This is a genomic window from Pseudophaeobacter sp. EL27 (assembly GCF_900313025.1).
In the GTDB taxonomy this organism is placed as follows: Bacteria; Pseudomonadota; Alphaproteobacteria; order Rhodobacterales; family Rhodobacteraceae; genus Pseudophaeobacter.
Map to the genome: position 1 here is coordinate 574078 of NZ_OMPQ01000009.1, position 56877 is coordinate 630954.

General features: G+C 54.2%; 56 protein-coding genes, 1 other RNA gene and 2 pseudogenes (2 of these 59 cut by a window edge). 30 read left to right on the forward strand and 29 right to left on the reverse strand.

The features are described from left to right. From ED661_RS10425 to ED661_RS10435, 3 genes are all read right to left on the reverse strand, one after another. On the reverse strand, positions 1–461 hold the 5' portion of the coding sequence (locus ED661_RS10425) for an acyl-CoA thioesterase II (protein WP_122073827.1). 340 nt of this gene lie to the left of the window's left edge; 461 of the gene's 801 nt are visible here — the first part of the coding sequence; the start codon lies at positions 459–461; its stop codon lies beyond the left edge, outside the window. A 92-nt stretch (positions 462–553) separates the two neighbouring features. Next, on the reverse strand, positions 554–1111 hold the full coding sequence (locus ED661_RS10430) for an ankyrin repeat domain-containing protein (RefSeq protein WP_162930101.1): 558 nt from the start codon (positions 1109–1111) through the stop codon (positions 554–556). A gap of 141 nt (positions 1112–1252) precedes the next feature. After that, the gene (locus tag ED661_RS10435) at positions 1253–2200 is read right to left on the reverse strand and encodes a DUF808 domain-containing protein (protein WP_122073829.1); all 948 of its coding nucleotides are present in this window, start codon (positions 2198–2200) and stop codon (positions 1253–1255) included. A gap of 241 nt (positions 2201–2441) precedes the next feature. On the opposite strand from ED661_RS10435, the gene gap reads away from it, so the two are divergent. Together gap and ED661_RS10445 are read left to right on the forward strand one after the other, a co-directional pair. Then, on the forward strand, positions 2442–3443 hold the full coding sequence (gene gap, locus ED661_RS10440; protein WP_122073830.1) for a type I glyceraldehyde-3-phosphate dehydrogenase: 1002 nt from the start codon (positions 2442–2444) through the stop codon (positions 3441–3443). A gap of 117 nt (positions 3444–3560) precedes the next feature. Continuing rightward, positions 3561–3704, forward strand: a complete 144-nt coding sequence (locus tag ED661_RS10445; protein ID WP_122073831.1) for a glyceraldehyde-3-phosphate dehydrogenase — start codon at positions 3561–3563, stop codon at positions 3702–3704. A gap of 107 nt (positions 3705–3811) precedes the next feature. Here ED661_RS10445 and coaD read toward each other — a convergent pair whose 3' ends face one another. The 3 genes from coaD to ED661_RS10460 all read right to left on the reverse strand — a co-directional run bounded on the left by coaD (position 3812) and on the right by ED661_RS10460 (position 5925). Next, entirely contained in the window at positions 3812–4312 is a 501-nt protein-coding gene (gene coaD / locus ED661_RS10450) for a pantetheine-phosphate adenylyltransferase (protein ID WP_122073832.1), read from the reverse strand. Positions 4313–4538: 226 nt separating this feature from the next. Further along, complete coding sequence (locus ED661_RS10455) at positions 4539–4973, reverse strand: CBS domain-containing protein (protein WP_122073833.1); 435 nt, start codon at positions 4971–4973, stop codon at positions 4539–4541. Between the two features lie 55 nt (positions 4974–5028). Further along, a complete protein-coding gene (locus ED661_RS10460; RefSeq protein WP_054462003.1) occupies positions 5029–5925 on the reverse strand; it encodes a LysR family transcriptional regulator in 897 nt (298 codons plus the stop codon). Positions 5926–6072: 147 nt separating this feature from the next. Between ED661_RS10460 and ED661_RS10465 the strand changes: the two genes are divergently transcribed. Beyond that, positions 6073–7572 carry a CoA-acylating methylmalonate-semialdehyde dehydrogenase gene (locus ED661_RS10465; protein WP_122073834.1) on the forward strand — a complete coding sequence of 500 codons (1500 nt, stop codon included), beginning with the start codon at positions 6073–6075 and terminating at the stop codon, positions 7570–7572. Between the two features lie 190 nt (positions 7573–7762). Beyond that, on the forward strand, positions 7763–8362 hold the full coding sequence (locus tag ED661_RS10470; protein ID WP_122074106.1) for a L,D-transpeptidase: 600 nt from the start codon (positions 7763–7765) through the stop codon (positions 8360–8362). Positions 8363–8460: 98 nt separating this feature from the next. On the opposite strand, the gene ED661_RS10475 is transcribed toward ED661_RS10470, so the two are convergent. From ED661_RS10475 to ED661_RS10490, 3 genes are all read right to left on the reverse strand, one after another. Then, the gene (locus ED661_RS10475; protein WP_122073835.1) at positions 8461–10302 is read right to left on the reverse strand and encodes a UDP-N-acetylglucosamine-peptide N-acetylglucosaminyltransferase; all 1842 of its coding nucleotides are present in this window, start codon (positions 10300–10302) and stop codon (positions 8461–8463) included. Positions 10303–11740: 1438 nt separating this feature from the next. Further along, on the reverse strand, positions 11741–12502 hold the full coding sequence (locus tag ED661_RS10485; RefSeq protein ID WP_122073837.1) for a VOC family protein: 762 nt from the start codon (positions 12500–12502) through the stop codon (positions 11741–11743). 571 nt (positions 12503–13073) lie between these two features. After that, positions 13074–13817 (reverse strand): creatininase family protein, encoded by a 744-nt coding sequence (locus ED661_RS10490; RefSeq protein ID WP_122074107.1) that lies wholly within the window; start codon positions 13815–13817, stop codon positions 13074–13076. Between the two features lie 77 nt (positions 13818–13894). Here ED661_RS10490 and ED661_RS10495 point away from each other — a divergent pair, with 77 nt between their 5' ends. Further along, positions 13895–14497 (forward strand): XRE family transcriptional regulator, encoded by a 603-nt coding sequence (locus tag ED661_RS10495; protein ID WP_122073838.1) that lies wholly within the window; start codon positions 13895–13897, stop codon positions 14495–14497. A 36-nt stretch (positions 14498–14533) separates the two neighbouring features. Here ED661_RS10495 and ED661_RS10500 read toward each other — a convergent pair whose 3' ends face one another. Continuing rightward, positions 14534–15304 carry a transporter substrate-binding domain-containing protein gene (locus ED661_RS10500; RefSeq protein ID WP_122073839.1) on the reverse strand — a complete coding sequence of 257 codons (771 nt, stop codon included), beginning with the start codon at positions 15302–15304 and terminating at the stop codon, positions 14534–14536. A gap of 139 nt (positions 15305–15443) precedes the next feature. Between ED661_RS10500 and ED661_RS10505 the strand changes: the two genes are divergently transcribed. Genes ED661_RS10505 through ED661_RS10520 form a run of 4 tightly spaced genes read left to right on the forward strand, consistent with a single transcriptional unit; the run spans position 15444 to position 18366 of the window. Then, positions 15444–16184, forward strand: a complete 741-nt coding sequence (locus ED661_RS10505; RefSeq protein ID WP_122073840.1) for an amino acid ABC transporter ATP-binding protein — start codon at positions 15444–15446, stop codon at positions 16182–16184. Between the two features lie 14 nt (positions 16185–16198). Continuing rightward, complete coding sequence (locus tag ED661_RS10510) at positions 16199–16960, forward strand: amino acid ABC transporter permease (protein ID WP_122073841.1); 762 nt, start codon at positions 16199–16201, stop codon at positions 16958–16960. Positions 16961–16971: 11 nt separating this feature from the next. After that, positions 16972–17307, forward strand: coding sequence for a carboxymuconolactone decarboxylase family protein (locus ED661_RS10515; protein ID WP_122073842.1), 336 nt, complete (start codon positions 16972–16974; stop codon positions 17305–17307). 9 nt (positions 17308–17316) lie between these two features. After that, the gene (locus tag ED661_RS10520) at positions 17317–18366 is read left to right on the forward strand and encodes an aromatic ring-hydroxylating dioxygenase subunit alpha (RefSeq protein ID WP_122073843.1); all 1050 of its coding nucleotides are present in this window, start codon (positions 17317–17319) and stop codon (positions 18364–18366) included. A gap of 37 nt (positions 18367–18403) precedes the next feature. On the opposite strand, the gene ED661_RS10525 is transcribed toward ED661_RS10520, so the two are convergent. Then, positions 18404–19513 (reverse strand): hypothetical protein, encoded by a 1110-nt coding sequence (locus ED661_RS10525; RefSeq protein ID WP_162930102.1) that lies wholly within the window; start codon positions 19511–19513, stop codon positions 18404–18406. A 148-nt stretch (positions 19514–19661) separates the two neighbouring features. Here ED661_RS10525 and ED661_RS10530 point away from each other — a divergent pair, with 148 nt between their 5' ends. Beyond that, positions 19662–20255, forward strand: coding sequence for a carboxymuconolactone decarboxylase family protein (locus tag ED661_RS10530; protein WP_122073845.1), 594 nt, complete (start codon positions 19662–19664; stop codon positions 20253–20255). A gap of 147 nt (positions 20256–20402) precedes the next feature. Here the strand turns inward: ED661_RS10530 and ED661_RS10535 are convergent, their stop codons facing one another. From ED661_RS10535 to ED661_RS10550, 4 genes are all read right to left on the reverse strand, one after another. Then, on the reverse strand, positions 20403–20846 hold the full coding sequence (locus ED661_RS10535; RefSeq protein ID WP_122073846.1) for a fatty acid desaturase: 444 nt from the start codon (positions 20844–20846) through the stop codon (positions 20403–20405). Positions 20847–20995: 149 nt separating this feature from the next. Next, positions 20996–22612, reverse strand: coding sequence for a N,N-dimethylformamidase beta subunit family domain-containing protein (locus tag ED661_RS10540; RefSeq protein WP_371412429.1), 1617 nt, complete (start codon positions 22610–22612; stop codon positions 20996–20998). Continuing rightward, entirely contained in the window at positions 22612–23547 is a 936-nt protein-coding gene (locus ED661_RS10545) for an aminotransferase class IV (protein ID WP_162930103.1), read from the reverse strand. Before ED661_RS10545 ends, ED661_RS10540 begins: the two co-directional genes overlap by 1 nt. A 269-nt stretch (positions 23548–23816) precedes the next feature. Next, a complete protein-coding gene (locus ED661_RS10550; protein ID WP_122074108.1) occupies positions 23817–24788 on the reverse strand; it encodes a GlxA family transcriptional regulator in 972 nt (323 codons plus the stop codon). A 100-nt stretch (positions 24789–24888) separates the two neighbouring features. Here ED661_RS10550 and ED661_RS10555 point away from each other — a divergent pair, with 100 nt between their 5' ends. Both ED661_RS10555 and ED661_RS10560 read left to right on the forward strand, forming a co-directional pair. Then, positions 24889–26064 carry a TauD/TfdA family dioxygenase gene (locus tag ED661_RS10555; protein ID WP_162930104.1) on the forward strand — a complete coding sequence of 392 codons (1176 nt, stop codon included), beginning with the start codon at positions 24889–24891 and terminating at the stop codon, positions 26062–26064. A 14-nt stretch (positions 26065–26078) separates the two neighbouring features. After that, entirely contained in the window at positions 26079–26843 is a 765-nt protein-coding gene (locus ED661_RS10560) for a class II aldolase/adducin family protein (protein WP_122073850.1), read from the forward strand. A 213-nt stretch (positions 26844–27056) separates the two neighbouring features. Here the strand turns inward: ED661_RS10560 and leuB are convergent, their stop codons facing one another. Further along, the gene (gene leuB / locus ED661_RS10565) at positions 27057–28172 is read right to left on the reverse strand and encodes a 3-isopropylmalate dehydrogenase (RefSeq protein ID WP_122073851.1); all 1116 of its coding nucleotides are present in this window, start codon (positions 28170–28172) and stop codon (positions 27057–27059) included. Beyond that, positions 28169–29362: a TauD/TfdA family dioxygenase gene (locus tag ED661_RS10570; protein ID WP_122073852.1), complete on the reverse strand. Its 1194-nt coding sequence runs from the start codon at positions 29360–29362 to the stop codon at positions 28169–28171. The genes leuB and ED661_RS10570 overlap by 4 nt, the downstream gene beginning before the upstream one ends. Before the next feature lie 109 nt (positions 29363–29471). Here ED661_RS10570 and ED661_RS10575 point away from each other — a divergent pair, with 109 nt between their 5' ends. Beyond that, positions 29472–30371 (forward strand): LysR family transcriptional regulator, encoded by a 900-nt coding sequence (locus tag ED661_RS10575; RefSeq protein ID WP_122073853.1) that lies wholly within the window; start codon positions 29472–29474, stop codon positions 30369–30371. A gap of 386 nt (positions 30372–30757) precedes the next feature. On the opposite strand, the gene ED661_RS10580 is transcribed toward ED661_RS10575, so the two are convergent. Genes ED661_RS10580 through ED661_RS10595 form a run of 4 tightly spaced genes read right to left on the reverse strand, consistent with a single transcriptional unit; the run spans position 30758 to position 34117 of the window. Then, complete coding sequence (locus ED661_RS10580) at positions 30758–31942, reverse strand: aromatic amino acid transaminase (RefSeq protein WP_122073854.1); 1185 nt, start codon at positions 31940–31942, stop codon at positions 30758–30760. 9 nt (positions 31943–31951) lie between these two features. Then, positions 31952–32278, reverse strand: coding sequence for a hypothetical protein (locus ED661_RS10585; RefSeq protein ID WP_122073855.1), 327 nt, complete (start codon positions 32276–32278; stop codon positions 31952–31954). Continuing rightward, a complete protein-coding gene (gene proC / locus ED661_RS10590) occupies positions 32279–33079 on the reverse strand; it encodes a pyrroline-5-carboxylate reductase (protein ID WP_122073856.1) in 801 nt (266 codons plus the stop codon). Positions 33080–33082: 3 nt separating this feature from the next. Beyond that, positions 33083–34117, reverse strand: a complete 1035-nt coding sequence (locus ED661_RS10595) for a zinc-dependent alcohol dehydrogenase family protein (RefSeq protein ID WP_122073857.1) — start codon at positions 34115–34117, stop codon at positions 33083–33085. Between the two features lie 140 nt (positions 34118–34257). Between ED661_RS10595 and ED661_RS10600 the strand changes: the two genes are divergently transcribed. Beyond that, positions 34258–34734 (forward strand): Lrp/AsnC family transcriptional regulator, encoded by a 477-nt coding sequence (locus tag ED661_RS10600; protein ID WP_122073858.1) that lies wholly within the window; start codon positions 34258–34260, stop codon positions 34732–34734. A 70-nt stretch (positions 34735–34804) separates the two neighbouring features. Here ED661_RS10600 and ED661_RS10605 read toward each other — a convergent pair. Further along, positions 34805–35545: pseudogene (locus tag ED661_RS10605) on the reverse strand (IS3 family transposase); the annotation flags it as partial. Between the two features lie 72 nt (positions 35546–35617). Here ED661_RS10605 and ED661_RS10610 point away from each other — a divergent pair. The 13 genes and pseudogenes from ED661_RS10610 to ED661_RS10670 all read left to right on the forward strand — a co-directional run bounded on the left by ED661_RS10610 (position 35618) and on the right by ED661_RS10670 (position 46019). Next, positions 35618–35821 (forward strand): hypothetical protein, encoded by a 204-nt coding sequence (locus ED661_RS10610; RefSeq protein ID WP_122073859.1) that lies wholly within the window; start codon positions 35618–35620, stop codon positions 35819–35821. A 155-nt stretch (positions 35822–35976) separates the two neighbouring features. Further along, complete coding sequence (locus tag ED661_RS10615) at positions 35977–36264, forward strand: HU family DNA-binding protein (protein WP_216822449.1); 288 nt, start codon at positions 35977–35979, stop codon at positions 36262–36264. Between the two features lie 3 nt (positions 36265–36267). Continuing rightward, an RNA gene (locus tag ED661_RS10620) (hammerhead ribozyme type II) lies at positions 36268–36340 on the forward strand. 95 nt (positions 36341–36435) lie between these two features. Further along, positions 36436–37043 (forward strand): annotated as a pseudogene (locus ED661_RS10625) (DUF3164 family protein). A gap of 12 nt (positions 37044–37055) precedes the next feature. Beyond that, a complete protein-coding gene (locus ED661_RS10630; protein ID WP_122073860.1) occupies positions 37056–37313 on the forward strand; it encodes a hypothetical protein in 258 nt (85 codons plus the stop codon). Then, positions 37310–37762 (forward strand): gp16 family protein, encoded by a 453-nt coding sequence (locus ED661_RS10635; RefSeq protein ID WP_122073861.1) that lies wholly within the window; start codon positions 37310–37312, stop codon positions 37760–37762. Before ED661_RS10630 ends, ED661_RS10635 begins: the two co-directional genes overlap by 4 nt. Further along, positions 37759–38154, forward strand: a complete 396-nt coding sequence (locus ED661_RS10640; protein ID WP_122073862.1) for a helix-turn-helix domain-containing protein — start codon at positions 37759–37761, stop codon at positions 38152–38154. The genes ED661_RS10635 and ED661_RS10640 overlap by 4 nt, the downstream gene beginning before the upstream one ends. A gap of 344 nt (positions 38155–38498) precedes the next feature. After that, positions 38499–38918 carry a helix-turn-helix domain-containing protein gene (locus ED661_RS10645; RefSeq protein ID WP_122073863.1) on the forward strand — a complete coding sequence of 140 codons (420 nt, stop codon included), beginning with the start codon at positions 38499–38501 and terminating at the stop codon, positions 38916–38918. Between the two features lie 214 nt (positions 38919–39132). Further along, on the forward strand, positions 39133–40686 hold the full coding sequence (locus ED661_RS10650; protein ID WP_122073864.1) for a trimethylamine methyltransferase family protein: 1554 nt from the start codon (positions 39133–39135) through the stop codon (positions 40684–40686). Positions 40687–40693: 7 nt separating this feature from the next. Next, entirely contained in the window at positions 40694–42727 is a 2034-nt protein-coding gene (locus ED661_RS10655; protein WP_122073865.1) for an NADH:flavin oxidoreductase, read from the forward strand. A gap of 26 nt (positions 42728–42753) precedes the next feature. Continuing rightward, a complete protein-coding gene (locus ED661_RS10660) occupies positions 42754–43719 on the forward strand; it encodes a GlxA family transcriptional regulator (protein WP_122073866.1) in 966 nt (321 codons plus the stop codon). A gap of 978 nt (positions 43720–44697) precedes the next feature. Then, the gene (locus ED661_RS10665) at positions 44698–45507 is read left to right on the forward strand and encodes an RNA polymerase sigma factor (RefSeq protein WP_162930106.1); all 810 of its coding nucleotides are present in this window, start codon (positions 44698–44700) and stop codon (positions 45505–45507) included. Between the two features lie 38 nt (positions 45508–45545). Beyond that, the gene (locus ED661_RS10670; protein ID WP_122073868.1) at positions 45546–46019 is read left to right on the forward strand and encodes a DUF4440 domain-containing protein; all 474 of its coding nucleotides are present in this window, start codon (positions 45546–45548) and stop codon (positions 46017–46019) included. A gap of 319 nt (positions 46020–46338) precedes the next feature. On the opposite strand, the gene ED661_RS10675 is transcribed toward ED661_RS10670, so the two are convergent. From ED661_RS10675 to ED661_RS21930, 3 genes are read right to left on the reverse strand one after another with little or no spacing between them, the layout of a single operon-like run. Further along, positions 46339–46962, reverse strand: coding sequence for a transmembrane anchor protein (locus tag ED661_RS10675; RefSeq protein ID WP_122073869.1), 624 nt, complete (start codon positions 46960–46962; stop codon positions 46339–46341). A gap of 22 nt (positions 46963–46984) precedes the next feature. Beyond that, positions 46985–47707 carry a HupE/UreJ family protein gene (locus tag ED661_RS10680; RefSeq protein ID WP_122073870.1) on the reverse strand — a complete coding sequence of 241 codons (723 nt, stop codon included), beginning with the start codon at positions 47705–47707 and terminating at the stop codon, positions 46985–46987. Positions 47708–47765: 58 nt separating this feature from the next. Beyond that, positions 47766–48128, reverse strand: coding sequence for a hypothetical protein (locus ED661_RS21930; RefSeq protein ID WP_162930081.1), 363 nt, complete (start codon positions 48126–48128; stop codon positions 47766–47768). A gap of 273 nt (positions 48129–48401) precedes the next feature. On the opposite strand from ED661_RS21930, the gene ED661_RS10690 reads away from it, so the two are divergent. Next, on the forward strand, positions 48402–49382 hold the full coding sequence (locus tag ED661_RS10690; protein WP_122073872.1) for a diguanylate cyclase: 981 nt from the start codon (positions 48402–48404) through the stop codon (positions 49380–49382). Positions 49383–49572: 190 nt separating this feature from the next. Here the strand turns inward: ED661_RS10690 and ED661_RS10695 are convergent, their stop codons facing one another. Together ED661_RS10695 and ED661_RS10700 are read right to left on the reverse strand one after the other, a co-directional pair. Next, complete coding sequence (locus tag ED661_RS10695) at positions 49573–49965, reverse strand: hypothetical protein (RefSeq protein ID WP_122073873.1); 393 nt, start codon at positions 49963–49965, stop codon at positions 49573–49575. Positions 49966–50133: 168 nt separating this feature from the next. Next, complete coding sequence (locus tag ED661_RS10700; RefSeq protein ID WP_122073874.1) at positions 50134–50328, reverse strand: hypothetical protein; 195 nt, start codon at positions 50326–50328, stop codon at positions 50134–50136. Between the two features lie 518 nt (positions 50329–50846). Between ED661_RS10700 and ED661_RS10705 the strand changes: the two genes are divergently transcribed. Then, entirely contained in the window at positions 50847–52910 is a 2064-nt protein-coding gene (locus ED661_RS10705) for an EAL domain-containing protein (protein ID WP_122073875.1), read from the forward strand. A 389-nt stretch (positions 52911–53299) separates the two neighbouring features. Here the strand turns inward: ED661_RS10705 and ED661_RS10710 are convergent, their stop codons facing one another. After that, positions 53300–53926, reverse strand: a complete 627-nt coding sequence (locus ED661_RS10710; protein WP_162930107.1) for an SRPBCC family protein — start codon at positions 53924–53926, stop codon at positions 53300–53302. Positions 53927–54038: 112 nt separating this feature from the next. Here ED661_RS10710 and ED661_RS10715 point away from each other — a divergent pair, with 112 nt between their 5' ends. Next, positions 54039–54911 carry an AraC family transcriptional regulator gene (locus ED661_RS10715; protein WP_122073877.1) on the forward strand — a complete coding sequence of 291 codons (873 nt, stop codon included), beginning with the start codon at positions 54039–54041 and terminating at the stop codon, positions 54909–54911. 528 nt (positions 54912–55439) lie between these two features. Here the strand turns inward: ED661_RS10715 and ED661_RS10720 are convergent. Beyond that, positions 55440–56877, reverse strand: the 3' portion of a protein-coding gene (locus ED661_RS10720; protein WP_162930108.1) for a hypothetical protein. It continues 209 nt past the right edge of the window; the window shows 1438 of its 1647 coding nt (coding positions 210–1647); its start codon lies off the right edge, out of view — the gene reads right to left on this strand; the stop codon is at positions 55440–55442.

Here is a 56877-nt window from a genome sequence, read left to right on the forward strand (position 1 = left end):
TCGATCAGCTTGATCTCGAAATTATTGAAGAAGCGCGCAGGCAGGCGCTTCATTTCTTTTGGAAAGAAAGAGGGCGTGTCTTCGGGCGCAGGCGCATCCGGCGCAGGGCAGATCTCGCTGACATGGCTGTCCTGTGCCGCGCCAAAGGAGAAGGTGCCGGTTGCCGCCACCTTGCCTTCAATCTCGGCCCTAGCCAGGGCGGTGGTAACATTGCGCCCCTGTCGCAGTACTTCGACCGAGATCTGCGGAGCAGCGGACAAGGGGCCGGTGAAATTGATCATCGCTGAGCGCAGCGGCGCATGATCCGGCAGCGCCCTGCGGGTCGCAGCCAATAGCAGCGTCGCGGTATAGCCCCCATAGGCGGTACGCCCCTGAGCCCAGTTCTCGGCCACCGGGGCAGAATAGCCACCTTCGGTTTCCACCATCTCTGTGAGCACGGTGGCCAGAGTCATTTCTGTCATCAAAGCACCTCTTGTTTGCCTGTGACCGACCCTAGCAATCCTTTTCCCTGCCGCCAGAGTGAACCCGGCGTCATATCCGCTGCAACGATGCTCTAGTCTTCTTTTGCCTGTCGCAGCAGCTCGAATTCGGGCGTGTCCACAACCCGTGCATTCTCGCCGATCAGATCATAGGGCAACTCCCCCATCTCATTGACAGCCCCGGCCTCGGCGCCGGAGGCCAGCAACAGGGCGATGGTATCCGCCCGCCCCCATTTTGCCGCGCCATGCAACGGTGTCCAGTCATTGGCGGTGCGGGCATTTGGATCAGCCCCTGCCTGCAACAGCATCTCCACCACCTCGGGGGCAGCTGTTGCCGAAACAAAATGGATGGGTTGACGCTGCAGGCTGTCCTCGCTTGTCACTTCGGCTCCTGCGGCCAGCATCGCCGCAATCGTTTCACTGCTGGCCTGGGCCACAAAATGCAAGGGGCTGCGCCCTACATCATCCTGGCCGTTGATATCCGCGCCCTCGGCCAGCAGCTGTTCAATATCAGCAGGGGTGGCTGTTTGATAGAATTGCCCCTGACAGAGGGTTGAACACTCCCCTGCCATGGCAAAGGTTGCACTGCCCAGGGAAATCGAGAGCCCTATAATAATCGCTGAAAATCTCATTTTGCACCTTTCAAAAACTACCCTGATAGAAGGGCGCATTCCCTGCCGATACTCAACATAAACTTGTTCCTCGCCCAGGAAATCTAGAAACTGAACGCGGAATTTGTGTCCTCACTCCCAGATCAGCAACAGGGCAGCCGCCTAGCCTTTTGCAAACAGACGGGAAACGCCCAGCACCACCGGGATCAAGACCAGCCCCCAAGCCAGACCAAAGATGCCATCCATCGTCGCCTTGGACACCCATTCGGCAAAACCGGTCCACGCGGCGGGCACCGCGTGACCAAGCGCATAGGCCCAGTCGTGAATGTGGTGGCCCAGCCAGCTAAAGCCCAGAACCTCCAACCCGTGAATGATGATCGACCCACCCACCCAGAGCATTGCAGCAGTTCCCACCACCGATAGGATCCACATCAAGACGGGCATGAACTTCACAAGCCCACGTCCCAACCCGCGCCCCACAGGCGTGGGTGCGTTGTTGGTCAGGAACAGGCCGACATCGTCCATCTTGACGATTAGTGCAACGGAACCATAGACGGCCACTGTCACACCAATGCCGACCACAGCCAGCGTCGCTGCCTGCATCCAGACATTGGGGGCCTCGATCGCGGCCAGAGCGATGGTCATGATCTCGGCTGACAGGATAAAATCGGTCTTGATGGCGCCCTTGATCTTTTGCTCTTCCAGATGACCGGGATCCTTAATGCTCATGTCCTGCTCGATCTCATGGCTGGCATGGGGGAACAGCACATGGAAGATCTTTTCCGCGCCCTCAAAACACAGGTAGCTGCCGCCGAGCATCAGCAGCGGCGTAATCGCCCAGGGGGCAAAATTCGCCAGTAGCATCGCCACCGGCAGCAGCAGCACGATCTTGTTGAACAGCGAGCCACGGGTGATGCGCCAGATGATCGGCAGTTCGCGCGCAGGTGCAAAGCCCTGCAGGTATTTGGGCGTTACCGCAGCGTCGTCGATGATCACCCCGGCGGTTTTGGCCCCCGCCTTGCCCGCCGCAGCCGCTACATCATCAACCGAGGCCGCCGCCACCTTGGCAATGCCTGCCACGTCATCCAATAAAGCCAGCAAACCGCTCATCTCAAATACCCTTATTCTCGGCACATGTTTGACTGCAACCTACCCTATCTGTGCGCCGTGACAAGCGTTAGCGCCACCGAGTTGCCAAGCCCGTTTTCCGTTAACGCCACCGGGTCAAACCGTTAACGCCACCGGGATAGTTTTGCGCTAACAGGCTGTGTTTTCGCCGTTTTTGCCCCTTTAGCAGGAAACGAATGAGGTCTATACGCAACGCAAGATTAGCTCGCCTGGAGACATGCTCATGACCATCAAAGTCGGGATCAACGGTTTTGGCCGTATCGGCCGCTGCACCCTGTCACACATTGCCGCCTCGGGGCGCGATGATATCGAAGTTGTCAAAGTCAACGCGACTGGCCCACTGGATACAGCTGCGCATCTGATCAAATACGATTCCGTGCACGGCCGTTTCCCCGGCGATGTGACCATCGGCGAAAACACCATGAACCTGGGCCGCGGCGACATGCAGATGTTCTCGACCTACAACATGGATGAGCTGGACTGGTCCGGCTGTGACGTGGTTCTGGAATGCACCGGCAACTTTAACGACGGTGAAAAAGCCAATAAACACCTGGAGCGCGGCGCCAAAAAAGTGCTGCTGTCGGCGCCAGGTAAGAACGTCGACAAGACCATCGTCTTTGGCGTCAACGACAATGAGCTCGAGGCCGGTCACACGATGATCTCCAACGGTTCCTGCACCACCAACTGCCTGGCCCCCATTGCCAAGGTTCTGGACGATTCCTTTGGCATCGAACATGGCATCATGACCACCATCCATGCCTACACCGGTGATCAGCCAACCTTGGATCGTCGCCACAAAGATCTGTACCGCGCCCGCGCTGCCGCCATGTCGATGATCCCTACCTCCACCGGTGCCGCCAAGGCCCTGGGCGAAGTGCTGCCAAACCTGAAAGGCCGTCTGGACGGCTCTGCCATTCGTGTGCCCACGCCAAATGTTTCGGCTGTGGATCTCACCTTCCGCGCCAGCCGCGATGTAACGGCTGAGCAGATCAACGCCGCCATGCAGGAAGCTGCCGCCGGTCCGATGAAGGGTGTCCTGGGCTATGAGCCAGCGCCGCTGGTCTCCACTGATTTCAACCACTCGCCCGAAAGCTCGATCTTTGCGCCCGATCAGACACGTGTTCTGGATGGCCGCATGGTGCGTGTTCTGGCCTGGTATGACAATGAGTGGGGTTTCTCGGTCCGCATGGCCGATGTTGCCGTTGCCATGGGTCGTTTGGTCTAAACTGGCCCTGCCCCGGTAGTCCCCGCCTCGGGCCTGCCAGCTAAAGGCAAGTCACTCTTGAGATTTTTCACCCGCTCAGGCATATCTGAGCGGGTGTTTTATTCTTGGCGAGGCCCCATGACACCTAAAATTGCAACTTGGCTTGGCCTGCTGTTGATCACTGGCATCGTCGCAGATCTTTTTGCCACCGGCGGGGACAACCTGATCTTTCTGGGCAAAAAGCTGTTTGAGCTGATGGAATGGGTCGCCTTCTGGCGCTAGCCACAGGTCGATGCGACCCGTCCCGGTTTGGGCGAAGCACGAAAGAAAGGCGTGGGCCAGTTAAGCGCCACGCCTTTGTTCTTTGCATCTAGAAGGGTTTTAGGCCTTCAGGATTTTCCCAACCGTTTGCGCAGCTCATCAAAGACCAGTGGCGTCACAAAGCTGGAAACATCCCCATCCAGACGGGCAATTTCCTTGACCAGTTTTGAGGCAATTGCCTGGTGACGGGCTTCGGCCATCAGGAACACTGTCTCGATCGAACTATCCAGCACGCGATTCATGCCAACCATCTGATATTCATATTCAAAATCAGCAACCGCACGCAGACCCCGAACAATGATCTGGGCGCCAACATCATTGGCACAGTCAATCAGCAGGTTTTCAAAGGGATGCACCACAATCTCGGTGCCGGTCTGCTCGCTCAACTTAGCGCATTCCGCCTCGATCATGGCAACGCGCTCTTCCAGCGAGAACAAAGGCCCCTTGTCGCGGTTGATCGCAACCCCGATGACCAATTTGTCCACCAAGGCGCTGGCGCGACGAATGATGTCGATATGACCCAAAGTGATGGGATCAAAGGTCCCTGGATACAAGCCGATACGCTGCATTGGCCCCTCCTGACATAATACTGTTTCAGTCTAAGCTATTGCGCCGACCAAACATCGGAACCCCTAGGGATGCAAGAGGGGGAAAATACGCAGAGACCTATTCCCGCGCGTCATCTGGTCGCGACCCTGCGTTTATCCAGCACGCCTCTTCAGGCAGCTCGGCGATGAGAGGATCCAGTGCAATAAGGCGACGGATCCCCCAGCGTTGTCGAAGATCTGACAGGGGTCAGTGCCCCATGATCATGCCTTCCAGCGCGTCTTTTTCCATGGCGATCTCAGCCAGCTGGGCCTTAACCACATCCCCCAGGGAGACAAGGCCAACCATTTTGCCGTCTTCAACCACTGGCATGTGACGGAAACGCCCAGCGGTCATCTGTTTCAGGATGTCTTCGACATTGGACTGGCTAGAGCAGGTCACCAGCTTGGTGGTCATATAGGCACTGACAGGTTTTTGCAGGCAACCCGAGCCACTGGTGCCCAGCTCCCGGACAATGTCGCGCTCCGACAGGATGCCCTCGGCTGTTTGGCCATCAGAAGAGACCACCACCGTACCGATCCCCTTGTCCGAAAGCAGAGCTGCCGCATCGGCAACGGACGCATCTGGGGCCACTGTGACAACTGCGGCACCCGCCTTGGACTTCAGAATCAATTGAACCAGCATATGCGCTCCTTTGGTAATTTTATGTCCTATTCCCAAGCGTTGCCGCAACGCCGCGTCAAGTCAAGGCCTCCAGCCGGGCCACCTCGTCGCGGATGCCCTTGGTCAGGGCGCGGGCAAAACGGTTGAGCCGCTCACTGCGCTGATCGCCCTGGTGACGCACCAGGTAGAAACTGCGCGTGAGGCTGATTTTATCGGTCAGAACCTTGCGCAGCATCCGGTGCGCTGGCAGCGAGAAATCATGCGCCACACAGAGCGCCGTGCCCTGGGCCGCCAGCTTGATCTGTACCGAAACCGAATTGGAGGCCAGCGCCACCCGCTCAATGCCAAGATTGCTGATGTAATCCAGCTCCTGATCAAAGATCATATCGGGGATATAGCCGATCATTTTGTGACCTTTGAGGTCTTCCAGCTTTTTGATCGGAGGATGTTTGCGCAGATAGTGGTGCGAGCCCACCATGTGTAGTTTGTAATCCGTCAGTTTCTGCACCAAGAGCTGTCCTGCCGTCGGTGCACTGACCGTGACCGCCATATCCGCCTCCCGGCGGCTGAGGTTGATCACCCGCGGCAAGGCAACGATCTGGATGTCCAGATCCGGGTGCTCCTCGCAGATCTGGGCACAGACCTGCGGCAGGATGTAATTGGCGCTGCCATCCGGTGCCCCAATACGGATCTGCCCGGACAGTGTGTCACTAGGCCCGGTGAGGGCCTCGGCCCCGGCACGCATCGCCTGTTCCGCCGCCTCAGCATGGACCAAAAGCCGATCCCCCGCCGCACTCAGCGCATAGCCCTGTGGGGATTTGACAAAAAGCGGGGTTTCCAATGCAGCTTCAAACCGCGCAATGCGACGGCCAACTGTGGCGGGATCCATTTTTAGGATACGTCCGGCACCAGACAGGCTGGCCTCACGGGCAACCGCCAAAAACACTTTCATATCATCCCATTGAGCATCCATCTGCACGATCCCCTCAGTTTGATCATGGGGTTTTCCACCCCGTTAACCATTTGCGTTCTTGCAAATCCTCTTTGAAATCTTTCCCCTTTTCCACCTCTTTTTGCAAGACTAAGCTCTGCGCAACTGATCAAGAGGAGGTTTTTTCAGATGCAAGAACTCACCCATTACATCAATGGCGAACACGTCAAAGGCACCTCGGGCCGTTTTTCTGACGTCTTCAATCCAGCCACCGGTGAAGTGCAGGCAAAATGCCCACTGGCCAGCAAAGAAGAGATGGCGCAGGCCGTCGCTGTTGCTGCTGCTGCCCAGCCTGCTTGGGAAAAAGTGAACCCACAGCGTCGCGCCCGCGTGATGATGAAATTTGTCGACCTCTTGAACCGCGATATGGACAAGCTGGCCGAAACCCTGTCGCGTGAGCACGGCAAAACCTTCCCTGACGCCAAGGGCGACATCCAGCGTGGTCTGGAAGTTGTGGAATATTGCATCGGCGCACCGCAGATGCTGAAGGGTGAATTCACCGACAGCGCCGGCCCCGGCATCGACATGTACTCCATGCGTCAGGCCCTGGGCGTAACCGCGGGTATCACCCCGTTCAACTTCCCGGCAATGATCCCCATGTGGATGTTTGCCCCTGCCATTGCCTGCGGCAACGCCTTTATCCTGAAACCTTCCGAGCGTGACCCGTCGGTGCCTTTGATGCTGGCGGAACTGCTGGAAGAAGCAGGCCTGCCCAAGGGCATCATCCAGGTCGTAAATGGCGACAAAGAAGCCGTTGACGCGATCCTGTTTGACGACACCATCCAGTCGGTTGGCTTTGTGGGCTCGACCCCAATTGCTGAATATATCTACGGCACCGGCTGCGCCCAGGGTAAACGCGTTCAGTGCTTTGGCGGCGCCAAGAACCACATGATCATCATGCCCGATGCCGATCTCGACCAGGCGGCTGACGCCCTGATCGGTGCTGGCTACGGTGCGGCAGGCGAACGCTGCATGGCGATTTCGGTTGCGGTTCCTGTTGGCAAAGAGACAGCGGACAAGCTGATCGAAAAGCTGATCCCCCGTGTTGAGACCCTCAAGGTTGGTCCCTACACTGCTGGCGACGACGTCGACTACGGCCCTGTTGTGACCGCAGCGGCCAAGGCCAACATCGAACGTCTGGTTCAGACCGGTGTTGATCAGGGTGCGGATCTGGTTGTTGATGGCCGGAACTTCAGCCTGCAGGGCTATGAGGACGGTTTCTTTGTTGGTCCAAGCCTGTTTGACAATGTCACCACCGACATGGACATCTACAAGCAGGAAATCTTTGGCCCGGTTCTGTCCACCGTGCGCGCTGAAACCTACGAAGAAGCGCTGTCCTATGCGATGGATCACGAGTACGGCAACGGCACGGCGATCTATACCCGCGATGGCGACACCGCACGTGACTTTGCCAACCGGATCAATATCGGCATGATCGGCATCAACGTGCCAATCCCAGTGCCACTGGCCTATCACACCTTTGGTGGCTGGAAGAAATCCGCCTTTGGTGATCTGAACCAGCACGGTCCTGATGCGTTCAAATTCTACACACGCACCAAAACCATCACCTCGCGCTGGCCTTCCGGCATCCGCGAAGGTGGCGAGTTTAACTTCAAAGCAATGGACTAACCTCCTGCCTTGAATGACTAAAAGGAAAGAGCTCCAAAGCAATTCGGGGCTCTTTTCTGTTAGCAGCTCTTGCAAACCTATGCGCAACAATCCGGGCAAAAACGCAAAAGTGAAGGCTGCAGGTCTTTTCACAGCTGCGTCTCATCCCATATGGGTGGGCAGAACCCAAAAACCTCTGTGTGGCCCGATCATGTCTTCAAAACCAATCCATCGCCGTGCTGCCCTTCTGGGGCTAGGTGCAACGCTTGCCACCCCAGCCCTGCTGCGGGCACAATCCAGCGATGCCTTCCCGCAGAATGAAGATCCGATCTCCAATCAGCCCTCGGTTCAGCGCAATATCTCGTCGTTTCGACAGCAGAACTGGCAGGACCATTTCGACGAATTAGGCCTTGGCTGTCTGCTGGCAGATGTGACCTCTCGCGCGGTGCATTACTGGGGCAGTGACGGCGAAACCTATCGCCTGTATCCTTCCTCGGTGCCCATGTCCGAAGAGCTGACCAAACGCGGCTACACCAAAGTGGTCCGCAAGGCAGAAAACCCAAGCTGGACACCCACCGCGTCAATGCGAGAACGCGACCCAAGCCTGCCAACCCGACTGCCTGGTGGTCCTGGCAACCCATTGGGGACCCGCGCCATGTACCTTAGCTGGCCGGCCTATCTGGTGCATGGCACCCATGACACCCGCAAAATTGGCCGCCAGAGCTCTTCGGGGTGCATTGGGCTTTACAATCAACACGTCGAACAGCTTTATCCGCTGGTGAAAGTCGGCACTCAGGTTCTTGTTCTCTGATACCTGAGTGAGATCTCCACAAAACGACCTAGCGCTGCAGCAATGCTAAAGACCCCGACAGGATCGGGGCCTTTATTATTGATTTAGGTTTCCTGGTGTCATGCTGGTGGTTTCAGCATCATATGCTTTGGCTTGTCCCCGGCATCATGGCGAGCAATCGCCATCTCCATCAGCGCCTCAAAATCACGGATGTATTTCTCTGAATCGTATAGCGCCGTTGTCATCAGATTGTCCTGCAGTTTCTGACGCATCTCAGCCATTGCCTCAGGATCTGTCGCAAGTTTGAGCGCCAGAGCCTTGTAGTCTTCGACCGTATCCACCGAGAGTTCCGGACAGCCCGCCGCAGCAACGATGGAGGAGCACACCCGCGCTGCAAATTGCTTTCCTGCTTTTGTCACAATAGGCAAGCCTGCCCAGACGGCCTCGCTGGCGGTAGTATGTGCATTACAGTTAAAAGCATCCAAGAACAGATCCGCAACTCCAAAACGGGCTAAATGGTCTTCATTCGGGACCCGATTGGCAAAGAACAGGCGATCCCCGGAAATACCCCGGTCTTCAGCTTCCTTGGTCAGGTTCTTTTGCAAACCCTCCTCCGGTGCCAACAGCCACAAAACACTCTCTGGCACCTCCTTCAGCAAGGACATCCAGACGTCAAAATCCGCAGGTGTAATTTTGTTGGGGTTGTTCAGACTGCAAAAAACAAATTTACCTTCTGGCAGGCCTTCATCTGCACGGCTGACAACCTTGGGTCGCTGACGCGATCGATCATTGGGCTGATAACACTCTGGCATATAGAGTATTTTTTCAGAGTAAAACTTGCGACTTCCTGCCGGAATGGTGATCTGATCGCCAATCATGTAATCCATGGTAGACAGGCCAGTTGTTCCAGGAAAGCCAAGAAAAGCGACCTGGACCGGAGCACAGCGATAGGCAAAAGACGCCATACGCCCACCCCGCGTAAAACCTTTCATGTCGATGGCAATGTCGATCCCGTCCTGGCGGGCCCGTTCCGCCAGTTCAAAATCGGACAATTCGGACACACTCAAGTAGTGATCCGTACCGGCCTTGATCCCCTTCAGGATCTCATTGTCACTTTCAGCCTTGTAGTCGTAGATGTAGACCTCAAAGCGGCTCTTGTCGTGGAGTTCAAAAAAGCTGCCCAATAGATCCATGGTCGCATGGTTGTAAAAATCGTTTGAGAAATATCCAATCTTAATCCGGCGCCCCTCGGCCTTGTCCCGCTTGAAATCAAGCAGTTTGTTGAGGTTCTCTTTACAAAACTGCATCAAGGCACGACAGCGTTTCTCCGTCCGCATCTTGAGCAATCCAGGGTCGTCAATCACACTCAGCAGGGAGAAAGGTTCGACATTCTGCGGTGCGGAATCTCCAAGACGCAGAATATTCTTGAGTTCCGGATAGAACGACCAATCGCTCTCACACATGCAGGCGTGCATCCAATGATAGGCGGTCGACGCTTTTTGCCCATCAACGCGATAAGCCGCTTGAAAGAACCCCTTTGCATCGGTCGCACGGTTCATTATGATCAGAACTTTACCCAGCGCACCCAATACGTTACAGTCAAAGGAGTTGATTTTCATCGCCTCCATCAGCACCAAAAGTGCCTTATCAATCTGTCCTTGCTTGGTCAGAGTTTCTCCCAAGTAACGAAGGAGGTTGACGTCATTTGGATGCTGCTGAAGACCCTGGCAAAGGATCTCTTTGGCACATTCTAACTCGGTCCGAACAATCGCAATCGAGGCTTTGCGTTGAAAATCGAGAGGGGTGACAAGGGTTGGATCTAACCTCGAGTTAACCACCGGATCAAATGGGAAGTAAGTGGGGGTACTGGTTGCTTGAGTGTTGTGGCCGACCATTTTGTTTCCTCTAGGCGAAAACTCGAGTTGCGCCGACAACCCAACCAGAAAAACGGGCTCTTCCATAAGGTCATCGCGATGTATTTTTACAGCCTATACTGCCAGCCCTAACATTTCCTTTCCGGTTTTTTCTGAAAACCCATTCGAATCTCAGGCTTCGTAACACATTGGGTCAATTGGACGCCTTTCCTGACGTGGCGCGAAATATTCGGGCAGTTTTGCGGCTCAGCTAAGATGTAATCGGATTGGTTTCATGCCGCCTTTAAGCCTTCAAGGATTGTGATCTCTGTACCACCTTCAGTCGCTACGGCTGGCTTCCCGGCAAGTTGGGAGACTTTTTGTGTGATGAGAAAGACGTAAGTCTTCGGTTGCGTGAAGACCACGATCCGCTTGATTTGGAGGCAGAGCGAGTTGATCTGCGACTGTCCTATGGTCCGCTTTCGCCCCCTTCGGCCGAGCTTCTATCCCAGCAGCGGGATTGCGTCATCGCAGTTTGCGCTCCAGAATATCTTGAGCATGGTTCGTTGAATAGGGACTTGACGCTGAACTTAGGCTATCGCTTCATCTCTACAGACTGGGGCGCCAAAGCTTCGCGCTTCCCCTCTTGGTCAGACAGAGGGTACAGCCGCAGCCGGAAATTTTAAACGGTTCGGGATGCGTTATAACGGATTTTGAAATGGGAAGTGTACCGTGCTGCAATGCGAAGTGTCCCAAACTCACTCCGAAATTGGCACCAAAGATGGGTGGCCTCGGGTCCGGTTCTGGAATATAAAACAGGGCGCTCGTCTAGAAAAATTTGCTGCAATGTGAAGTATCCCGCACTGCAAAACGAAGTGTCCCTGTTAGGAGACACTTGATATTGCAGTAACCGGAAGACCCTGGATGAAGCCGGAAGATACCGGATAGAGCCATTTAAAACAGGCTTTAAGAGGTGTTTATGGGGTTTGAAAGCTTGGAGAACGTTGTCTTTCAAAGATGGTCAAAATCGCTTAAACTGAAACGACAGACGATTTTGAGACACTTCCCCTTTCAAACTCCCCAACTCTCCTACAGCCTATAAAAATAGCGCCTATCGGCGCCAACGCGCCCGGCAAAGTTCAATTTCTCGACTTCCGGACTAAGAATTAGGTCGGGCTGAGGTGTTCCGGTTCCTAGAAAGAGATTTTTCCATTGATTGCAATCTCTTGATGTTTTTTAGCAAGGCTGAACCGCGCAGCGAACTAGGAACAGATTTTTAACGGTGTGAATGGGGTATTCCCTCCCCTACCCTTCGGCACCAAATGGAACGGTAGTTCAGTAAGTTTACGAATGCTGCCCGTTCTGTGGCAAAATCAAATCAGAGCCACTGAGGTGCAATACGCCAAACCCTCGTTCGTTGCAGCAGCAAGGGTACAAGCCGTGTGAATTCATGCATTGCGAGACGAGGTTAGCCTATAATAGGTTCCCGCAAATGCCTCCTTCGTAGCCCCTCCTGAGCGCCACACTGCCAAACCTTCATGGTCTGCTAGGCGCGATGTTCAGGAAAGCTGGTTATCCGCAACTCTTCGCAATCAATCTTCAGCACATTCGCCCCAGAGAAGTGCGTGTAAGAGTACCCAGCGGTATTGGTCGTAGTAATTGTCATTGGTCCTGAGCCATGAACTTCTTGAATTTCCAAAACAGAATACGGGCGCTGATAGAGCCATTCCCGGTTTTCAATAGCCGTTAGATCTGCGCTTGGTGGTGTATCGTCAGTGAAGGCAAAGAAGTGCAGCGTAAAGCCATGTGTTTCCACCGATTGGACGGATAGGCAGGTCATGCCCCATGCCAGGCACGCCTCTCTCAGTGGAGCAATGTCATGTGTCCGCAATGTTAGCAAGTTCAGGCTTGCACCCCCCCCGAGGCGTGACGGATCAGGTTTCCCAGATGGCCGATTTCCCTCAAACCAATGCTCGATCAGCTCAATGGTGAACCCTTCAGGGTCATGAAAATGCGCCAGATAGCCAATGTCCCGAAACTGATGCGGAGTACTCACTTCAATCCCTTGGGCAGTAAGTTGCTTGTAAGCCAATTCGATGTTCTGAACAGCAAGGGCAATCTTCCAATATACGTCTCCAGCAGAAGGCTGATAGGGGCGCTCTGCCTTGACAAAGAGCAAACCAGCCTGGGCGGGATCGTAGGAAACGGCCCCGTCCTCTCGCAGGCCCATGCCCAAAATGTCAATGTAGAACCTTTTCTGAGCATCGGGCGCCAGGCAGCGAAAGATTATGGTCTCGATCTTAGGCATGGGGTGTTCTCTTCAGTGAGTGGCGTTCAGGTTATTGCTTATTGAGCGACTTCGAAGTGGTCTTCACGAAGCAGCGCTGAGCCATCAGGTTGCAAGGCCCAAAGCTGGTTGGTGATAATGCCGTGGGCGTAGTTCATCTTCCAATCTACAGAAACTCGTGTCGTTGACAGGTCTTGAGAAACGACAGTGGTAGTATTGGAGTAGATTATGCGGCGTGCTGTCAGTAATGCAAACGTTGCGCTTCGAGTGTCTTTCGTTTGATCCTTTTGCGTTGCTTTAGAATGGTTTTGTCACGCCCGAAGTAGACATCAGCGGGTCCGGCATGTAGGTCGGACGGTTTCCCGACGTTCTCCGCAAGTGCCTACGGCTCAGAGCGATCAGAAAAACCCAACATTCAGCCAGTCATCATCGCTCGTCTTTCCAAACCGCCGCATGGCGGTTCCAAGCTCAATTTGATCCACAGGGCGAACCTCAACTTTGGCGCTGCGGTATATGCTCATTTTCGGGATCACTTTTCAGACACTGAGCGGAAAGAGCAGCGAACGTCAGTTAATCACTTTTTGGGAAGATGTTATTCGCCAGCTATTTGCTCGAATTCAATAAAATCTTTCGCGATGGCTTGTGCGGATAGTTGCAAGATCCGGGCGCCATCTTCTGGTGTTGCCAACGCCGAGTGCGAACCAACTCTACCATCAGGAAACATTGCACGGTGTTCATCTGGGGGGCCATGACGGTCTCCGCTATGTTCGCGCACATATTTTGCGGACAACCGCCTTGGCGGGGCAATTGCTCCCTCAGCCGACAAAGTCCCCAATAGTGTTTGCGTAATTGCGATTTCCGACGGGGTGGCATGCATGCCTTCCCAATGGCCGTATAGCTCCTTGCGCAAGTTGTTGATCTCATCTGGCTCCCACCAGCTACGGACTTTCAAGACTGCCGTCTCGAGCTCAGCTCCGATGGAACTAAGAGGCGCAAGGTTTGCGCCATGTCCGTTGACGACATAGACACCGAGAAACCCCTGATCCAACAGCCCCCTGATGATCTCGCGAGCATAGGCGATGAATACTTCAGGAGACACGGAAACCGTGCCTGCAAAGGAGGTGTTAAAAGGCGCCGGAGTATATGCCAAGGCAGGCGCAACAATCGCATCACATTCCTCGGCAGCCCGCTGCGCCACTGCATCGGCACATATCGTGTCAGTACCAATACGCCCTATCGGACCATGTTGTTCAGTAGAGCCAACTGGCAACATTATCGCGGCCCCCTTTTGAATACGGCGATCTACGTCATGCCATGTCATTTGTTCAAGTTTCATTGCGTTCCTTACGATTTTGGGAGCCAATGACATGAGCATCGCTTTCCCTTTTGGTTTCGGGCAGCTACGCTAATGCCATGGAAGATTCAGTACCAATCGAAATTGAAAAACCGCCGCTTGATCATCTGATCGGTGTTGCGGTCAAGGCGCATAGAGTTCTTGCAGGGCTTACCTTGGCCGAATTGTCCGCCAAGGCCAAAGTCTCGCCTGCGATGATTTCCAAGATCGAACGGGGTCAGGTTTCTGCATCGCTGAGCTCGCTGGAAGCGCTGGCGCAAGCGACCGGGGTGCCGCTGATCAATTTCTTCGCAGGCACAGTCGATACCACGGATGTTTCGTTTGTCGCTGCTGGCGAGGGCATGACGGTTCAACGTCTGGGCAGTGGGTTTGGTCATGTCTACAAGCTGATAGGCAGGGCAGAAGCGAGCCACGTGAATTTTGAAAGCTATAATGTGACCCTCGAGGGCCCGCTGCCACCACGTCCTTTGTATCAACATGAGGGAATTGAATTTATCCATGTGACCGACGGTGAGATGATCTATCGCTGTGGCGAGGGGCTCTATAACATGTGTCCCGGTGATAGTCTGAGCTATGATGCCAGTTCTGCCCATGGCGCGGTTGAGTTGAAGACCGGCACCGTGAGCTTTATTACGCTAGTGGCGAAGGCCGTTTCTCAATGAAAACGCCCGCCGTTCGTTTGGCGGGCGTTGGCTAGGTCAAAGACCCCATTTTGCTTGATTTGCTTCAAAGAATCCTTGGGCTTTTTTAACTTTGATCCAGTTGTTAACGTAGTTGATCCACACTTGATCATCCTGTGGCAACAACACTGCGATAGGAGAAGGAGAGCGTGGGCCGGTGCCATTAACGCGCATGATGGGAAATTTCGCCTCAAGGGTCGAGCCCTCGATATTGGAGGTGATGAAGACATCCGCTCGACCAGCAAGGACCTCTTGGAACCCGCGAGCCGGAGCTTCGACAACTTTGATATCAGCGTTAGGGAACCACTCACGTACGCGTTTTTCAAAAGTAGTACCAAGAGTGGTTGCGACTCTGACATCAGGTTGGTTGATCGATTCATACCCATCAAAACGGTCAGCGTTTGCCTCTAGTGTGAAGGGGTACAAATCTACAGAAATGTAGCTTTCCGAAAACCCAGCCACCTTCATGCGTGGCGGCGAGATCGAGGCAGAACCCGTCATGTGGTATTTTCCGGCAACGACACCGTTAACAAGCGTTTTCCAATCGGTAGGCACGAACTCGACCTCAACGCCGAGGTCTTGGGCCAGTTCGGTCATGATGTCGATATCAAAGCCTTTGTAGGAATTTGTGGCTGGGTCTCGTAAAGTCATTGGGTTCCAGTCCCCGGTGGTGCCAACTTTAAGAACGCCAGTATCGAGGATCTCATTTAAGGCGGATTGGGCCTGAGCTGCCCCGGCAAGCGCAAGGCTGATGGCCGCCGCTGCGGCGACTTTGAATGCACGTTTCATATACTCTCTCCCTTTGGTTGTTCTTGGACTGCCTATGAATTGAAGCATTTTTGATACTTGATTTAACGCCGAGATCGACGTTAACCTCAAGAAAAAATTTTCATCACAAGAAAATTCACACACCAGAGGAACCCAGCCAGTGAGCGAAACAGCAATCGAGTTGGTCAATGTCAACAAGTGGTATGGCACGTTCCATGTCCTGAAAGATATAAACCTATCCATCAAGACCGGTGAAAAAGTGGTGATCTGTGGCCCGTCTGGATCCGGTAAGTCAACAGTGGTGCGCTGCATCAACCGGTTGGAAGAACACCAAAAGGGTACCATTAACGTGGATGGGGTCGAACTGACCAATGACCCGAAATCTGTGACCGCAATCCGCTCAGATGTTGGGATGGTGTTTCAGAGTTTTAACCTGTTTCCGCATCTGACAGTGCTTGAGAACCTTACGTTGGGTCCGATCAAGGCGCGCGGACTCACTAAGTCCGAGGCCGAGGCCAAGGCGATGCATTATCTTGAACGCGTGCACATTCCTGATCAGGCAAAGAAACGTCCTGGCCAGTTGTCCGGCGGGCAACAGCAGCGCGTCGCAATTGCTCGATCGCTGTGCATGGAACCCAAGGTTTTGTTGTTCGATGAGCCGACCTCAGCGCTGGACCCGGAAATGATCTCCGAGGTTCTCGATGTGATGGTGGAATTGGCGCAAGAAGGGATGACCATGGTGGTTGTGACACATGAAATGGGCTTTGCCCGCAAGGTCGCAGACAACATGATTTTTATGGATGCTGGTCAGATTGTTGAACAGGGCACCCCAGATGATTTTTTTGGCGCCCCACGGTCTCCACGGTGTCAGCAGTTTCTCAGCCAGATTCTACAGCATTGAGTAAGGGTACAGTAATGAAAAGAAATCTCATTCTATTGTTGCCCTTGCTGGCGCTGGCAGGATGTTCCAGTTCGTCCACCTGGGGATGGTATGTGATTAACCCGATGACGGCCTCGGGTTGGGTCAACGTAAAATTCCTGATTTCAGGCATGGGCGACACCATCTTGATTTCGGTGATCGCCGCCGTGATTTCAATTGTGTTGGGATTGATCGTCGCTCTGCCTGGACTGGCAAAAAGCCGAGGCTGGCGGATGGCTAATCGGGTATACGTTGAGCTGGTACGCTCCATCCCCTTGCTGCCGATGTTATTCTGGGTCTTTTACGGACTGCCCATCATTTTCCGTGAAATGGGGATGAATGTTCCGATTGATCCATTCTGGGGAGCGGTCATCACGCTCGCTCTGTCAGACAGTGCATTCACCGCTGAAATCTACCGGGCCGGCATCCAGTCGATTGCCAAGGGACAGACCGAAGCTGCGCAGACAATTGGACTGAATTATCTGCAAACCATGCGCTATGTGATCCTGCCACAAGCGATCCGACGCATTCTGCCGCCACTGGCAAACCAGTTTATCTATATCGTCAAGATGAGTGCCTTTGCTTCTGTCATCGGAATGCAGGAACTGACACGACGCGCCAATGAGCTGGTGGTGACGGAGTACCGCCCTCTGGAAATCTATTCATTGCTGATCCTCGAATACTTGATTCTCGTGCTGTTTATTAGCGCTGGCGTACGCTGGCTTGAACGGCGAATGGGATCGGATGAGCGTGGCTAAAGGAGAAGAACATGGATTGGAAAAACTTCATGGCCGAAATCGAGGCCGACATTGGGACCTATTCGAAAGAGGTGCCCGAGACGGTCAAAGGTTTTGGCATCATGGGCAAAGCCGCCAAGACCAACGGCGCACTTAGCGAAAAAACCAAAGAGTTTATGGCGCTGGGCATTGCCATTGCCACCCGCTGTGACAGCTGCATCGGCTTTCACGTCCGGGCATTGGTGCGACTAGACGCCAGCCGTGAAGAGCTCTGCGAAGCGTTGGCAATGGCGACATACATGGGCGGTGGCCCGTCCTATGCCTATAGCGCCAAGGCGCTAAAGGCCTTTGATGTGTTTTCGGAATAGGAGTGAGCGATGCGACCGGATTTAACCGGAGCCAGCGGTTTCGTGCGCGACTGCTGGTATGTAGCAGGGCGCAGCGAGGATTTTAGCCGTGCATTGACTGCGCTGCGGATGCTGGACGAGGAGATCGTGATCTACCGCGACACCAAAGGTATGGCGATCGCGCTTGAAGATGCTTGTCCGCATCGTAAACTGCCCTTGTCGCGCGGCACAATCGAGGGAGACAATGTGGTCTGCGGCTACCACGGGTTGACCTTTGACTGCGCCGGGGAATGCGTGATCGCGCCGACGCAGTTGGACAACCCTCCGCGCCGCGCAGCCGTCCACTCTTACGCGGCAGAAGATCGCTGGGGCTTTTTATGGCTTTGGATGGGAGACCCGTCACAGGCTGACCGTTCCAAGATCATCGACATCCCGAACTTCAACGACCCCACATGGGGTAAAACTGCCAGAGGCGCGATGGAGATGGCCTGTCACTATCTCTATATCACCGACAATCTGCTGGACCCAAGCCATGTGGCCTGGGTGCATCTAACGTCTTTTGCTGGCGCCGGAACCGACAATAGCCCACTCGATCTGGAAGAGTTCGACGAAGGGGTGATTGTGTCACGTTGGATCTTTGACGAACCGCCAGCTCCTTATTACAAGCCGATGCTGCCCTTTGGACCCAATTGTGATCGCAAACAGCACTATGAGTGTCGGCTCCCCTCCACCGCGATCAACATGTCGATATACGCGCCGGTGAGCGAAGGAGGAGCGGATAAGCCTTTGTCACCCAATGCATTGGTCAATATTTCCTATAATTTCATCACACCGGTGGATGGGGACAACTCGCGCTATTTTTGGTTCCAGCACCGTAACATGCACGCAGAGGACACTGCCCTGTCAGAGCGGATGTTCGACGGTGCTATCATGGCCTTCACGGAGGACAAAGACGTGCTGGAATATGTTCAGACTGGTATGGCGCGGCGTAAGACAGGATACATCAATCTTGGGCTTGACGCAGGGGCCATGCGGTTCCGTTCGCGCATTGCCAAGGCCATTGCTGCGGAACAACCGTAAAGCCCGTGGCAGGCCGGGAGACGGCCTGCCACGCAGCTTATTGAACCCCCACAAGACGTCCAGTGTGACCTTGGCCAACCTCTTGCGCCGGGGAGTCGAATACCGTTTTAATACTAGAATACTGTGCAATCAGATCGGAGCCACCAGGGACAAGATTCGGGTCCAGCACCCCATCTTTCCAGACGGCAATACCATCGATGAGGATCGTAGGATCAAGCACATTTAACGATATTTCACCGGGCGCGTAATCACCACAAGTATGAAAATGCAGCAGACGCGGATTGCCAAAGGCACCGCCACTCCAGCGTTGATAGTTGTCAGCGGCAGGTAGAGTGTAGGCGCAGCCCGGATGGATACCTGCGTGCCAAGAATGCATGCTCATGGGGTCAATGTTAAACTTCTGTCCGACCTCGGCGTAGTGCATCTGAGCGCAATGCACATCCATCTCATGCCCCTTGAAGTGCGTCAGGTGGTTATCCGTGAAATGCACGGCCAGCGGCTCTTTCAGGTCACAGCCATAGGGCTCGTAAAACTTGGAACCAGTCCCAACCAGAAACCCTTCTTGCATCAACACCCCGGAAAACCCTTGCGCGGGCACAGGAGCAAAGACCGACATCGGAAATCGGGTGACGCTGACATCTGCGGCACCTGATGGGGCGTAGTTCGCGCCGGGACCAGAGAAATCAGTTCCAAGCGGACAGGTCACCCGGATAGAGCTTGCCCCAGCAAACATCGCATTGACTGCATCCTTCAGAGCTACAAATCCGGCGTAATGGGCGCGACCAAAGCCCGAGGCTAGCATCTCTGCGTCCAACGCATATGACATGATTGGACGAGTGTCCGCCATCGTCGCATCAAAGCGGATCTGGTCGCCCGTGCGAGACAAGAATAACGTTCGATCAGCCTGTCGCATAGCATTGATGATAGATTGAGGAATTGGTCCCCCAGTTGGCTCAAAAGGAATAGTCCTTAGTTCCGTTCGGATTTCCATGTCACGCGCACAGGTGACGACAGCCTCTACAATGGCTTTATCATAATAGCTGTTGCCTGGGTCTTCTTGCAAAACAAGCAGTCGATCCCCTGCAGAAAGTCCTCCGCAGTTCACCAAGAGATTTTCGGCGCCAAGACGTAAGTCGGATTGCTGCACAGATCTCATCCCTATCACTGTATGTGTCAAAAGGAACTTTACTGCCGAACCCCTCTAGCAATCTACAAAATTTTCACCGTGGATAAAAATTATACTGACAGTAGTCCTCACTTGGGATTTAGTGTTGGCAACAAAACAGGAGACAACGATGAGCGCGTGGATTGAAATGGTTGCCGATGATCAGGCTTCGGGCCGCCTGAAAGAGCTTTTGGACAGGGCCCGGACACCGCATGGAACTATAGATACTGTGATGCGAGTACACTCACTGCGCCCTGAAACGATGGATGGTCACGTGACATTGTATCGTTCTGTTCTGCATTCCAAAGACAACGTATTACCGTTCTGGTTTCTAGAAGTGGTAGCCAGCTACACGTCTATTCTAAACGATTGCACCTACTCGTTGACGCATCACTTCATGAATGTACGCAACCTGATTAAGGACCAGCCCCGCAGCGATCGGATTTTCTTGGCGCTCAAGGCCCATCGACCCGAGGATGAATTTAGCGGGAAAGAGCTGGCCTTGCTCCGCTATGCTCACAAGCTAACCACGGATGTCGGAAAATTGGTGAAATCTGATTTCGAGGCTCTCAAAATTGCCGATTGCAACGACGGTGAGATCCTGGAGGTCAATCAGGTCTGCGCCTATTTCAATTACTCCAACAGACTTTTGAACGGTTTGGGAGCGACCACAGAAAACGACATAATCGGCTTCTACAAAGAGGATGAGGAGGTTAGCGCATAAGTTCGAGCGGTTTCAAATGGTTCTGCAGTTTTTCTGACCTGCTCCCCGAAATCTCCCGCACCTTAATGTAGAGTTTGCTCAATCTTTCAAAGGAGCAAACAGATGCGAAAGAGCCGCTTCACAGAAGCCCACATTACTCATGCCAATTCATCCGGAGAGGTGACGAGCGTAGGCTTCGGTGAACGATGTGTAGCCATCTGCCGTGTTTGACAAGTGCGGTTTCATAAGCTTGTGCAGCTCGGGTAGATTATGGAACGGGACAGATGGGTAGCTGTGGTGCTCGGTGTGGAAGGGCATATTCCACGCAATTGCTCGCACAAGCCTATTTGTGAACGTCGTCCGAGTGTTTTCGAAAATGTTAGCAACGAAGGCGCAGCGACCGTGCTCGGCTAACAGATAGAGGCGCAGGAAAGGTTGGCCAATCACCATAGGCAAAAGCCACACAAATAGCAAAACGGGTTCTTCCGCCCAAAGGCATAAAACCAGCAGTGAAGCATAGAGAAACAGGTAAATGCGGGATTCCTTGGTGATCTCGTTGCGGCGTGCCTGCGGGACAAAATCATCGCCGCATTGCCCCGACGCGTTGCCCATCAGCGTGCGCGCGTGGCTGATCCAAACCGGGATACCTGAGATATGGCGCAGAACTGCCCTTTGTTACTGTCGGCTCAGTGACTGCTCTCAACCCGAAGCGGTCATGGACATGGAGCTCCGCGCCAAGGATTCTGTTGGAGCGAAGGTTTTCAGCAGACGTTAAAACGATTCAGCACATTTCTGGTAACCTGCGCGACCGCTTTGTCCCCGCGAAGGAGACCAGCGATCCACTCTGTTGTGCCCGCATGAAAAACTGCGCCCTTGCCGCGCGAAAAACACACAATCATACCCGATCCGCGGTTTACCCGGGCCAATGTGACCTCATTCGTGTTGCCGTGCCGCAGTTCGGCGACAAATTTTGCGTCTTCATCTCCGACGAACAGCGTTTCACCATCGCCAGCAGCATCTTCACGCAGCCGGGCAAGACCGAGGCCGAGGATTTCCAAGCTCTCCGGCAAAAACTCTGCCGGTACGGGATGCGGTAAACCGTCCTCTATCCGGTATTGCAGCCCGTCAACTTCGTAGCCGAAGATCTTTGACTGTGCGCCCAGAATGTCCCCATAGCCAAGATTGGCATCCGCAAAGGCCCAATGATCTTCACGATAGATTGTAAAGCCACCGGCCCCCCGAGGGGCCAGGCCGCCAAAACCAGCGTACAGCCCTGATGTTGCATCAAGACCAAAGGTTGCCCGCCCCGGATAGCCGATCTCGGGCGCTTCCCAGGAGCTGGTCGTCAGATGCGAATGATCGGACCCAAACAAAGGATCTTCGGCGCGCGCACGATATTTGTGGCATATCTGGCGGTCACCGGTGTCACTGATCCTGATCTGCCACATGAAGTTACCAGCGAAGCGCGCGACATTTCCGCCTTGATCGACATAAGCGTCGATGGCCTGCCGCATGGGCCTGCTCCAATACTCGTCGTGACCTACGCAAATGACGCAAGGCACGTCCTTCAGCACAGAGGGATCCCGGTGCAGATCGCGCTGACTGAGAAACTCCAGCGCATACCCCTGTTCCTCCGCCCAATGCACAAAGGGGCGTTCATACATGGCCCAACCTGCCGAGGCGTATTTTTTTGAATATCCCTGTTCCCAGGCCCATTCCATATGCGGATATAGCGGGACACCCTCGCCAGGCGGTTGCGTCGGCAATGTTCTGGGCGCACCAGCTGGAAGCGAGACCATGCCGCGCGCGAAGGGCCGCTGAACGCTCAGCTCTGGCGAGAACCTATTACTGACGCCATCAATAATTCCCTCGTAATGGTTCGACCCGCCCCAATCATTATATGCATTCCACGTTCCATCAGCGACCAGCAATACCGCGCGTCGGGTCTGATTGTGATCGGCGCGGATCAGGACCAAATGCTCTGCCGATGCACCGTCGCCTGCGGTCAGAACCAAGCGGCAAATACAAGAGGGCCAGTCCGGGTTCACTGGAATATGCGCAACCTCAGGCCAGCCGCACCCAAGGACAGATGCGTTCTCCGGGGTTTCTATCCAGCCCGCAGCAGCGGAGCCGGACCATAACAGCCGGGGTGTCAAACCGTCGCTCCAAAGATCAAGCCGGATGGTGCTTGCGGTGCTGATCGCGTGAACGCCAATGCTATCACCGGCCCCACACGAAAGACGGTCGGTATAACACCAAGCCTCAGGCACCTGGTCACCGCGTGGCGTTTCATACCACTGACGCAATTGTACAGGTACGGCTGTGTCCCCTCGGGAGACAAAATTCGGATTTTGACTGAGGCGGTTCGTACTTAACATCACAGCCCTGTGCTCGCTGGTCCATCCGAAAGGAAATTCAGGTATTGGCCAACGTAGTCCATTCCCACCACTTTGGCGAAACCCTCCATTATGCGACCAGTGACCGCCCCCGGAACACCGCCGCTATAGGGGGCACCGTTCAGCGACGCGACCGGGCATACGCAGAGGCTGGTTGAAGTGAAGAACGCTTCTTGTGCGCTCACAGCCATGTCATATGGCAAATCCTGTTCCCGGACAGGGATGCCCAAATCAATGCAAACATCAATCGCCACTTGTCGGCTGACACCCGCCAGAACGCAGTCTGTTGTCGGGGTCAGTACAACACCGTCCTGGACCACGAAGAAATTACAGCCCGCGCCTTCGGCGATATTCCCTTTAAAATCCGGCATCAGTGCCCAAGCGCCAGGATGGTAGGCAGAGATTTCTTTCTGCGCCAGTATCATGTTGAGATAGTTATTGGTTTTCGCATTGGGGTTGATCGCGCCCGGCGCAATCCTGCACCGTTCAGTTAATCGCGCATCGATGCCATGTCTGAAAAACGGGGCTCTTGCCCGCAACGGTATAGGAATACAGTCAATAACAACCGTCGCCCCGGAATTCCGAGCAGGCTCCCCATCGAAATTCTGCAACCCGCCGGTCACCCGGAGTGTGACCCAATAATCTTCTCCCGGGCGCAGCATCGGCGAATTGTGCTCAACGAGGTTTAGGGTCGCCTCAAGCATCTCTTTGCGCGACATGCCTGCGTCGATCCTGGCGTAGGCAAGGCTTTCAATCAGCCGATCCATGTGTTCTTCAAGCTTGAAGATCTTGCCGTTGAAAGTTCGCCAAGTATCGAAAACGCTGTCTCCGTACACCAAACCGAGATCCCTTATGGAAACGGCAGCGTCTCTTTCGGGCACATACCGCCCGTTTACATAGGCAAATCGCTCAGACACTTCGAATCCTCCTGCAGCGCATTTATACTCTTTGCAGTCAGGAAGCTCGGCGTCGGCTCTATTTGCGACATTGAATGCATGAAGGTGCTTTCTGCAAATGTCACTGCCTGCGGATACCTTTCCATAACTTGTCGGTCAAAGCGACAACCGTCCAGTATGCGGATGACTGCAGTCAGCCCTAAGCAGCCTTTGCTCCAGCACCACACTTTCTGAAAGCAGACATTTGCAGTGCATAGCCGCAGTAGTCCTGATGCGGACAAAGCGACCTTTCACAAATTCGAAGTGTATGTCCGCTTTGGGTCGTGCGCATGTTGTTTTTTCCGGGTTCGGGTGGCCGACTCGTCAAATTGTTTCCGATAACCACGAGCAAAAGTTTCAGGGTTATCATATCCGCAAAGTCTACTGACCTCGCTGATCCGATAGCTCGAATTCTGCAAAAGATTCTTGGCCTGCGACAAGCGGAGATAGCGGTAATATGCTGACGGAGTCTGCCCGAGATGCCGTTGAAACAATCGCGCCAGTGTCCATTCAGGTAAGTCGAGTTGGTTGCCAACCTCCGCGATACTGAGCGGATCGGAAATATGGGCAAGCATTAAGCCGACTGCGCGGCCAAGGTTGCGGTCCAGGCGCATGAGCGATGTCTCAGTCAGCATCCTTTGTTGAGGTCCAACATGTTCCGTTGGGCGATACGTCAGAATTTCAGCAACACGGCGAGAAAGATCGCGGCTGTTGAACCGCGCAATCAGTGCAAGCGTCATGTCAAATGTCGCCACCCCACCTGCGCTAGAGCAGCGGTTTTCGGATAAATCGAACAACCTGTCTGCAAACATCTGATCGGCATAGGCCTCGCGGTAGCCGCGCAATGCTTCAAAATGCACGGCGGCGGGCGCATTGGGAAGCAAGCCCGCTTCGGCAAAAATCATCGCGCCAGTGTCAACGCATCCCATCATCGATCCGGATCTTGCCTTGGTGCGCAGCCACGCCAAAAGCGGTTTTGCCAGTGCCTGTTCAGGCGCGTAGGACGACACCATGAGGACGATATCAGCGCGTTGATCGTCCAGCTGGATGGATTGCAATTCAAACCCACTCGAGCTGCTAACCAGGCCGCCATTCGCCGTCAAAACACGCCAGTTCCAAACCCGCGTGCCAAGCTCCCGATTGGCCACACGCAACGGCTCGGTGATCAGGGTGAGGGACAGAATGGGAAAATTTTGGGTTAGAACAATATCAACTTGGATCATAATCCGCCCCGCTCATCTGTGGATTTTGATCAAGCAATTGCCTTTTACTGTCAAGAAGATTGCAGTCCCTAGGGCTAATCTCACGTCAGGAGGACCTTTGATGTCAGATTTGCCCACGACCCCGGATTTCGATAGTTGGCCTGTGACGGAAACCGTGCAGACGGCGACACTCACAGAGCATGGTTTGCGCATTACTTGGTCTGATGGGCGCAGCAGTGACCACCATGTTTTGCTGTTGCGTGAAAACAGTCCCGACCCAGTCACAACGCACCCCAAGGCCCGAGAGATGGCAATCGCCCCGACAGATATCGCCGACGATGTGAGCATCACAAAGGCGGAAATCCTGACGTCTGGCGCAATCCGGGTGACTTTCTCGGACGGAATAGAAACGGCCTATCATCCGGGGTGGTTGTTTGGGGCGGCGTGGTTTGGACCGGAACCCACGAAACCAGTCGTTACGTGGAACGCCACCGAGCAACCCGAGCCCCCAACTTTTGATGGCCCTGTAGCCCTGAAAACCCCCGAGGTCTTCCTGCAATGGCTGGAGGCCCTGCGCGACTATGGCGTGGCGCGGTTGCGCAATCTGCCACAGCAAGACGGGTTGCTGGAACAGATCGTGACGATGATTGGCCCGATCCGAGAAAGCAATTTCGGACGTCAATATGTTCTTGAAATAAAGGATGATCCAGACAGCCAAGCCTATACCTCGGGCAGCCTGCTTCAGCACATTGATCTGCCAACACGTGAATTGCCGTTTGGCCTTCAGTTCCTCTACACGCGGGACAACACCACAACAGGCGGCGAAGGCATCTACGTAGATGCCTACCGGATCGCGGAAGATATGCGACACGCCGAACCCGAGCACTTTCAATCGCTGATCACCGATGTCTGGGAATACAACAATCGCGCCAGGACATCAGACTATCGCGGCAAAGGCCCGGTTGTAGAAACCGATGCCAATGGCGCGCTAACCGGAGTGCGATACAATACCTTCCTACGCGCCCCGATGAAGGCTCCGTTGGACATACAGGCGCGCGCATACAAAGCCTATCGTGCATTCTGCGCACGCGCGCAAGATCCGTCATATCAAATGAAAATTCGCTATGAAGCTGGCGATTTTTTGGCCTTCGACAATCGGCGCGCGCTGCATGGCCGCGCCGGATACGACGCCAAAGGCGGATCACGCTTTATCGAAGGCATCTATGCGGATCGCGATGATCTTCATTCCCGCATCCGTACCACCAAACGCCAACTTCGTACCAAAAGCACCACTTGAGAAAGGAATCCTTTATGACCGCCACTCTAGCCACATCATCGCGTACTTGCTCGGACGCCGAATGGCAAGCGCGCGTCGACCTTGCCGCGCTGTTCCGAATTGTCGCCCATTACGGAATGTCTGATCTCGCCAACGGTGCAATTTGCGCGCGCGTTCCGGATCAGCCAGATCACTATCTTGTCCACCCTTACGGGATGTTCTGGGAAGAGGCACGCGCCTCGGACATGGTCAAGATCAATGCAGATGGTCAGCCCGTCGATCCGGATGCGCCCTGGCTTAATGATGGGGTGCAGAACCTATGTCAGTGGATATTGGGCTCACGCAACGACGCGAACTTCTTTGTTCATGGGCATGAAGAAGAGGTGATGGCGGTTGGCTCCATCGAGGACGGAATTTTGCCGCTCAACCAACCGGCAGTCTATCTGGGCAATATTACGGGCTACATCGAATACGAATTCGAAGAGGACGACGCCTTTGGAGATCATTTTGTTGGCCAATTTAGCAATAACCAGATCCTGATAAGTCGCAACCACGGATACTACGCATTGGGTGAAACCGCGGCGGCTGCGTTCTTCCGAGCCTACTTCCTTCGCCAAACCTGCTCCACGCAGATCAAGACACTTTCCATGGGGCGAGAATTGCATCTGATCGACCCCCAGAAAGTAGCGCGATACCAAGATCAAATGGCGGCATCGGAACACTACAACTACAATGGCAAAACTGAATGGCCGGGGCTAATCCGAATGCTTGACAAACGAGATGCGGATTACGCGACCTAACCAGTCATTGAGATGGTCGGTGGAGGGCGAAGCCGCCCTCAAGCCGGCCACAAAATCTTTTGACTGTGGACTTTCGCTACACAGCCAACAGGAGGAACTTTGGGCTCGAAGCGGTCATTATTCAGTATACATGCTCTCGAGAAAGCTAGCCTTGCTCCCGGTTGGGATAGTGTCCATTTCCAAGTCCAGAAAAAAAAGACGTGTCTGATCCATCTACAACGAGGAGTTTGGCTGCAAGTTGAGGAGAACAGCGTGCGTGATCTGCGCTGTACTTGCATTTCCACCTAAATCCAGCGGTAATAGTCCGGCAAGAAGAACACGTTCCACGGCTTGTTCTATGGAACGCGCAGCTGGAGCAACTCCAAAGCCATACTCGAACATCATGCCAACCGAGAGGATGGCCCCGATGGGGTTGGCGATGCCTTGTCCGGAAATATCCGGAGCACTGCCATGGGTTGGCTCATAAATCCCGCCCTTTACGGGACGATCAGCTTGGGCTACCGCTGGCAAGGTCGCCGAGGGAAGCATACCCAAAGACCCAGACACCACGGCAACCAGATCCGACATGAGGTCGCCAAATAGATTGTCGGCCAAGAGCACGTCAAAGTTCCGTGGGGCGCGGGCTACGGCATAGAGCGCGTAGTCCATCAAAAGGTGGTCAAGTTTGACATCAGGGAACTCCTCGCGCCCAATCCGGTCGACAGTTTCACGCCAAAGCCTGCCGCTCTCCATGACATTCGACTTGTCCAGGGATGTGACATGATTCCGCCGCCCGCGTGCGGCCTCGAAGGCACAGCGGGCAATACGCTCAACCTCGTGTGTTCGGTATTCGCTGATCTCAAAGGCGCGGGTTTGACCATCGGGAAGGACCTCACGGCCCCGTGGCTCGCCATAATAAATCCCGCCCGCGTTTTCCCGCACCACCAGAAGATCAGCCCCATCCACAACATCCTTTCGGTAGGGGGTCCGGGACAGCAGGGGCTTCCATGACCTTGCCGGTCGCAGGGCATTGAACACATCCAGCTCAATCCGCAGACGCGTCAGACCATCTGTCTCGGTGATGGGGCCATCTACTCGGATGCTGTCCCACTTTGGCCCGCCAACGGCACCCACCAGCACGGCGTCCGCAGCACGCGCCTTGGCCGCAACACCGTCGGTGCAAAAAGTGCCGTGTGCATCCCAAGAAACCCCACCAAGAAGATCTTCTTCGATTTCAATGGGCACATCGAATTGAGCCGCTGTGTGGCGCAGTACTTCCAGCCCGCTGGTGACAACTTCCGGCCCGATGTGATCTCCTCCGAGAGCCAGAATTTTGAACGGGCCGCTCATCCTGCCATACCCTGGCGCAGAACCATATGCATAGCATCCGGGTCAAGATCCCTCTGCAGCAAGCGCAGGCTGGAATGAAAGTCGTCCAGATCCACCGAGGATGTCAGAACCGCCCGTGGCGGCGTTTCTGGGGTAAACCCTGTCCGGCCATGCAGCAGCCGCTGGTTGTCGAACAGCAACCCTTCTCCCGCTTTCAAGTCCAGGGTCAGGCAGAGGTCCTCATCGTAGAGTATCGTAAAAAGCCGTTTCAGAGCACGATATGCAGGAACAACCTGATCAGCGGGCACATCCAGGGGTGAGATTTGCCGTTCGTTCATCCGCACACCGCAAACTTCTCCCTGTTCGTCCAGCTGAATGACCGGCAAGCGGGATTTGTACCAGCGTTCGTTGCCATGGCTATTGTCGCCGGGGTCAAAGCGCTGACAGGTAATCTGCATACTGCACAGCATGTCAAAATCTTCGGGCCAGCTTTCCTTCAGCCGCCGCACCGCCTCAAACCCGTCTACCAGTGTGGAGGCACCTCCGTTCGAGCTGGGATGCAGAACTTGAAAAACAGTAACCCCTATTGCAGCATAGCGGTAGGGCTCGTCCATATGCGGATCAAGTGGGCCTGTGGTATCCCCCACATTGGTAACGGTTTTCTTTGTTTTAAGTGTGTAAGTTCCAAAATGCGTCTGCCTTTGCGCGCCAACCAGGTCGATCATCCGCGAGCGCTCTGCACTGTCTTTGGGGGCATCGGTGATCTTGCAAAACCCATAGTCCCTTACGGCTTCCAGAATACGCAGCCTGGCCGCAGGATCAGCTTCTGCTTCAGCCAGTGAACCGCTGGGCGGATGTGCGGCAATGGTCGCATCCCATAGGACTGGAGCCAGGCGCCTGCTGGCGCGCTCGGTGTCCGAATAGCAATGATTGCGCAGCCACCGGGCTGGATATTCCGACCGGTGCCCATCCGGCCAAACCACCCGCACTGCGGTATCTGCAAAATCGACACCTGATAGTGTGATCGTCTCGTCAAAGTGCTGCAAACGGATGCCGCGCACCCCTGTCTCCGGTGTTCCGCATTCCGGGCACCAGCATTGGTGCCGTAGCCAGATAGCGTGAAAGCGGCTTTCATGGCCGTCCCCCCATTGGACAGCCAAAAGACCGTTTTGAGAGGTGACTGATCGGATGCTGTGGCGTTCAGTTCGCATGATTTTGTTCCTGTGAGTTTCCTGTCGGCCATAAGGCAGCGACGGAATTGATTTGACAAATTCCAATTTATCACAAGATGGTTGAGCTGCCCTCAACTATGGAAGCCCTATGCTGCCCGACCCCAGAGATCCATCTTATCTTGGCGCATTGATCTATTTTCATCATGCCGCCGAAGCATTGAGTTTTTCGCGTGCTGCGCGTGCTCTTAACGTGACGCCTTCAGCAGTTAGCCACCGTATTACCGCATTGGAAATGGCATTGGGAAAACGCCTATTTGAGAGGCGCGTGAGAGAAGTTCACCTGACGCAGGACGGCAACGAACTGGCAAAGGCAACGGCAAGGGTCTGGAAGGAACTTCAGGGTGTTACCGAACGATTGATCGCTCAGGAGGTGCTGCGGGTATCTGTTGGTCCATATTTGTCGTCGCAATGGTTGCTTCCGCGCCTCGGGAAGTTTGAGGCGCAACATCCTAGCTTGCGTATTGATTTGATCCACACGATCGGACAACCGGACTCCCGTTTGGCAGACATTTCGATTATCTGGTCCGAGCAGGAAGATCCTAAATCAAAAACTTCACAGTTGTTCGACACAAAAGCCATTCCGGTGGCAGCGCCCGGATTGCAAGTTGATGATGCCTTTTGGGATGGGAACTTTACTCCGATCCATTACCGGGACCGCAGCACCTGGCGTCATTGGCTTTCGGCGATCGGAGCACCAACAAACTTTGCAGATCGAGGCGAGATTCTGGAAGAACCTCATATTGTTCTGGAGGCCGCTGCTTATGGTCGGGGCATTGCAATTGGCTTCCTGCCCTTCATCGGAAAGTTTTTTGAACAAGGCCGACTTGTTCCCTTGGGATCGAAAACCGTCGTTTCTAGCCGAGGCTACCGAATGGTTGTCAACACAAGCGAACGACCGATGGCTGACCTATTTGCTGATTGGGTCAGCCGCCAAGCCAAAGAGGAGGTGATTTCAGCGCCAACCGAGGCAACATATGGGTCAAGTTGAGCAATTCGCTTCATGTGGCCAATCCCGTCTGAAAATGTCCGCTTCAGCGAAATTGGCTGAAGTTTGCAAAGCCCGCTCTCTGCGTTGACTGCAGAATTGACGATCCAACGCTACGGTGGTTCAATTTCCGCTTTCGGGAAACTGGCCACAGACCTCGCAACGGCCGCATTGATGTCGTGGCACACTCTATCGAAGACCGCTTCGGGCTGGCTGCCGTCATCTAGCGGCTGGGAACTGGTGCGGAAACGCTGCGGCCCTGCTGCCGCACCGCCGCATGTCCGCTTCGAGCCCAGAGTGACTAATGCTGCGGTTTCAACTAACGGCTGCTTCGTAAATATTAAAAGAGCATTGTTGGTTGGCTGATCCGTTTTGCGGCACGCCAAAGGTTATTTCGCAGACGTTACTTCAATGATCGCCCCGATCAACTTTGTGATGTCACTCTCCCCCAACCGTGCGACGTTCACGCGGCCGCCTTTTACGACGTGGATTCCATGATCGCGTGTCAGGGCCGTTTCTTGGGCTTCGGTCAGTGGCAGGAGCGAAAACATGCCGGATTGCTTCGCAATGTAAGCAAGCCGGTCGGTGTCAAACTCGGCGCGTTCGACATCCGCTATCTGTTGGCGCACTTGGGCAACGCGGGCGCGCATCTGGTCGAGCTCATTGCGCCAATGCGTTTTCAGCGCTGGGTCTTGCAGGATCGTGCGCACAACCGATGGTCCATGATCCGGCGCATGCGACGCGCCGGAGCGGACAATCGCGGAGACGGCCCGGTGTATGCGGTCGCGGTCAGGCCTCTGCGTTTTCACAAACAGCGCCCCGGCCCGGTCACGGTAGATGCCAAAGGTCTTGGACAGGGTGATACAGACAATACATTCCGGGAAACGCGCTGCGATCTGACGCGCCATAGCGCAATCGGCGTCCCAGCTTTGGGCAAAACCCAGATAGGCAAGGTCGATCCAAGGAATGATGCCGCGCGCTTCCAGCACATCCAGCAGCGCGTCGAATTGCACGCGGCTCATATCTGCGCCAGTCGGATTGTGACACAGGCCCTGCATCAAAAAGACATCGCCGGGTTTGGCGGCGGAGAGCCCCTCCAGCATGCGATCAAAGGTGATCTCGGCTTTGATCGGGTCGTAATAGGGCAGATGCGCGAAACGGGCGCGGGCGGCGGTGAGGATCGGGACGTAATTGCCATAGGTCGGTGTTTGCAGCCAGACGGTGGGCGGCGTGGGTATTTGCGCCAGTAGATCCGCCACCACCCGCAACGCGACAGCCCCGCCAGAAGTTTGGGCAGACACCCATCCGTCATCATAAGCCTTGCCCAAAACCTCATGACCCAGCACCCGGCAATAGTCAGCATCGCCTGTTAAGGCGAGGTAGGATTTGCTGGTCTGGGTCTCGACCAACCTTTGTTCGGCCAGTTTGACCGCTTTCAGAACGGGTGTTTGGCCGTGTTCATCCTGATAGATCCCCACCGTAAGGTTGAGTTTCTCTCGGCGGGGATCGGCAGCGAAATATTCCGCCCCAATCATGATGGGATCTATCGGATAGGTCTCAACCTTTTCGAACATAGCGTCAGGTCACTTCTTGGCAAAAACGCCGGTGGTCACGACGGTTTCGAAATATTCGACCTTCAGGTCAAAAGACTGCAACAGTTTCTGGGTGCTTGGCTTAACCACAGCGTCGTCAAACGCCCCTTTTTCGAAATGCCCTGCAGCGTCCAGATCAGACCACAGGCTGGTGACAACCAGCTCATTGTCTGTGCCGCCGACCTTGACCGCGATCGTCGCCCCAAGATGCCCCGGAAGCTCTGCCATTTCCGCAAAGGTGTTGCGTTCCAAATGCTCAGCATATTGCTGCAATACCGCATCAGAACCAGCCACAGCACGCCACCATCGAATGATCATTTACTGCCCTTTTCCAAGTTCTTTAGCACGCGTTTGGCACGCCGTCATGGCGTTGGAAATGATCTGGCCAAAAGCGTTGTTTTGCATCGAGACAATCGCCGCTTGGGTGGTCCCGTTTGGCGAGGTAACGCGGGCGCGCAGCTCTTCGGGGGGCACATCGCCCTGCGCAGCCATGGTTGCCGCGCCCAGAGCCGTTTGCACGGTCAAGGCAGCGGCGTCTTCGCGCGAAAGCCCCAGAGCCGTGCCGGCTTTGATCATCTCCTCGATCATCAGGAAATAATAGGCCGGCCCGCTGCCCGACACCGCTGTGACAGCATCCAAAAGTTCTTCTTGTTCCACGGCAACACAGATGCCGAAGGATTCAATGATCTTTTGGGCCTCCAGGCGCTGCACCTCTGATGTGTGGTCATTGACATAAAGCCCCGTCGCCCCGAGGCCCAGCAAGGCAGGCGTGTTGGGCATGGTGCGGGCAAGCGCAACTGGTCCAAAGAGTTGTTCCAAAGTCGCAATCGTCACCCCTGCAGCGATGCTGAGGAGCAGCTTTCCCGACAGGTCTGTGTTCATCTGGCCCGCAAGGGCGTTGATAACCTGCGGTTTGACCGCCAGCACGATGGTATCTGCAATGGCGGCCGTGGCCACATCATCTGTGATGTGCACGCCATGCTCAGCCGCAAGACGGTCCCGCTGGTCGGCGTTCGGGTCGACAACCGTGATCCGCGAGGGTTCCCAACCGCTGGCAATCAAGCCGCCAATGATCGCAACCGCCATATTGCCGCCGCCGATGAATGCAATCTTTTCCATGATTTAGAAGCTCGTGATGACGGTTGCACCGATGGACTGGAACTTGTCCATGTTCATCAGGGCCTCGGGGGCTGCGTCGATGCTGATCTTGTCACCCACCAACCGGGCCGGGTCCAACTTACCGCTTTCGACCATGTCGAGCATCGCGCCGTACCGATGGGCCTGCATCCCGTGAGAGCCGAGCAATTCGATCTCTTGGCCCACAATCTTGGGCATTGGCACGGCGGGGGCCGCGTGATCGCCCAGCATCAGACCGACCTGAATATGTTTGCCCCGTGGGCGCAGACAGAGGATCGAGTTGGTCATCGTCGCCGGATGGCCAAGCGCGTCAAGCGAGACATGCGCGCCGCCCTTGGTGATCTCTTGGATGGCCTCAACCACGTCGCCTTTGCCATCGATGGCCGCAACCGCGCCAAGCTCTTTGGCCAGGGCCAGTTTGGCCGGGTCAAGGTCGACGCCAATCACATTGGCCCCGGCAGCGCTGGCGATCATCACCGCCGACAGGCCGACACCACCACAGCCATGGATCGCGACCCACTGGCCCGCGCTGACTTTGCCCTGGTCAATCACCGCCCGGAACGAGGTGGCAAAGCGACAACCCAGACTGGCCGCTGTGGCGAAATCCATCGCCTCGGGCAAGGCGACCACGTTCAAATCGGCCTGATGGATCGGTACATATTCCGCAAAGCTGCCCCAATGGGTAAAGCCCGGCTGCTCCTGATGCAGACAGGTCTGCTGGTTGCCGGTGTGGCACTCGCCACAGGATCCGCATCCGCAGATGAACGGCACGGTGACGCGGTCGCCCACAGTCCAGTTCTTCACATCCTTTCCGACAGCCTCAACCACACCGGCCAATTCATGGCCCGGGATATGTGGCAGATCGATATCGCTGTCATGGCCCATCCAACCGTGCCAGTCGCTGCGACATACGCCGGTGGCCTCAACCTTCAAAACAACGCCATGCGCTTCGGGGGTCGGGTCCGCCACGGTTGCAACTTTTGGGGCTTCTTGAAATTTCTCGAACAGGACAGCTTTCATGGCGGGATCTTTCGATTTTGGTTTTGGATGGAGGTTAATCTAACATCAAATCTGGAAATAGATTTGCTAATCTGCCTCTATTCCGGGCATATTGGGGCAGGAAATCGAATATTTTGCAGTTCGTCTAGGGGATTCCACTAATGGCAGCCATCGACACGGTCAACGCCCAGATTCTCGACCATCTGCAGCGCGACGGGCGCATGACAAATGCCAAGCTGGCCGAGCACTTGAACATGAGCGAAACACCCTGCTGGCGCCGTTTGAAGAAAATGGAAGAGGCTGGGATCATCGAGGGCTACCAGGCCAACCTCAGTCGCCGCAAACTGGGCCTGGGGGTGATGGCCTTTGTGCAGTTGAGCTGTTCCGAACATGATCAGGCAGCCACGGCCGAGTTTCAGCGTATTATCGAGGTCACACCCAACATACTCGCCTGCCACAACACAACGGGCGAGGATGATTTCTTACTTATCGTGGTCGCTCGTGACTTGGACGACTACAGCACTTTTGTCGACAGCACATTGCGACGCTTGCCCGGTGTGACCAGTATTCGCTCAAATCTCTCTCTCAAAGAGATGAAGGCATCGAGCAAGCTGCCGGTGCGAGTTGCGGAGGGTTAAAGGCTCTTCCAGCAACGGACATTGGTACAACCGCAGTGAGCCGCCCCACTTGAGTGGTCCACATTGAAAGTTAGTGCATGATTGGCCTTTGGTCCATCGGAACGATGACCTCTGGCGCAGGTGGGCGGTAGCCCAGAGCACTATTTGGTCGTTTGGTGTTGTAATGGTTCCTCCATCTTTCAATGATGATTTGGGCTTCACGTAGCGAGTAGAAGATTTCGCCGTTCAGCAACTCGTCGCGCACCCGCCCGTTGAAGCTCTCACAATATCCGTTCTCCCAGGGTGACCCGGGTTCGATGTAGGCAGTCCTTGCCCCAACCGCCTTGATCCAGTCTCTGACGGCCTCAGCAATGAACTCAGGGCCATTGTCCGACCTGATGTAGGCAGGCACGCCTCGCAGGATGAATAGATCCGTCAGAGCGTCGATTACTTCAGCCGAATTCAACTTCCGCTTCCCCCGGATAGCCAGGCATTCCCGGCTGTGTTCATCCAAGATGTTGAGCGTCCTAAAGGCTCTGCCGTCGTCTGTTCTGTGGTGTACGAAGTCATACGACCAGACGTGATTGCGATACTCAGGACGTAAACGGACACACGATCCATCATTGAGCCAGAGCCGTCCTTTCTTAGGTTGTTTCATGGGCACTTTAAGCCCCTCACGTCGCCAAAGCCGTTCGACGCGTTTGTCGTTCACTTGCCAGCCTGCGTCTCTCAACAGGGCAGCGACTCGACGGTAGCCATATCGACCAAACTGGCGCGTCAGCTCGATCATATCCTCAACCAAGCGTTCTTCGTCAGCGCGTCCACGTGGTAAGCCGTAGCCCAAAAGATCGCCTTCAGCCCGGCCGTGGTCAGTCAGGCCATCCGCAACCGCTACAGCGGAAACATGCACAGCATTGAAAGCCGGGTGCGGGAGGTCTTCATGAGTGCCCCGGTGCTCTGCCCCGCCCGAAAAACCAAGATCGAGAGTGCTGTCTGCCTGCAATATCGCCGCCGCGCTGAGACCTGGACCCATGGCAGCCCCTTCCGCGTCAAGATGATCCGCGCCTGCTGGGCATGCCCCAAGTTCAACAAGAGTGATGAAGAATGAAACCAGCTCTCACAATCCCGCGAGTCCTCCCACTCGCGACCAAACTCGCCATCTGGCTCCGCAATCTCGCCGACCGGCTGGATCCCACCGGAGCCTGACACCCTCACCACCCCAGCGCCATCGAGCGCACAACCCGCCAGAAGGAACACAACACCATGTCAAACAAGATCACCAAACAGGATCTCGCCCGAAGCATAGCCGACGCCCTCGGGCAAACCCAGGAGGCGACTGCTGCGACGGTAGATGCCTTTCTCGATCAGATCACCCAAGCCATTGAAGACAGCAACGAAGTCGCACTTCACGGCTTTGGTGGCTTCAAGCGTAGCGAGCGGGCTGCCCGCCTAGGCCGCAACCCTCCAACCGGCGAACCGGTCCAAATCGCAGCAGCGTCTTCGCTGACCTTCAAACAGGCCAAGGCCGTGAAGGACCGCCTCAACACGTAACCCAAGCGAAACCCGTCCGTCCTAGCCGAGCGTGGTCACCAGGGCGCGGCGGCCCTGGTCTGATGAGCAGCCAATCCAACCCATTTTGAAAGAAACCACTCATGACCAACGCCCAGAATCCGACTCCTGAAACACCCTTTTGAGCCCGCCAAAATTCCCGATGGGGTTGTCATGGTCGATGGCAAGGAGCACCGCACCGACACCAAAGGCTCTTTGGTGCCCATCACATTGGTGAAGCCCCGAGATCTGCTCCAGGACGAAACCACCCGCAAAATCATGGGCTATGCAATTGCTTTGAGCGAACAAGCCTCCCGGTTCAAAGCCCATGTCGCTGAGGATATCAGCCTCTTTGAGGAGATCCTTGCGCTTGAATACGAGGCCAAGATTGGCGGCCCAAAGGGCAACAAGACAATCATGCCTATGACGGTCTTTTCCGGATCTCAGTCCGCACCGCAGATAAATACGAGTTCGGGCCCAAGCTGCAGGTTGCCAAGAGCCTGGTCGACGAATGCATGAATGAGTGGGCCGCAGATGCGCGCGACGAGCTCAAAGTCATCGTGACCGAGGCCTTTGACGTCAACAAAGAGGGTGAAGTCAGCCGGGCTGCTCTGCTGCGCCTGAAGAAGTGGAACATCGAGGACGAACGCTGGCTCCGCGCCATGCAGGCCATCAAGGACGCCGAACGCGAAGTGGGCAAAGCGACCTATTTCCACTGCCACCGCCGCAAATCGACCGATGCGCCCTGGGAAGCCATCACCATTGATCTGGCAAAGGCATAGGGGGCGGTCGTCATGGCAATGTCAGAAGATCAGATCCGCGAGGCAATGCGGAAGAGCTTCAGCGCCTATGCAACGGTAACGCGCCGGGCCTCAATCGTCTGGGGCGGTCGTCTCGCGGTTGCCAAAGCCGAAGCTGAATTGGCGAAAGTACCTCCTGAAGACTTCGAAGCGATTGCACGAGAAGAGGCCGCTTTAGCCGACAGGTGTATGGCTTCCGACGCGACAGCATTGCACCCGGTCGTCCCGTTCCTGAGCGAGGTTTCCTCATGAGCCGTGCCCTGCAACGCAAGATACACGTGGGTTGTCGTGAGCTTGGCATGGACAGTGATGCCCGCAAAGCGCTGCAGCTTGTCGTAACCTGCAAGGCCTCCATGACGGACATGACTGAAGCCGATTTAAACGCCGTTTTAAAGCGCCTTAAACAGGACGGTTTCAAAGCCACCTCCGGTGTGAAGAAACACGCCAAAGCCTCTCGTCCGGATCTGCGCCTGGTCCATGTACTTTGGCGTAAACTTGGCGACGCGGGCGAGCTCCGGGATGCAAGCCGCAAAGGCCTGAACACGTTCATCCGCGCCCGGTTTGAAAACGCCTGGAGCAACGTGCCTGCCGATGTGGACATGATGCGAGACCACCAAGAGATCGACCAGGTCATTCAGGCCCTCAAAAGCTGGGGCAAGCGCGTCGACATAAATTTTGATTGGTCGGATCATCGCAAATGAGGGGTGAGTTCAAACCATATCTCCCAGGTGTTCTGGCGCTGATTGCTGATAACATCAGCGTTGAGCTCGCCGTCCGCCTTGCCAAGCAGCGCGGAGGGCGTGAAGTCTATATCGCCAAGAACCCTGCCCCCGGCAGCTCAATTTCCAAAATCGTGGGGCAAGCCAATGCACAAAAGCTCTACAAACTGCTGGGCAGCGGCAAGATGCTGGTGCCTGCCGGAAACATCAGCGGCCAAACCGGACGGCGCCAGCGGATCGCAATGCTTCTGGACCAGGGTCTGAGCCATTCGCGCATTGCAGCCGAAGTGGACGTCCACGTCCGCACTGTGGAACGCGTATCCGCCGAGCTGCGCTCCCCAAGGGAACAGCGGCAATCCGATCTGTTCCTGTAAATCCAGATCGACCAACTGATGGCAGACAGAAAAAACTCCCTCCACCTGGAGCCTCGCAGTACATTTCTTGGCTGAATTTTGCCCAATCCTCCCTCTTCACCCCCGCCAGCTGAAAATCGCAGGGAGGGAGTGTTCTGAGGGTCGCCGTTAAATACCACTTAAACGGGGTACAGACGCGCTTGTGAAAATTTCCGACCCGGAGTAGCGTTCACCAGAAAACTGCGCTCAGCGGCCCGCAAATCGAGCCCCACAGATCTTCCCATATTCCCAGTTGATGCGTTTTGAGCGACCTCCCGACACGTGACAGGGAGTTATCGACCGACCGATGTCGGCATCACAGTCACATGACAGATGCACAAACAAAACCAAACCTCCTCACCTGTGACGAAATGATCGATCTCGGGATGAACGTGCCAGAAATGCTGGAAGACCTGGAAGACCACCTAGGTCCGGAGGCCGTCTGGAAACTGACAAGCCTTTTTGGAGGTATTGAGGCCTACATCCCTCACCCGCATAAGAAGGCGCAATCACTTGCAGCCCAGCAACTTGGKGATCCMATCACAGATTGGATCTACAAAACCTATGGCGCAGGCCGGATCAACATCCCGCTGGGGCCACAATCAAGCCGGGCAGTGAAAATGGCAGCATTCCGGGTGGCCCTGCTCAGTGGCAAATCGCAACGGATCATCGCTCAGTCTCTCGGCTGCAGTATTCGCACCGTGGAGCGCGCAAAACGCGAGTTGGTAGACGCAGGGTTTCTGTAAGGAGCTTGGGGTTTGAGAGGCTCTGCGGTCCCAGTTCCACCTGAGCTCCTCGGTGACCGCGTCTAGCACCCAAAGGCGGGAACTGGGGGGACAGATTTTAAGGCTGCATCGAAGAGTAGTAATGAAAGCGTCGCAAGAATTGCCGTTAAAGTCGCTGCAATGTAAGTTCTAAGGTTCTTCAGAATGCTCTCCTTTACATAAAGGAGGATCATTCATGCAAGATGACAAATCACGCGCCAGCCGTTCAGGGGGCCGGTCTGCCCGCCGTGCGACACGTGAGGCGCCAGACTTTGGCATGTTGCCAGGATTGGTGAACCAACTCCCATTTTGCGAGGTCATGGACGAAGAGCAAGTTCGCCGTATCGATGACGCCTCGATGTCGATCCTTGAGAACGTTGGCATCGTGTTTCGCGACCCCATCGCACTGGAAGACTGGCGGCGCGCGGGTGCGGATGTCGAAGGGGAGTTGGTGCGTATAGATCGCGGTTTGATCCGTGAGTTGATTAAAACAATCCCATCCGATTTCACCTATCACGCCCGTAATCCACAGCGTAATATCAAGTTGGGTGGCAAACACGGGATGTTCATTCCCATGACTGGTGCGCCCTACTTGCGCGACCTTGATGACGTCCGCCGCAATCCAACGCTTGCCGATCTGGCCATGTTCCACAAGCTGGCTCATATGATGCCCAGCCTACATTCCTCCGCGCATCATATTGTGGAACCCTATGACCATTCGATCAGCCAGCGACACCTGCGGATCACCTATTCGTCGATGAAGTATTCCGACAAAACATTCATGGGGATGACCACCAGCCCGAAGAACGCAGAAGACGTGCTAGACATGTGTGCGATCCTGTTTGGCACCGATTTCATCGACAAAAACCCTGTCGTGACAGGAAATTGTAACGCCAACTCTCCGTTGGTCTGGGACGAGACAATGCTCGGCGCGATGCGGGCATTCAACAGGCGCAATCAACCGGTGCTGTGCTCCCCTTTCGTGTTAGGCGGAGCAAATACACCTGCTTCTGTGGCTCCTACTGTTGCGCAACTCAACGCCGAGGCGCTCAGTGCGTTGGCCTACACTCAGGTGATCCGTAAAGGTTGCCCTGCGATCTATGGCCATTATCTGGCAACGGTATCAATGAAGTCCGGTGCGCCCATGGCAGGCACTCCTGAGATTAGCACCATGAACTTTATGATTGGCCAGATGGCCCGTTACTATGGCATCCCATGGCGCAGTTCGACCACACTTGGCGGCTCAAAAGTTTTGGATGCGCAAGCCGGATATGAGAGCGCCTCGTCTCTGTCAGCCGTCGTTCATTCTGGTGCAAATTACATGTGGCATGCAGCAGGATGGAACGAGGCGGGAATGCATTGTTCCACGGCCAAATTCATCGTGGACGCCGAGCAATGCGCGATGGCCTACCGGATGGCAGAGGGGCCGCGTTGGGATGACTTTGACGAAGGCATCGCAGCCATTTCCGATGTAGGACCCGGAGGCCACTACCTTGGCCACCCACATACCCTGGAGAATTTTCAGCGCGCTTTTTTTATGCCTGACATGCTGGACAACAACTCAATCGAACAATGGCAGGCCGAAGGCAGTATTGAAATCACAGAGCGTGCGCTGATCCGTGCCCGAAAACTACTGAGCGAATATCAAGAACCTAAGCTGGACGAAGCGACCGATGAGGCGCTACTGGCCTATATTGAAAAGCGCGAAAGTGAGATCCCCGAGGCCGATGCATTAAATCAGGACTATTGAGGTTTCCATGAAAGACGATCCACTTCTTGAGCCTTTCCAGCTAAGTCACCTCACCCTTCGCAACCGCATTATGAGCACTGCACATGCACCGTCTTATGAGGAAGGTGGACATCCAAGGAGCCGATATCGGCTCTATCATGAGGAGAAGGCGAAGGGCGGTATTGGTCTGACTATCATAGGGGGCTCCACAAACATCGCGCCCGACAGCCCATCTGTGTTTGGTCAGCTCTATGCAGGTGATGACAGTATCATTCCGTGGTTTCAAAAACTGACGGATGGGGTGCGATCACATGGTGCTGCCATTATCTGCCAAATCACGCATATGGGGCGTAGAACCGCGTGGGATGACGGACATTGGCTCCCTGTTGCGGGGCCATCTGGCACACGGGAACGAGCGCACAGATCCTTTCCCAAAGCCATGGAAATAGAAGACATCAACCGTGTTATTGTACAATTCGCGGATGCGGCGAAGCGCTGCCAACAAGGCGGCTTTGATGGTATTGAACTGTTGTCCCATTCACATCTCCTAGGGCAGTTTTTGTCCCCTCTGATCAATCACCGTGATGATGACTATGGCGGCACGCTCGACAATCGCTTGCGCTTGACACTCCAAGTCTTGGAAGCAGTGCGTGAAGCCGTAGGGCCCGACTTGGTTTTGGGCATGCGTGTCACGGGAGACGAATTAGCTGAGGGTGGGCTTAGCGCAGACGAATGTGTGTTGATTGCCAAGGAAGTCGCAAGAACCGGTACTGTCGATTTCCTCAACATTCTTGCAGGCGCACCCTATGACGATTTGGGGCTTGCCGGTTGGGTCCCACCGATGGGTATGCCCTCGTCTCCACATTTGACCGTGGCTGGCCGCATCCGCAGTGCGGTGGATATTCCAATTTTCCATGCTGGTGGCGTGGCAGATATTGCTACGGCTCGGCACGCGGTTGCGGAAGGTCATGTGGACCTGATCGGAATGACCCGAGCAAATATGGCTGACCCCCATCTGGTGGCAAAGCTGGCGCGTGGAGAGGAAGAGCGCATCCGTCCCTGCGTCGGCCTCGGTTATTGCGTGGATCGTGTTAATCAGGGCAAGGCCGCTGTCTGCGGGCACAATGCGGCTACGGGCCGAGAAGCCGTAATGCCACATCAGATCGCGAAGGCAACCACGCCCCAAAAGGCAGTCATCGTGGGTGGCGGCCCCGCTGGGCTGGAAGCCGCGCGCATCTGTGCCCTGCGGGGCCATGATGTAGTGCTGTTCGAGGCAAGTGACCGTCTGGGAGGCCAGTTAAAGCTTGCCAGCATGGGCATGACCCGTCGCCAAATATGGGGTGTTGCCGATTGGTTGATCAATGAAGTCACGCAGCTGGATGTGGATATCCGCCTGAACACGTATGTTGAGGCGCAAGAGGTCGAGGCTGAAGCCGCTGGTATTGTCATCGTTGCAACGGGAGGTTGGCCGGATGCACCCCCAATCTCTGGGGCTGCGTTCACTTCGTCGAGTTGGGACGTCCTTTCGGGCGAGGTGCGGCTGAATGGTGAAGTACTGCTATTCGACGAAGTGGGGGATCACCCTGCAATGGTCTGCGCGGATGCCATGGCGCGCATGGGCTGTGCAGTGCAACATGTCTCGCCGGATCGTGCAACGGCACATGATTTGGGGCCGACGAACTCTGCCGTGGTTCTTCGAGACCTCGCAAAGCAGGGCGTGGTATTCACCTGTTTCCGAGATTTGATCAGCGTGGCGCAGGCAGGCAATCGCAAAGAAGTCATGTTGCGTCATGTTCTTACGGGCGAGACCTCCATTCACTTCGTGGACCATGTGATCATCGAGCAAGGAATAACTCCAATGGACGCGCTTTATCACGAGCTGAAAGCTGGATCACGCAATGCGGGCCAGATGGATCAGGCGGCGATGGTTAGTGGCCTACCGCCATTCAACTTGATCCCCGAGGGAGACAATTACCTACTAGCGCGGATCGGCGATGCCGTCTCTGGCCGCAATATACACGCGGCCCTTTATGATGCCCTGCGGATTTGCAAAGATATCTAAGCGATCTTTTCTCGGTAAGGCCTCACGTGACTGAAACGGCTCCTCTCTCACCTCAACATTTCCAGTTTCTCCTGGTCGAAAACTTCTCGCACCTCGCGTTTTCTTGTGCTGTGGAACCTTTGAGGATTGCCAATCATGTCGCGGGTGCTGACCTCTACTGCTGGTCGTTCGCATCACAAGACGGCGTATTTGCCCTTGCGTCGAATGGATCAGAAACTCGTGTTTCACTGAACTTCAAACAGGCGGGCGATGCCGACTATGTGTTCGCGCTATCTGGTCTTGGTGTACAAAGCGCTGCCACTACAAGCTTGCTAGCGGCGATCCGACGCGCTCGTGTCCATGGTGCGCGTATCGGAGCATTGTGTTCTGGAGCATACATTCTCGCCGAAGCTGGATTGTTGGATCAACAACGGGCCGCTATCCACTGGCACTACCACGACTGCTTTATGGAGGAGTTCCCTGAGGTCGGCCTGAGCCGGGCTGTATTCGTTGCTGAAGGCCCAGTCATCACAGCCTCTGGTGGCACCGCAACCGCCGATTTAATGTTGCACTTGATTTCAAAATGCCACGGTGAAGATCTCGCGATAGAGGTGGCAGATCAGATGGTTTACAATGCCGTACGCGATGCGGATGCGGTGCAACGCGTGTCGTTGCAATCGCGCCATGGTATTAGAAACGAACACCTGACCCGCGCCATTCAACTGATGAACGAAAGCATCGACGCCCCACGCCCCCCTTCGGTAATTGCCCGTGAGATTGGCATTTCCGGACGGCAGATGGAGCGCCTGTTTGGTCGCTATTTGAGCTGTTCCCCAAAAAAATACTACGTTGATCTGAGGCTGCATAAGGCGCAGAGACTTCTGGTTCAGACGGACATGTCAGTCACCGAAGTTGCTTTTGCCACTGGTTTCAACTCTCCAACACATTTCTCCAAAACTTACCGCGTTCAGTTTGGAGTTTCACCAAGAGACCAAAGAACCAAGATCGAATAGGCCCAGTGTCGTCGACCCCTTATCCTCCCTAAAAACTTCTTTTGCTCGTTGAAACTGAAGCAACAAACAGTTTTGACGCACTTCCGAAGTCCCCAAAATCAGATTCGAATGCATCGTAGCCGTTGGTCGGAACAAAAGCCTGCAGTGAAGACGGTTCAAATCTGCCTGACGCCACATGTGATACGAGTGTTTCAGAGACGCTATCAGACTTTTTGAGTGTGCTTCCCGCGCCCAAATGTCAGCGGTGGTTGTAGTTGCAACTTCCTAGTCAATTGGCGTGAAGGGCCGAAGCCAGCTCATAATAGCCATGGACAGAACATCAAGTCCGGTAACGGGCGCCCTTCAGGACAGTATGCGACATCGAACGTGATACTAACCATGGAACCTTTCGCTGCGGTCGGAAAGACAACGGCAAAAAAGCCTTCCGGTTTCAAGGAGGGCCGAGAGCTGCCGTTAGCTACGTTTGCGAAGGGTTCCTGCCTTTCAAAAAACCGGTCATTCAAGTCCTCGTAGATCAAAGCCCATATGCTGCTCTGCGCACCAAGGTCAGCAATGCGCAGATTGTGACCTTTGCAAAGTCTGTCAATCTCGCCGAAGCAGACATTCAGTCAGGCAGCCGTTTGGGTCGCTTCTAGCTCGTTGCGGTCATTGACTTCCTGAGAACCTCTCCCGCCCTGCCCTTCGGCAAAAAATGGAACGGTAGTCCTGCATATTTACGGGTGCAGCCTGTTCTGGGGCGAAATCAGATCAGAGCCACTGAGGTGCAATACGCCAAACCCGCCATTCACTGCGGCAGCAAAGATACAGCCCGTGCGTACTCACACATTGCGGACGAAGCTGCCGTTATCTTATTCAAACTCAACGCCTGCCTCCTCAGTTTCCTAGACCTTCTTTACCTACAACTCACTTTTTTGGTCACACTTCGCTTCGATGAGCTGTCTAATAGAATATGACACTAAAAACAGGACCAGAAACAGCATGACCCGCATAAGCAAGATCGACATAGAACTGGCCCAGGACGGTGACGCCAAAGCCTTAGAGAGTCTTGTGCGTGGGATTCAGGACCGTGTTCATAAACTGGCCCTGCGCATGCTGGCTGATCCGAATGCCGCGCAAGATGCAACTCAAGAAATCCTCATTCGGATCGTCACAAAATTATCGACCTTTCGCGGCGATAGCAGCTTTGAGACATGGACTTACCGTGTTGCAACGAATTACCTTTTGACCGCCCGTAAGATCATCGCAAATGATCCGGGGCTTTCGTTTCAGATGTTTGCGGACGACCTGCTGAGCGGCATTGCCGATGAACAAATTGCGGCACCTGAAGAACACGTCATGCTGAACGAGCTGCGGCTGAAATGTACGATGGCGATGTTGCTTTGCCTAGATAGGGAGCACCGCGCCGCATATGTTCTGGGCGACGTGTTGGAGTTTGAACACGGGGCGGCGGCGGATGTCTTGGACATAACCCCTGGCACCTACCGCAAACGCCTGTCCCGGGCGCGCGCACGCGTTCAGGACTTCACGGCGAAAACTTGCGGTTTGGCGTCGCCAGCTGCACCCTGTTCCTGCAGAAAGCGGCTGCCGGCTGCGATGGCGGTGGGACGCATCGGCTCGTCTCCGTCTTCCGATCTAAGCGATATGCCTCGTTTTGCTGAGATTCAGGCGTTGGCGTCGCAAACCCAAACCGATCTTGTTGCTGCGAAACTTCAACGTGCGACGGGGCCACTGAGGTCACCAAAAGACTACGCCGCAGACGTGCTCAAACTTGTCGAGCCTCCCGGCTAGCTTCACCCAACCAACCCAAAGCCGAAAAGGAAATAACGATGAAACATGCATTTGCATGGCTGACGACGCTTGCCTTGGCCATTCCCCAAATCTCAAAAGCAGAAAGTCAAACCATGGCCCAAGATCAACAAGATGTACTGAAAGCAATCCAAACCATGACCAGCAATTTCCAAGGCAATGATATTGCTGGCGTCATGGCGAGTTATGAAATCGAAGCGACGGTCGTTTTTGAACCCGGATCACCCGTTTCAGATGCGGCGCAACTGGAGCAAATGTTTGCTGGTATGGCGGCGGTCAATCCGGTTTTTGAGTATGCAGGTCACGAGGTTATCGTGAATGGCGATATTGCAGTGCATATAGCACCGTGGTCAATGACAGGGAAAACGCCGGATGGTCAAGAATTGGGGCAGTCCGGCCTGTCCATCGCGGTCCTGCGGCGTCAACCGGATGGGGGCTGGAAAATGCTCATTGACAACCCACACGGTGGGCGGTTGCTTGAGCAAAATCAATAGTGACATCGGGCCGAGCAATCTGCCTCGGCCCACAACCACTTTCGTCGGTGTTGCGCGATCTTCAATCCAATCGAGCCAAACCAGACAGGACACCTCACCCCCAGAAGCAGCCACTCGACGAGGGTGCAGCATTGGTCAAAGTGGACTCAAAGCCGCCTTGCAGCGATGCAGCATGTGATTTTCACCCTGAACACTTTGTCACGGGACGGATCGGCACACCTGGTTGACTGCTTTCAGCCTAAAGCGGACATGAGTAGGCAGAACAATAGATGAAAAGCTGCCATTCTATTTTCTAAATCTGAATGGCAGCTCTCAGACTTTAGCTAGCGTTCTTGAACTCTACGTATTCGCCGCGCACCTGAACTTTGACGGTCACAGCCGCCTTGTCCCGGTTGCGCCAAAACCATCCATGTTCACCTGCAAAATCGGCAAGAATAGTACCTCCCGATCCTGTGGAGCCACGGCCTTTTTCATAGGTGACGGACTGGCCGGAACCGTGCCCATGCAGGTCAAAATTCACCCGCCCGCCTTCGACAACCATGCGGTACTCTGCCGTCTGCCCCTGGCTCATAACCAGTTTCCATTCCGCAGAGGCGCCCGGCGCCAAGGTGAAAGTGACTTCGTCGCGCCAGACCTCGGCCTCCTGCGCATGAGCTGACCCTACGACCAGGCCAAAGACATCATTGAGCAAACTGGACTGATCATCCTCAGGGATACCTATCTTTCGGTCAGCCTCGGCCTCCTGTTCTAGCTGAACCTTGATTTCGCCCATTTCCGTCAGCCCCAGCATTCGGCCTAGGCCCGTTGGGTCGATGCCATATTCGGAGGGTAAAACGATGGTTGTCAGGATCACGATGGCCGATGCCGCAGCGATGGCTGTGGATTTGAGAAGCTGCGCCGTGGTGGGCAGATCTTCCAGGGAAGGTTTGTTGGAATTAAACATGTTCTTGTCTCCATGCCGCACATCAGGCGACGAAAAATCCGGTGATCTGCAAGCCCACAAGGGTGAACCCGAGGGCCATCATCACGACGTTTGCAATATAGGCCTGGCGCAGGAAGGCAGGTGCGCGACGCCAAAATCCCATGACAATCAGGATCACACCAAGAGCGAGGACCTGTCCGATCTCAACACCGATGTTGAAGGCCAGCAGGTTGGGCAAAAGCCCCTCCGAGGCCATCTCATAGTCAAGGATCTTGGTGGCGAGCCCGGTTCCGTGGAACAGGCCAAAGATCAGTGTCGCGGCCTTGGTATTGGGCTGAAACCCAAACCAGCGTTGATAAGCGCCAAGGTTGTCGAGCGCCTTGTAGACAACCGACAGGCCAATAATGGCATCGACAACATAGGCATTGACGCCCCAGCCGAACCAGACGCCTGCCAGCATAGTGGTGGAATGCCCTAGGGCGAAGATGCTGACATAGAGGCCGACATCTTTCATCTTGTAGAGAAAAAAGACGACACCCAGCAAAAAAAGGATGTGGTCGTATCCGGTGACCATATGCTTGGCTCCCAGATACATGAAGGGAATGATGTTCACCCCCCAGATTTCCTGAATATAGCCTGCATCACCTTCGGTAACATTATGGGCGGCGGCAGTTGACGCCCAGAGCGCCAGTACTGCGAAAAGAGGGAGGATGGTCGCGCTGCGCAGGACACGATAGCGCCGACCATCCGCAAAAGCGGATTGCATGTGTTTCTCCTTGGATTGTCCGCAAAAACATGGGTGAAAGGCCGATCACGGCCCTTCATCAAGCGCGTGGAGGACGTTCCAAGCGATAGAGAAGCGAAGACCAATACCCTGATTGCATGCCCCGCCAGATGGTCCGCGCTTCAAAAGGGGCATAGGCTGTCTGAGTCTGGAAAAATGCGGCCTGCGTGTGATCGTGATCGGCCGCGTCATGGCTATGCCCGTGCATGGCCCAAAGCATATCTTCTTCCAACCCATGAGAATGCCCGTGAGAGGCAATCATCTCAGCGTGCTCCTGAAGAGACTCGACAAGCTGCGACACATGCGCACTGGAGGGCGCCAAGGTCCAGACGATCAGCCCGACACAGGCCAATGAAAGCAGCATTTGCCGAAACAAGCGCGCAATTTCCCCCTCCCGGATCATTCTCGTATCTGTCCTGTCTCGTCCCGACTCAAGTGACCTAGGATATCCCCCCAGGGAGGTTGCTCTTCATCTACGGCAAGGTCGCATGCGGGCGCAACCCACACAAGGTCTGCCCCTCGGCTGAAACGCGCCAAGAAATGGATCTTCAGGCAAGAGACGTGATCGGAGTTTAGCTAAAGTTTTGCTACCATTTTTGGAATGAGTACCTTCGCTTTAACCCCTATTCACTAAACGCCCCTAGACTTTCCAAAAGGTGGAGCAAAGGGGTTAACGATGAAAGTTTCTGAGTTACTGAAAGCAAAGAAGTCTAGGGGCGTAAAAGGCATCTCGCCCAGTTCGACCCTTCGACAAGCTGCCGAGATGCTGCTAAAATTCAAGCTTGGCGCGCTGGTCGTGACCGATCAATCCAACAAAATGGTAGGGATCGTGTCTGAACGCGATCTCTTGTCAGCTGTTGCAAGTCGTGATCCCTTGGCCGCCGAAACTTTGGTATCAGATGTGATGACCCGGACTGTGATTTCCTGCAGCCTGGATGACGAAGTTACCTACCTTTTGCATTTGATGAACGAGAACGCGATCCGACACATACCGGTTTTGCGAGAAGAGAAGCTTGTAGGCATCTTGAGCATCCGAGAGCTGACCAAAGCATACGAACTCCTTCAAATCGAAGCAGATACGGATCCGCTTACACAGGTTTCAAACCGCAGACCATTTCTGAAAAACCTGGACATACAGTTTGAGAATGCGCGCCAGCACGGGCACCCAATGTCGGTGGCCATGCTCGATGTCGATCACTTCAAGCGCATCAACGACACCTATGGGCATGATGCCGGGGACAAGGCTCTTCAGGAGCTGTCCAGGATGCTGATACGCGAATTCCGCTCCATCGACCTTGTCGGAAGACTCGGTGGCGAGGAGTTTGCCCTGGTCTTTCCTGAAACCGATCTTTCAGGCGCCTACACTGCCTGTGAGCGGCTACGTTCGATGGTTCAATCCAAAGAAATCGCGGCCGACCAGAACAGAATTCGCTTAACTGTCAGTATCGGTCTCACCGGGATCACAGAAGAGACCCCTGCTGCAGCTGCGCTGCTAAAACGAGCCGACGCGTTACTTTATGTTGCCAAAAACTCGGGTCGAAACAGGACAATGGCAGAAGGAGGTGTCGAGGTATCCTCCAAGGGGCTTGTTCAATCGAAGGAACCGGAGAAGGCGCGGGATCATGGATCAGCTTCTCCAGTAGGTAACGTGAGATAGTTTACATCTCTGCCCCCCAAATTTCTGGCTTATTCGAAGAGGGTCACCCTACCCAGCCTCGTTGACGGATCATCGAGCTCACCGGTGCGCTCACACTTCCATGAAGTTTGTAGCACTAGGAAAATGACCCATAGCGGCCAGTCGCTCTGCACCTAAACGAGTGAGAGGATGTAGGCTGCTTGCCACAAGGTTATGGCTTAGAGAATGGTTCGATATCGATAATCCAACCTTCTGCATCGACCTTGAGCCACATGTATCCAGATCGATCGATAACACTGTTGCTGTACTCTTTCGTGATATCCTGTCCTTCCTGGTCGGATATCACGAAAGTCAGGATGTATTCTTGTGTGCCCGAAGGGTAGTCATTCACGATTGGAGAGAACGTAAAGGTGTTATCATCAAACGCTTCGACAGCACTTGCGAACAAGGTTCTGTGGTCTGAGATAAGCGCCGTAAGTAAGTTCAGATTTGCAGCTAACGCAATCGACCTCCTCTTCTCTTGTTGGAAGAGTTGATTTTGAAAGTAAATTGTAGCAAATAGCGCTGCAATGATTGCCAGTAGGGCTGCTGTTACTCTCGACATCGATTTCTCACGCGTATCGCAATTTTCTGTTGTCCTTCCCCGATTGCGCCGGATAGAATTCTCGAAAAGTCGCACATGAGTAAACCCCTTAAGCCACCTCAAACTAACCCTATAGGCTGACCTACCCAAGTCCATGGGGAAGTCACACGACTAAATCCGAGACAGCCATTACTTCAACGCTCCGGTAACGAACTTTTTCTCCAGTTCGAGCCCTTTGATAAGCTGCTTACGGGATGCTATCCACTTCTTGACTTGAGCAGTTCTCGGATCGATTTTCTCTATTTCATCCAAGACATCCTGAAGTTCGCGGACCTGAGCGTTCAAACGCTTCAACTCCTTAGCCACCCATTTCTTATCAATCATCTGTCTCAACACCCTCCGCCCGGCAGAACTCTTCTCGTGCGGCAAAACTCTTTACAAATTAACGATCACTTCATGCGCTTCCATCATAGATTGATCAAGCTCAAGTTGTAAGGTGAATTTTGGCTCTCCTTTGTATTGCTAAGATCTGAGAGCAGGCAGGTGTCACCGCCTGCCTGCTTTTGACAGCACGCGATGTTTGAAGGTCGGCTTTGAAGAAATGGCTAAAGTTTGCAAAGGTCGCTTCCTGCGCAAAGCTGCCGTTGCTGCTGGTCCACGAGGGGGGCGCCGATCTTTCCATATTCTGGAAGGCTGCTCACAGCCCATTCTCGACATTCGTCCTAGGTTCAGATTCTACCTTGCTGCGAGGGCAAGTCATTAACAGAAACACATATCTCAACGGGTCTCCAAAGGTGTATCGAAAATGCGAATAAAATGCTCGGCTCAGTCAAGCGTTGTATGACCGTATATTTCACCTCGGGTTAACCTGCATATACTTTGGTCTGTCCCTAAGTTGACCAATGAAGGCCACAGCTATGCAAGACCACTTGGCAGAGCCAAAAGGAAGCGACGCCCGGAAGACACTCATTGGTGCCGCTCTCGCTGCATCGCTAACGGCTGTTGGCTACTTCTTGCTTGCCTGGTCGGAAGAAAAATCGGTCAACGAACGCGAACGGTTGCAGCTTATTGAGATGACAAACAGTTTTGTCTCAGTTTTTTCACAGAACAGAGGCGATGGTGCACCAGTGCCCGCGACGTTCCGGCGATTGGGGATCGAGCATTTTAGCGACTCAAATCAAAGCGGTAATGTCGAGAAAAACACATCCGTTAGGATGCCCGGTCGCCCCGGTCTTGAGTTAAGTACAACAGAACAAGATCCTCGCCTTGCAACAATTATCGAGAATTTTGTTGCCAACCCGACAGCTCCACCGGTTCATGAATACGGGTTTGAAGGAAATCGTTTGATTGGGCGTACGGTCCTTCCTTCGATTGCCAATAATGAGAGCTGCGTAAGTTGTCACAATGATACACTACAGATAGACACATACCAGACTGGCGACGTGATGGGGGCCTACATTGTCGAACGAGATCTAACCGCTAACCTCATCGACGACATCAAGTATTCTGGCTTTTGGTTTTTGTCCTCATTTTTGCTTCTCTGGCTTCTCGCGTCACGGGAGCGAAACCACAATATCAATGTTCTGAGACTAGAAGCTCGCGTACACATTGAAAAAATGAAGAGCGAGGCCGAGGCAAAGGAAAAATTCCTTCTGTCTCATGATACTCTCACAGGATTGCCAAACCGGAGAGTTTTCAACGACTATTTGTGTGAGGCAACGGGCAGTGATCGTAAAGAACTGCTGAACGCCGCCCTTATCGATTTGGATGATTTCAAGAGTGTAAACGACACAATGGGCCACGCTGCCGGTGACGCTCTTTTGGAGGAAGTTGCCTTGCGTTTGGGCAAGTGCCTTCAGGATGAGTCTGGCATTGTCGCGCGTCTGGGGGGAGATGAGTTTGCAATCATCTGGGACACGACTTCATATTTGAGTGAGCCAGACGCCTTGGCTCAACGGATCCTAAATGAGATGGCAAAGTCGATGGAATTCGAAAAATGGATGATTACGCCAAAATGCTCAATCGGGATCGCCACGTGGGCGAATATCCAATCAGATGCCCCATTAGATTTGCTAAAGTCAGCAGATGCAGCTCTGTATGTCGCCAAAGGGCGCGGTAAGAACACCTATCAATTGTTTGATCGAGCAATCGACGCTTCCATAGTTCGGAAGAACAAAATTGCTGCGCGTTTGCCGATGTCAATCCGTGAGGGTGATCTACGCATTGTCATGCAGCCGAAAGTCTTGCTGCATGATGGAAGTTTCAAAGGGTTTGAGACCCTTTCCAGATGGCATTTGAACGGTGAAGATATTTCACCTGACGAGTTTGTTGCAGTTGCCGAAAACACAGGTGTCGTTCTTGATCTGGACCTTCGTGTCCTGCGCGAAGCGGCTTCATTCTCCTCCAAACTAGAGCAGGAAACGGGCTTCGATGTCCCGATTGCAGTTAACCTATCCGCCAAAACCTTTCGTAGTGGCTCTCTACTGGAGGACATACAGGATGTCTTGTGGGAAACAGGGCTCCGACCCGATCGTCTGACACTAGAAGTTACCGAGACCGCCGCGATTGAGAACTGGAAGCATGTTCAAGAGGTTCTGGGGAAATTGCGCGAGATTGGTGTTCGTTCTGCTTTGGATGACTTCGGGACGGGCTATTCGTCGCTTGCGTACCTGCTACGGATGAAATTCGACGAAATTAAAGTCGACCGTGAGTTTGTTCGAGATATCGAACCCAATAACGATAATCACAAGCTACTACAGCGCATCGCTGAACTAGCTGAGAGTCTAGATGTAGAATTGATCATCGAAGGTTTGGAAACTGAACAACAAGTCGAATTGGTTCAGGGCGGCCCACATCGGATCGGGCAAGGATATTACTTCTCCAGGCCACTGGAGCTTGATGATGCGCGTGCGTATCTGCACGACATAGTGGCCATGCAAGCAAGGAATGCCAAGTCATCTGCGTGAGTGCTCCATTGTCCTTCGATGTATACCTTAGCATTGAAAGAAATTTAAGTATGTTCACCGGTCCTTAGTGCTCTTCGCAGCGAATGTCGGCTTTCCCCAGTAGGCATGCAGCATAGGTTACTCGTCATGCCGACAAATTCTGCGACTTTGCAAAGGCCGTAATCTGCGCATAGCCGCCTAACGCTACGTGGAGGCCACTGCTCTTGATCAGCGACCAAGGCTGTGTCCCTACAGTTACCTGCCCGAAGCGTTCAATCGTACCAGACCCAAAGGTCTCACACACAAACCTAGAAGTCACACGGACGACAACCATGATTGTCATGTGAAACAATAGGCGGCGCGCAATTCTTAAATTGTTGAAGAAGGCGCACGCCGCCGGTAACGAATAATCAGTTCTCTACTGCAACCTTAAGCTCCGCATTGAACTTCTGATAAGCAGGAAGAAGCTGAGCAACGAAGTTGGCAGCATAGGGGTTGTCGACAATTTCGTCCGATTGAATGAACAGTGTTTTGTCACCACAGGCCTGAACCCGGTAGATATGATTGTCATGACCGCCGCCAATCTTGTCTGGAAACGGGTCGGACCATCCAATTTTTTCGCCCTCTTCATAGATCAAAGTATGTGGGATCTCATTTAGAATGGGATTGCCCGAGGTATCGGTGCCAAACAGAAAGTTCACCACCACCTGACCTCCACTCTGAATGTCGCCTGTCATCCCCTGAAGGGTTCCAGTACTCCATTCAGGCATCGCCTCAAAATCCATCAAGGTGCTCCAGACTTCTGAAGGAGCGGCCTCAACAAGGATTGAGGTCTCGATGCTAGCATGGGTCGCGCTGAGTTGTGCGATACCTCCGTGCATCAGGGTGGCGGCACAGTCCGCGTCTGCGCTTTGACTGGTTGTCTCCGCAAGCAGAGGTTGGCTGAAGGGGGCAATAAGAAGCGAAGCGGCGATAAAGATGCGAGTAGCTATCATGTTCTTTCCTGTAGTTTCCTTCAGAAGATCTAGACGCGACACAGTCTGGATGTCCTGCCAGTTCCTACGGAACAATTGCCAATTCCTCCGGAAGTTTCGAATTTTCCGTGATCTTAAAAACAGTGTTTGATAGGAGGGGGAGAAGGAGACTGCCATGCCACTTGAAGACCTTCACCGCCTGGCAAAGCGTTATGAGCATTACAAAGGAATTGCTTCAGAAAACCACCTACACGCTGCACATGTGTTTCAACGCGATGCAGATAGTGAGTATGAGGCAACGCTGTACAACCCCTTCATTTGCATAATCCTGCAGGGACGCAAAGAAGTACACATCGGGCAAAACTCTGTCTCCCTGGTGCCAAACGATGCGCTGCTGGTTAGCCACGACCTGCCTGTTACCGCAAAGATCTTTGAGGCCAGCCAGACCGCCCCCTATCGATCACTGGTCTTTGCACTGGATCTGGGACTGCTACGCAGCCTCTTTGATCAGGTGGGCGAAGTAATTCAAAATGAATCTTCTGCTAGTGCCCTTGCTGCGACCTCAGCTGATCCCTCCTTTATTGCGCCAATGGTGCGCTATCTGGAACTCATGGATGCGCCAATAGACGCTCAGATCCTGGGCCCGATGATTGTCAAAGAAATCCATTTCCGCCTCCTCACGTCCCCGATTGGCGGTATGTTGAGGAACCTTCTATCGGTCGACAGCCATGCCAGCCGCATTGCCACATCCATCAAAAAGATCAGGGGCAGTTTTCGCGAACCTTTGATCGTGGCTCAACTCGCCGAAATCGCGGGCATGAGCCCAACCTCATTTCACGAGCATTTCAAATCGGTAACGGGCACCACGCCACTGCAGTATCAGAAAGATCTGCGCATGATCGAGGCCAGAGAGATCCTTATGAAAGGCGCCCCATCTGTGTCGGCTGCAGGATTTGAGGTCGGCTATGAAAGCCCAACACATTTCAGTCGTGACTATTCCCGCAAATTTGGGTGCTCGCCTAAGCATCACCTTGCGCTAGTGAAATAGGCCACCTCTTCTCCAGCGCAAGTTGTCCAAACATCCAGCATAACGAAAGAAAGAACCCCACCGCATTTCAACGGCGGGGCGAGGGAGAGAACGCAACAAGTCTACTAACTACTCCCTGCAATGCTTCCGTGAGTTCATCGGCGGCATCTCATAGGCAAAAGCTATAGAAAAACCTCCACCACTTCAAGTTGAAAAAGTATCGCACAACCTCAACTTAACAAAAGGAGATTTACCCCGTCACTGCTTTGAAACCTAGAGGCTTACTGCCGCCTTACCTTCCGAACAACAACAGTCACAAAGAACAACACTGGCTGGTTGGGATGACACGACTCCCACCTTTCCTGCACGGTTAACTAGGCATGGTCAGCTCGTTACTGAAAGTCTTGTTTAAGCGGCGGCTCCATTGGATCCACGCACGAGGGGGGGGGCTTTGGAGCCTTTTTCGGAAATTAATCAGACCTAATAGGTACCAAACAGCTGCGCGGAGTGCGTCCGCCATGTGAGCCATCACCGGTATGAAAATTGCTTCTAGTCGATACCCAAGCGGCCTTGCACTTCATCTCTAACAAATTCGCTAAGTTCGATAAGGGCTCCAAATTTTTGACATCTCGCATTCTTAAGAATTACCTTTTCAAGGCCCTCTAGTGCTTTCTGTGCGTCTTTTCGTACCCAGCTCGGTGGATTGGCTGCACCTTGCTCAGATTGGATTGTGAGCTGATCCATACGTTCGACATAGGTGGAGAAATTGAATAAACACTCACTCCAAGAAAAAGTCCAACCGGCAGTTGAGCGGCGGCTTTCATCACAATCCTCCGCCTCTCGATAGGCTTCCCAGATGCGATCTCTAGCCTCGTCCACAATCCCAATGAGTGCTCGCCTACCATTGGGGTCACTGGGCACGTCCCCAAGGTCGAATTGAGCGACTTCATAGTCAAGAATACTCTGCACCTCTTGCTGCACTTTCACCAGATGCCTGCAGGCTTCAGGCTCAATTTTCCGCGGGGAACTGGGAAGACTTTCAGTGGTTGCCAATCGCGCTGGGGGTGGAGGTGATACCTGTTCGGCTCTCCGGTTACCTTGGGCTTCTTCGGTCTTGGCGAAAGCCTCGTCCACGAGGGCCACAAGGGAACTTACTTGCTGCTCAGGTTGGGAATCTGTCTTTGCAACGCCGTTTGCAAAGGCCTGGTCGATATCCTCTGTGGATTTCTCTGGGTCGTCCATCGTTCTGGGTTCAGCCCTTTCCGATGCTTTGCTTTCCTGATCTTCTTGCATCAACTCTCTGCAGCGAGAAGCAACTGCACCAGGAATTTCTCCCAGACTTATCCGCGCCTCAACTATTTCTACCTTGCTGATGTAAAATCCTCCTTCGAAGAAGGTTTTGGCCTCATCATAGCCCAAGTACTGCCCTCCTGACTGTTTGTGCACTAATGGGTGACGCCGATACACAAACCGATCCCAGTTGGTACTACCAGGCACCCAAGGGCCAAGCTCACCTGACATGTTCGTTACAGAATCCACCATGGTTTTGAAGTAGACCCGTCGATTGCTCTCTCGGTGATACAGCTCCAAAGAAAACACTGTGGATGGCAGGTAAGTCGCCTGGCGAAAAAGATGTTTCAGCTCTTCTTGGGAAAACAGGTTTGACCCGCTGACATACCCAAGCAAGGAAAGTGTCACAATCCCATCATCAATACTCAACTCATTTGCGGTCAGGTTGCCTTCTGCCCATTTTGCACAGGTTCTATCTGGTAATTCAAAGCGCGCCGTGTGAGGTGTCTCGTGTCGTGCGCGCAGCCGGAAGACTGGATCACCAAGTAGAGTCCAAAATTGTGCCTCTACTTCTAGTTCAGAAGTTGCAAGCGCCTTATTGTCGGGTGATCGCTCTTGCCAGCGTCCAATGTAGTTTGTGTCCGCGACCTTTGTGAGGGAATTGAGTGTAAACACCGTACCATTGGCCAAAAGGATC

Coding starts and splice junctions, on each gene's coding strand:
- ED661_RS10430 (WP_162930101.1), bottom strand. CDS start 1,111: ATGAGATTTTCAGCGATTATTATAGGGCTCTCGATTTCCCTGGGCAGT.
- ED661_RS10695 (WP_122073873.1), bottom strand. CDS start 49,965: ATGTCGAGAGTAACAGCAGCCCTACTGGCAATCATTGCAGCGCTATTT.
- ED661_RS10535 (WP_122073846.1), bottom strand. CDS start 20,846: ATGGGCAACGCGTCGGGGCAATGCGGCGATGATTTTGTCCCGCAGGCA.
- ED661_RS10475 (WP_122073835.1), bottom strand. CDS start 10,302: ATGGAAGAGCCCGTTTTTCTGGTTGGGTTGTCGGCGCAACTCGAGTTT.
- ED661_RS10490 (WP_122074107.1), bottom strand. CDS start 13,817: ATGAAACTTGAACAAATGACATGGCATGACGTAGATCGCCGTATTCAA.
- ED661_RS10465 (WP_122073834.1), top strand. CDS start 6,073: ATGCAAGAACTCACCCATTACATCAATGGCGAACACGTCAAAGGCACC.
- ED661_RS10630 (WP_122073860.1), top strand. CDS start 37,056: ATGGCAATGTCAGAAGATCAGATCCGCGAGGCAATGCGGAAGAGCTTC.
- ED661_RS10600 (WP_122073858.1), top strand. CDS start 34,258: ATGGCAGCCATCGACACGGTCAACGCCCAGATTCTCGACCATCTGCAG.
- ED661_RS10530 (WP_122073845.1), top strand. CDS start 19,662: ATGAGCGCGTGGATTGAAATGGTTGCCGATGATCAGGCTTCGGGCCGC.
- ED661_RS10485 (WP_122073837.1), bottom strand. CDS start 12,502: ATGCCTAAGATCGAGACCATAATCTTTCGCTGCCTGGCGCCCGATGCT.
- ED661_RS10470 (WP_122074106.1), top strand. CDS start 7,763: ATGTCTTCAAAACCAATCCATCGCCGTGCTGCCCTTCTGGGGCTAGGT.
- ED661_RS10650 (WP_122073864.1), top strand. CDS start 39,133: ATGCAAGATGACAAATCACGCGCCAGCCGTTCAGGGGGCCGGTCTGCC.
- ED661_RS10690 (WP_122073872.1), top strand. CDS start 48,402: ATGAAAGTTTCTGAGTTACTGAAAGCAAAGAAGTCTAGGGGCGTAAAA.
- ED661_RS10680 (WP_122073870.1), bottom strand. CDS start 47,707: ATGCAATCCGCTTTTGCGGATGGTCGGCGCTATCGTGTCCTGCGCAGC.
- ED661_RS10510 (WP_122073841.1), top strand. CDS start 16,199: ATGAAAAGAAATCTCATTCTATTGTTGCCCTTGCTGGCGCTGGCAGGA.
- ED661_RS10655 (WP_122073865.1), top strand. CDS start 40,694: ATGAAAGACGATCCACTTCTTGAGCCTTTCCAGCTAAGTCACCTCACC.
- ED661_RS10570 (WP_122073852.1), bottom strand. CDS start 29,362: ATGCGAACTGAACGCCACAGCATCCGATCAGTCACCTCTCAAAACGGT.
- ED661_RS10700 (WP_122073874.1), bottom strand. CDS start 50,328: ATGATTGATAAGAAATGGGTGGCTAAGGAGTTGAAGCGTTTGAACGCT.
- ED661_RS10665 (WP_162930106.1), top strand. CDS start 44,698: ATGACCCGCATAAGCAAGATCGACATAGAACTGGCCCAGGACGGTGAC.
- ED661_RS10550 (WP_122074108.1), bottom strand. CDS start 24,788: ATGATCCAAGTTGATATTGTTCTAACCCAAAATTTTCCCATTCTGTCC.
- ED661_RS10555 (WP_162930104.1), top strand. CDS start 24,889: ATGTCAGATTTGCCCACGACCCCGGATTTCGATAGTTGGCCTGTGACG.
- ED661_RS10455 (WP_122073833.1), bottom strand. CDS start 4,973: ATGCTGGTTCAATTGATTCTGAAGTCCAAGGCGGGTGCCGCAGTTGTC.
- ED661_RS10670 (WP_122073868.1), top strand. CDS start 45,546: ATGAAACATGCATTTGCATGGCTGACGACGCTTGCCTTGGCCATTCCC.
- ED661_RS10635 (WP_122073861.1), top strand. CDS start 37,310: ATGAGCCGTGCCCTGCAACGCAAGATACACGTGGGTTGTCGTGAGCTT.
- ED661_RS10595 (WP_122073857.1), bottom strand. CDS start 34,117: ATGAAAGCTGTCCTGTTCGAGAAATTTCAAGAAGCCCCAAAAGTTGCA.
- ED661_RS21930 (WP_162930081.1), bottom strand. CDS start 48,128: ATGATCCGGGAGGGGGAAATTGCGCGCTTGTTTCGGCAAATGCTGCTT.
- ED661_RS10615 (WP_216822449.1), top strand. CDS start 35,977: ATGTCAAACAAGATCACCAAACAGGATCTCGCCCGAAGCATAGCCGAC.
- ED661_RS10460 (WP_054462003.1), bottom strand. CDS start 5,925: ATGGATGCTCAATGGGATGATATGAAAGTGTTTTTGGCGGTTGCCCGT.
- ED661_RS10715 (WP_122073877.1), top strand. CDS start 54,039: ATGCCACTTGAAGACCTTCACCGCCTGGCAAAGCGTTATGAGCATTAC.
- ED661_RS10515 (WP_122073842.1), top strand. CDS start 16,972: ATGGATTGGAAAAACTTCATGGCCGAAATCGAGGCCGACATTGGGACC.
- ED661_RS10580 (WP_122073854.1), bottom strand. CDS start 31,942: ATGTTCGAAAAGGTTGAGACCTATCCGATAGATCCCATCATGATTGGG.
- leuB (WP_122073851.1), bottom strand. CDS start 28,172: ATGAGCGGCCCGTTCAAAATTCTGGCTCTCGGAGGAGATCACATCGGG.
- ED661_RS10560 (WP_122073850.1), top strand. CDS start 26,079: ATGACCGCCACTCTAGCCACATCATCGCGTACTTGCTCGGACGCCGAA.
- ED661_RS10705 (WP_122073875.1), top strand. CDS start 50,847: ATGAAGGCCACAGCTATGCAAGACCACTTGGCAGAGCCAAAAGGAAGC.
- ED661_RS10540 (WP_371412429.1), bottom strand. CDS start 22,612: ATGTTAAGTACGAACCGCCTCAGTCAAAATCCGAATTTTGTCTCCCGA.
- ED661_RS10500 (WP_122073839.1), bottom strand. CDS start 15,304: ATGAAACGTGCATTCAAAGTCGCCGCAGCGGCGGCCATCAGCCTTGCG.
- ED661_RS10585 (WP_122073855.1), bottom strand. CDS start 32,278: ATGATCATTCGATGGTGGCGTGCTGTGGCTGGTTCTGATGCGGTATTG.
- gap (WP_122073830.1), top strand. CDS start 2,442: ATGACCATCAAAGTCGGGATCAACGGTTTTGGCCGTATCGGCCGCTGC.
- coaD (WP_122073832.1), bottom strand. CDS start 4,312: ATGCAGCGTATCGGCTTGTATCCAGGGACCTTTGATCCCATCACTTTG.
- ED661_RS10445 (WP_122073831.1), top strand. CDS start 3,561: ATGACACCTAAAATTGCAACTTGGCTTGGCCTGCTGTTGATCACTGGC.
- ED661_RS10575 (WP_122073853.1), top strand. CDS start 29,472: ATGCTGCCCGACCCCAGAGATCCATCTTATCTTGGCGCATTGATCTAT.
- ED661_RS10435 (WP_122073829.1), bottom strand. CDS start 2,200: ATGAGCGGTTTGCTGGCTTTATTGGATGACGTGGCAGGCATTGCCAAG.
- ED661_RS10640 (WP_122073862.1), top strand. CDS start 37,759: ATGAGGGGTGAGTTCAAACCATATCTCCCAGGTGTTCTGGCGCTGATT.
- ED661_RS10495 (WP_122073838.1), top strand. CDS start 13,895: ATGGAAGATTCAGTACCAATCGAAATTGAAAAACCGCCGCTTGATCAT.
- proC (WP_122073856.1), bottom strand. CDS start 33,079: ATGGAAAAGATTGCATTCATCGGCGGCGGCAATATGGCGGTTGCGATC.
- ED661_RS10610 (WP_122073859.1), top strand. CDS start 35,618: ATGCACAGCATTGAAAGCCGGGTGCGGGAGGTCTTCATGAGTGCCCCG.
- ED661_RS10520 (WP_122073843.1), top strand. CDS start 17,317: ATGCGACCGGATTTAACCGGAGCCAGCGGTTTCGTGCGCGACTGCTGG.
- ED661_RS10675 (WP_122073869.1), bottom strand. CDS start 46,962: ATGTTTAATTCCAACAAACCTTCCCTGGAAGATCTGCCCACCACGGCG.